Raw genomic sequence first — 54,952 nt, forward strand, 5'->3', positions numbered from 1 at the left:
TCGCCTTCGGGCAGGGCCCAGAACAGGCGGTCGGGAATGACCTGGCCCATGCCGGGCCGAAAGCCTTCGTCCAGGCACCGGTCCAGGTAATGCAGGGCTTCGCTGGTGGCTTCGGGCAGGTCCATGCCGGTGGCCAGCAAGGCGGCCAAAGCGGCTGTGAGCGTGTCGCCCGCACCCGCAAACACCGCCTCGATGCGTTCAAACTTTTCGTGGGCCAGCACGGTTTCGGGTGAGGCCAGCACGTTGTCGATGTGTTGCTCGGGCAAGGGCAGACCGGTCACCAGGGTGTAGGGCACACCCAGCTCGGCGGCTGCTTTTGCGATGTCGCGCGGGCCGGGGTTGCGATCGCCACTCCAGTCGGGCAGCAGCCAGCGGCGCAGCGTGCTGTGGTGGCCGACCAACACGCTGGTTTGTGGCAGCAGCAGTTCGCGAAAAGCGTCCAGGTAGGCGTCGATCTTGTCTTCTTCCCACCATGACAAGTTGGGCATGTAGGCCACAACCGGCACGCCGTCGTAGTCGTCCGACAGTTCGGCGATCACCGCCAAACTCTCGGGCGTGCCGACAAAGCCCACTTTGATGACCTGCACCGGAACATCTTCGGCCACGGCGCGGGCTTGGTCGTGCACAGCCTCGTCGTCGAGTGCAAAAAAGTCGGTGATGCCGCTGGTGTCGCGCACATAAGTGCCGGTGCAAATCGGCATGCAGTGCGCCCCCACCGAGGCCATGGCCACCGAGTCACAGCTCAGGCCGCCAGCGCCGCTGGGGTCGTTGGCATTGAAAGACAGCACGCAGGCCAAGCTGGCCAACTCTTCGTCATCCAGAAGTTGTTCGATGTCGGTGTTGGGGGTCTTGGAATCGGTCATTGAAGGTCAAATGTCAGGGGGCCATGGCACCCCAGACAGGGCGTGTGTTGAATGGGCCGATACAATCAATTTATTCTATTCGACTCTCTGATTGCGACACTGTGATGGAACACAAAACCTGGATGTGCCTGATTTGCGGCTGGATTTACGACGAAGCCGAGGGCGACCCCGAGCACGGCATTGCGCCGGGCACCCAATGGGCAGACGTGCCCATGAACTGGACTTGCCCCGAATGCGCGGCCCGCAAGGAAGACTTCGAGATGGTCGCCATCTGATCAGTCCGCGCCTTTCTTGACCACGGCATAACGGGCCAGCGTTTTCTCGCGGGCTTCGGAGTGGTCAACGATGGGGGCCGGGTAGGTTTTGCCGATCACCAGCCCCGCGGCTTGCAATTCCATGGGTTTGGCCAGCCAGGGGGCGTGCAATGCGGCGGTGGACAGGGCTGCCAATTCGGGCACATAGCGGCGGATGAATTTGCCTTCAGGGTCAAACTTTTCGCTTTGGCTGATCGGGTTGAAGATGCGAAAGTAAGGCTGTGCATCGCACCCGCTGGAGCTGGCCCACTGCCAGCCGCCGTTGTTGGCCGACAGATCAAAGTCGTTCAAATGCGTGGCAAAGTACTTTTCGCCCCAGCGCCAGTCAATGCCCAGATCTTTGACCAAAAAGCTCGCTACCACCATGCGCAGGCGGTTGTGCATGTAGCCCGTTTGGTTGATTTGGCGCATGGCCGCGTCCACCAGCGGGTAGCCGGTGCGGGCCCCGCACCAAGCGTCAAACAGCTTGTGGGCGTGGGGGCCGTGTTCCCAGCGGATCGCGTCGTAGTCGGGCTTGAAGCTTTTGCCTTGCCCCACATGCGCAAAGTTGTGCAGCACCTGCACATAAAAGTCGCGCCAAATCAACTCTGACAGCCACACACTGGCCCCAACGCTGCCCGCCAGCATGCGTGGGTGCGCCTCGCGGGCCAGTTGGCGGATCGACACCGTGCCAAAGCGCAAATGCACGCTCAGGTAACTGGGGCCTTTGACGGCCGGGAAGTTGCGGGTGTCTTCGTAGTGGTCAATGCGGGTCAAAAAGTCTTGCAGCAAGGCCTGCGCGCCCGACTCCCCCGTGGGGATTTTCAGGGCAAGCAGGTTGGTGGGCTCAAATCCCATGTCGTGCAGGCTGGGCACCGGATGCGCCAAGTCATCGGGGCGCGGGGCCAGCCGTTGGGCCAGTTGGGTCACCTCGAAAGCCTGCAGGTCTTCGGGCGAGACTTTTTTCAGCCAAGCGTTTTTGTAGGGCGTGAACACGCTGAAGGGCTTGTTCATTTGGGTCAGCACCTCGTGGCGCTCAAACACCACATGGTCTTTGAAGGTGTGCAGCACGATGCCGTGGTCGGCCAGGTGGCCGCGCACCTGAATGTCGCGGGCCAGCGCCAGAGGTTCGTCATCGTGGTTGGCAAACACCACTTGGGCCTGCAGGTGCTGGGCCAGTTTGACGATTTTGTCCTTGGCCACGCCGTGGCGCACGATCAGGCCTGCCTGCGGGTGGCCGGCCAGGGCGCGCAATCGGGCGTCGACCTCGACCAGCGACTCGCGGATGAACTCGACCCGGCGGTCGGCGCGGGGCAGGGCGTCCAGGATCTCGGTGTCGAACACGAACACCACATGCACCCGCTGACAGTGCTGCAAGGCATGGTGCAGGGCGGCGTGGTCACTTACGCGCAGGTCGCGCCGCAGCCAGACCAGGCCGCAAGAAAAAGGGGTTGCCATCGGGGTTTGCCGGTTTGAGTCAAACAATGCACCCGTGACCCCGCCTGCAGAGTCGGGACCGCTAAAATCGGTGCATGACAGCTGATTCTGCCTCCATTGACCTCAAGCATCATTTCCTGATCGCCATGCCCGGGTTGGAGGACGAGACATTCGCCCGCAGCGTCGTCTACCTGTGCGAGCACAGCCCCCGCGGGGCCATGGGCCTGATCATCAACAAACCCTCCGACATCAGCATGCGCCTCTTGTTTGACAAGGTGGATCTGCCTTTGCGCCGCGAAGACCTGATGCAAAACCCGGTGGGCCATGGCGGCCCGGTGCAAACCGAGCGCGGCTTTGTGCTGCACGACCCCTTGCGCGGCCCTTTTCACGACCCCCTGCGCACGGACCAGCCCGAACAAGAAGGCGCGGCCTACGCCTCGACGCTCACCGTGCCCGGTGGGCTGGAGATGACGACCTCGCGCGACGTGCTCGAAGCCCTGTCGTCTGGCGCAGGCCCGCGCCGCGTGCTGGTCACGCTGGGCTATGCGTCTTGGGGCGAAGGGCAGCTTGAATCCGAGCTGGGCGAAAACACCTGGCTGACGGTGGCGGCCTCGGCCGAAGTGATTTTTGAGGTGCCCATGGCCGAGCGCTACGACCGCGCCCTGGACTTGCTGGGCCTCAAAAGCTGGATGCTCTCGCCTGACGCGGGGCACGCATGAGCAGCACCCCCGATCCAGCCGTCCCGTCCCAACACCAGAGTTTTCTGGCCTTTGACTATGGCCTCAAGCGCACCGGCGTGGCCGTGGGCAACCGGTTGATGAAATCGGCCACCCCGCAAGGCACGATTGCTGCCGAGGGCGACGCCCGCTTTGAGCACATCGCCAAACGCATCAAGGAATGGCAACCCGACGCACTGGTGATCGGCGTGCCCACCCATCCCGATGGCGGTGAGCATGAAAACACCTTGCGCGCCCGCAAGTTCGGCCGCCAGTTGCGCGGCCGTTTTGGCCTGTCGGTGTACGAGGTGGACGAGCGTTACACCACCACCGAAGCGCATTCTTATGGCGCCAAAGACGCCGATGCGGCGGCGGCGGCGATCATTCTGGACCAATTCTTAAGGAGCCTGCCATGAGTGCTTTGGCGTTGAATGCAGAAGCCCTGTACCAAGAACTCTTGCGCGGCGTGCGCAGCCTGTGTCGGGACAACACCCGCCTTGTGGGCATCACCTCGGGTGGCGCCTGGCTGGCCCAGCGCCTGCAACGCGACCTGGGCCTGGCCGGTGAAGCGGGTCAGGTGTCTTCGGTCATGCACCGCGACGACTTTGCCCAGCGCGGCTTGTCGGCGGGTGGTCAGACCAGCCTGCCGTTTGAGGTGGCTGGGGCCGACATCCTGATCCTTGACGATGTGCTCTACACCGGACGCACGATTCGCGCCGTGCTGAACGAAATCTTTGACTATGGCCGCCCCGCCCGCGTGCAGCTGGCGGTGCTGGTGGACCGGGGTGGGCGTCAGCTGCCGGTGCAGGCCGACTTCGCCGCTGCCCGCGTGGCCCTGCCCGAGACCCAATCTCTGGCGCTGGCCCGCGACGAGGCGGGTCGATTCAGTTTCGAAGTGGAGAACAAAGCCTGATCAAGGTAAGAACAACATGCTCTACAAACGCAACAACCCCCAACTCAACCAAAACGGCGAGCTGATCCACCTGCTCTCCACCGAAGGCTTGTCCAAGGACATCCTCACCCACATCCTGGACACCGCGGCCAGCTTCGTCAGCGTGAGCGACCGCGAGGTCAAAAAAGTGCCCCTCTTGCGCGGCAAGAGCGTGTTCAACCTGTTCTTTGAAAACAGCACCCGCACGCGCACGACCTTTGACATCGCGGCTACCCGCTTGTCGGCCGATGTGTACACGCTGGACATTGCCCGCTCATCTGCAGCCAAGGGCGAGTCACTGCTCGACACGATTGCCAATCTGAGCGCGATGGCCGCCGACGTCTTTGTGGTGCGCCACAGTGAGTCGGGCGCGCCCTACCTGATTGCCCAACACGTTGCGCCCCATGTGCATGTGGTCAACGCGGGTGACGGACGGCACGCTCACCCCACCCAAGGGCTGCTGGACATGTACACCATCCGGCACTACAAGAAAGATTTTTCCAACCTCACCGTGGCCATCGTGGGCGATGTGCTGCACTCGCGCGTGGCCCGTTCGGACATCCACGCGCTCACCACACTGGGTTGTGCTGAAGTGCGTGTGGTCGGCCCCAAAACCTTGGTGCCGGCCGATATGGCGCAAATGGGTGTGCGCGTCTTCAACAACCTCGAAGACGGCATCAAGGACTGTGACGTGGTCATCATGCTGCGCCTGCAAAACGAGCGCATGAGCGGCGCGCTGCTGCCGTCCAGCCAGGAATACTTCGAGAGCTTTGGCCTCACCCCCGAAAAACTCCAACGCGCCAAGCCCGACGCCATCGTTATGCACCCGGGCCCCATCAACCGGGGGGTCGAGATCGACTCTGCTGTGGTCGATGGCCAGCAAAGCGTGATCCTGCCGCAGGTGACTTTTGGCATCGCGGTGCGCATGGCGGTGATGAGCATCGTCGCGGGCAACGAGGCATGAGGACAAAAGCATGAAGATCCTGATTCAAAACGGCCGGGTCATCGACCCCGCCAGCGGCTTTGACCAAATGGCCGATCTGGCCATTGCTGCGGGCCGCATCGTGGCCATGGGCCTGGTCCCCGCTGACTTCATCCCCAACCGCGTGATCGACGCCCAAGGCTGCATCGTGGCCCCGGGCCTGGTCGATCTGGCTGCGCGTCTGCGCGAGCCTGGCCAGGAACACGCGGGCATGCTGGAGAGCGAAATGGCCGCTGCGGTGGCCGGTGGCGTGACCAGCCTGGTCTGCCCGCCCGACACAGACCCGGTGCTCGACGAACCGGGTCTGGTCGAGATGCTGCGTTACCGCGCCGAAAAACTGCACCAAGCCCGTGTGCTGCCGCTGGGTGCGCTCACGGTGGGCCTGAAGGGCGATGTGCTGACAGAAATGGGCCAACTCACGGCGGCCGGTTGCGTGGGTTTTTCTCAGGCCGAGGTGCCGATCCCCAGCACACAGGTGCTGCAACGTGCGCTGCAATACGCCAGCACCTTTGGCTACACCGTCTGGCTGCGCCCGCAAGAGCTGCACCTGGGCAAGGGCGTGGCCGCCAGCGGGGCCTTGGCCACACGCATGGGTTTGTCGGGCGTGTCGGTGGCGGCCGAAACCATTGCACTGCACACCATCTTCGAGCTGGTGCGTGCGACGCAAGCCCGGGTGCACCTGTGCCGCATCAGCAGCGCCCTGGGCGTCGCGCTGGTGCGCCAGGCCAAGGCCGAGGGCCTGCCGGTCACGGCCGATGTGAGCATCAACTCGCTGCACCTGACCGACACCGACATGGGCTACTTTGACAGCCGCGCCCGCTTGACGCCGGTGCTGCGCCAGCAGCGCGACCGCGATGCGCTGCGTGCGGGCCTGGCCGATGGCACGCTGGACGTGCTGGTGTCGGACCACACCCCGGTCGATGCCGATGCCAAAGCGCTGCCCTTCGCAGAAGCCGAACCCGGCGCCACCGGCATGGAGCTGCTCTGGAGCCTGGCCCTCAAGTGGGGTCAAGAGGCCGATTTGTCTGTGCCGCAAGTGCTCTCGCGCATCACCGCTGACCCGGCCCGCGTGCTGGGCACCACGCTGGGAATCCTGCAAGACTCGGTCGGCCATCTGGCTGTTGGGGGCGTTGCCGATGTGTGCGTGCTGTCCACCGAAGGGCATTGGCTGGTGAGTGACGCTGCGCTGCGCAGCCAAGGCAAGAGCACACCGTTTTCCGGCTACGAGCTGCCCGGCCGCGTGCGGGCCACGGTGGTCGGCGGGCAAGTGGCATTTGAGGCCTGATCGGTGTTGCGCCATGGGGGCCAGTCTGGAAATGACCGCAGCATGAGGACAAGATGCTGACCGTGTCTGCGATTTGGAGATTCCTGCGGGGACTTTGGCATGTGCTCATGGGCATGTGGACCATTTACCTGCGCTTTCCCCAGCTGAGCCCCGAGCAGCGGGAAATGCGCGTGCAAGCCTGGGCGCTGCAGTTTCTGGCGCTGTGGGGCATCCATTTGCGGGTGCTGGGTCAACCGGTGCCCAACGGACCGGCGCTCATGGTGGCCAACCACATCTCATGGCTTGACATCCTGGTCATTCATGCGGCCAGGCACTGCCGATTCGTCTCCAAATCCGACATCCGCGACTGGCCGCTGGTGGGCATGTTGGCCACGGGTGCGGGCACGCTGTACATCGAACGGACCAACCGCAAAGACGCGCTGCGCATGGTCAAAGACATGGCCGACGCCATGAGGAATGGCGATGTGGTGGCGGTGTTTCCTGAAGGCACCACCAGCGACGGGCGCGAGTTGCTGCCCTTTCATGCCAACCTGATCCAGGCGGCCATCCAGGCCGAAGCCATGGTGCAGCCCATGTCGCTCAAATTCATCGATGCCCAGACGGGCGAGCTCAGTTTGGCGCCGTGCTACATCGGCGATGACACCCTGATCGGCTCCATGTGGCGCACCCTGAAAGCCCGCCGCATCGAAGCCGTGGTGCACTTCGGCGAACCCCAAGCCGCCAACGGCCGGGATCGCCGCGCCTGGGCGCAGGATTTACGTGAAGAGGTGATTCGTTTGCGGGATACTTTGTAGGCCGCAGCGCAAGTGTTTGCACGACGGCATTCAGCGTCAGCCCAACTCGAGTCTCAAGCGGGCGACACAAAACACCCATTGGGCAGAATTTTCAAATGAACTTGACTGGCTGATGTGGCGGGTCGGTGTGCTCAAAAACCGCTGCTTTGGCGCAGGGCATTTGGCACATTTCGCGGTTGTTCACAGGGCAGGCGCGGTTGAAGGTGACGACGTGGTCTACTTCGGCCCGAATACCGATCCATTCCCCAAGTTTGTGGTCGTGGTGGCTGGGCACATGGGCCATCAGCTGCTCGCCGCTGGCCAGGCGCAGGGTGTACAAAAACTCCGAGCCCCGAAAAGCCTTGCGGATGATTTCAGCCTTCACCGGGGCATCGTCGTCGTGCACGATGTCGTCGGCCCGCAGCAGCACGTCACACTGACCGTCTTGAAACGCGCAAGGCAAAGGGCATTCGCCCACATCGCGCAACTCACCCACCGGGGTACTGACCAGGATGTGTCCGTCCACTTCGCGCAGCGTGGCAGGGGTGAACACGCCATGGCCAATGAAGTCGGCCACAAAGCGGGTGGCCGGGCGATGGTAAAGGCTGTAGGCATCGTCCCACTGATGCAATTGGCCTTCGTTCATGACGCCGATCACGTCACCGATCGCAAAGGCTTCGAGCTGGTCGTGTGTGACCAGCAGGGCGGTGGCCTGGGCGGCTTTGAGGATGTTGCGCACCTCTTGGGCCAGGCGTTCGCGCAGGTCGATGTCCAGGTTGGAAAACGGCTCATCCAGCAGCAGCAAGTCGGGCTTGGGCGCCAAGGCGCGGGCCAGCGCCACGCGTTGCTGCTGGCCACCCGAGAGTTCGTGTGGAAAGCGCTTGTCAGAGCCGGTCAACCCCACGAGTTCCAGCACCTCGTCGACACGCTTTTGGCGCTCGGCTTTGGGCAGATGTTCCAGGCCAAAGCCGACGTTACGGCCCACGTCCATGTGCGGAAACAGCGCATAGTCCTGAAACACCATGCCGATGCGTCGGCGCTCGGCCGGTTCGGTGTGGCCTTGTTCGCTGACCACCCGGTTGGACAATAAAATCTGGCCCCCCGTGACGGGTTCCAGCCCCGCCACCGCCCGCAGCAAAGTGGTTTTGCCGCAGCCAGAAGGCCCGATTAGCACGCCAATATCGCCCGATCGCAACCCAAGGTTGACCCCTCGCACGGCGTGCGTGGTGCTGCCAGGGTATTGGATGTCCAGTTGGCGCAGTTCTAGAAACATGGTTGTGATTGTAGGCAGGTTGTTTTGCGCTCCTACAATCCAAGCTTATGCTGATCACTTTGGCCCGCCGTTTATCGGGTCTCCCCTCCTTGATGTTTGCCTTGCTGGCACTGGCTTTGGCCTTGCCTGTGCTGGCTGTGCTGGGTTCGTGGTTGCAGTGGCGCGCAGAGAGTGCCAACATCTTGCTGGAGATGGCGCGCACCGTGCTGCCCGATTACGCTTTGACCACTCTGGGTCTTTGCCTGATGGTGGCGGTGGGCGTGACGGTGCTGGGCTTGGCCACCGCCGCTTTGGTGACGCTGTTCGATTTTCCGGGGCGCGGGGTGTTTGAGTGGTTGCTGCTGCTGCCGCTGGCCATGCCCGCTTATGTGGTGGCCTATGCTTACACCGACTTTTTGCAGTTCAGCGGGCCGCTGCAGGTGGCCTTGCGCGAAGCGCTGGGTTTGCAGGGGCGTTTGTGGCCCGATGTGCGCAGCGTCTGGGGCGCGGCCCTGGTGTTCACGCTCTCGCTTTACCCTTATGTGTATTTGCTGGCCCGTACTGCTTTGGTGGAGCGGGCTTCAGGTTTGATGGAGGCGGCACGCCTGCTGGGGGCGCCGCTGTCCCGTCGCATCCGCGAAATCGCCTTGCCTTTGGCCCGCCCCGCCGTGGCGGCCGGTGTGGCGCTGGCACTCATGGAAACCCTGGCCGATTTTGGCGTGTCCAGTTACTTCGGCATCCAGACTTTCACGGCCGGTATTTACAAGGCTTGGCTGTCGATGGACAACCGCATCGCCGCGGCCCAATTGGCCACGGTGTTGCTGGCCGTGGTGGTGGTCTTGCTGCAGTTGGAACAACGCGCCCAAAAGCGCATGCGCTTCAACCAAGGGCGCGGTTCGCGTCAGGGCTCTGCCGAGGCCCAGCCTGTCCAACTGATGGGCGTGCGCCGCGTGCTGGCCTGGGGGCTGTGCAGCTTGCCCGTGCTGCTGGGTTTTGTCTTGCCTGTGCTCATCATGCTGCGCGCTTTGATGGGCGAGACCACCGCGCTGCCCTGGGAACGATTTGGCCAATGGGCCTGGACCAGTTTGCGCTTGGGCGCGGTGACCGCCGTGCTCGCTGTGGGCGTGGCGATGGCCTTGTCTTTCAGTGTGCGCACACGCGGTGATGCGCTCAGCCGGTGGTCGATTGCACTGGTGGGCTTGGGGTATGCGATTCCCGGTGCGGTGGTGGTGGTGGGCTTGTTGCTGCCGGTGGGTTGGATTCAGCAACTCTGGCCCGCGTCTTCGGCCGGGGCTTGGATCACGGCCACCTCGCTGGGTCTGGTGTGGGCCTACCTGGTGCGCTTTTGCGCGGTGGCTTTGCAGTCGGTACAAAGCGGCTACGCCCGCATTCCTGTCAGCCTCGATGATTCGGCCCGCATGCTGGGCGTGACCGGTTGGGGCCTGATGCGCCGCGTGCACGCCCCCTTGCTGCAGCGCACCACCATGGCAGCGGCCTTGCTGGTGTTTGTGGACGTGATGAAGGAGCTGCCCGCCACCTTGGTGCTGCGCCCCTTCAACAGCGACACCCTGGCGGTGGTGGCTTACCAGCTGGCGCGCGACGAGCGCCTGGGCGAAGCCGCGCTGCCCTCTCTGGCGCTGGTGCTGGTGGGCTTGATTCCGGTCATTTTGCTCAGCCGCACCCTGCGGCAAAACCATGGGTAATTCAAACTTCAACGGGTCGGATCACTACAGCGACTGCCGGTAGCGCTCCATCATCTGGTCCTGCGTTTCGACTTCGATCTCTTCGCCCTTGAAGGCGCGAATCTGGTCGCGCATCATCTCGGTCATGCTGGGCAGCTGCGCCCGTTCAGTCTGGCTTGAAGCGTCCCACAGCTTGGAACGCATGAACGCCTTGGCGCAGTGCAAATACACCGACTCCACCGCCACGCGAATGACCAGCGCGGGCGCGCGCCGTGCATCGGCACACAGCGCCAAGTCGACCGGATCGGTGGACAGCAAAGCGCGGCCATTGATGCGCAAAGTCTCGTCAAAACCCGGCACCATGAACAACAAACCCAGCCGCCCCGTGGCGATGATGTTCTCCAGCGTGTCCAGCCGGTTGTTGCCTGGCGCATCCGGCAGCAGCAGCGTGTGTGCGTCAGGCACCTTGACGAAACCCGGCTCGCCCCCACGCGGCGAGGCGTCCATGTGTCCGTCTGCGTCGCTGCTGGCGAGCACCACAAAAGGCGACAAGCCAATGAACTGCACCGCATGCGCGTCCAGCGCGGGGATTTCTTTTTTGAGCGCACGCTCACGGGCGGGGCCGTAGAGGGCGCGCAGGGAGGGGATGGTGGTGATGTGCATGTTGAAAAAAACAGAGAACTTGGATGTTCACTTCCCCCAGCTGTCCTTCAACCCAGTCACCCGGTTGAACACCGGCTTCGTCCCCGCAACGTGCTCCAGACGATCCGCCACAAAATACCCAAACCTCTCAAACTGGAACTTCTGGTCCGGCTGCGCGGCGGCCAGTGATGGCTCCACGTAGGCCGTCACCGCCTTCAGGCTGTTCGGGTTGAGCGACTGCAAGAAGTCTTTGCCGCCCGCATCGGGGTGCGCGTCGGCAAACAGGCGGTCGTACAGGCGCACTTCGGCTGGCACGCCGTCGGCCACGGCCACCCAGGTGATGGCGGCTTTGGCCTTGACGCTGTCAGAGCCGGGCGTGCCACTCTTGGTGCCGGGGATGACTTTGGCGTGGACCTCGGCAACGAAGCCCGCTGCGTCGCGTGCGCAGCCGGTGCATTCGATCACGTAGCCGCCCTTCAGGCGCACCACGTTGCCTGGAAACAATCTTTTGTAGCCCTTGGGCGGCACTTCTTCAAAGTCTTCGCGCTCGATCCAGATCTCTTTGCCGATCTTGAACACGCGGTCAGCGGGGGTCATGGCGCCTTCAGTGCCATCTTTCCCACCCTTGCCCACGGCTATTGAAGAGTGGGGCAGGGCGGGTTGGGTGCAGTCCTCGGTGTAGGCATCTGAGCCGAAGGCCTCGGCCCAGTTGGTGAGCATCAACTTGACGGGGTCGAGCACGGCCATGCCGCGGTGGGCTTTGTTTTCCAGGTCTTCGCGCAGGCACCCTTCAAGCGTGCTGTAGTCGATCCAGCTGTCGCTCTTGGTCACACCAATGCGGTCGGCAAACAGGCGCAGGCTTGTCGGGGTGTAGCCCCGGCGGCGCAGGCCCAAGATGGTCGGCATGCGGGGGTCGTCCCAGCCGCTGACTTTGCCTTCAGTCACCAGTTGCGCCAGCTTGCGTTTGCTGGTGATCACATACGTCAGGTTCAGGCGGGCAAATTCATACTGCTTGGGGCTGGGCGCGGCCAGCAGGTCACATTCGCACAGGCGCTCCATCAGCCAGTCGTAAAACGGGCGCTGGTCTTCAAACTCCAGCGTGCACAGGCTGTGGGTGATTTGCTCCAGCGCGTCTTCAATCGGGTGGGCAAAGGTGTACATCGGGTAGATGCACCATGTGTCGCCCGTGTGGTGGTGCGTGGCGCGGCGGATGCGGTAAATGGCCGGGTCGCGCATATTGATGTTGGGCGAAGCCATGTCAATCTTGGCGCGCAGCACGGCCGCGCCGTCGGCTAACTTGCCGTCGCGCATTTCACGGAAACGCGTCAGGTTTTCTTCGACAGTGCGGCTGCGGAAAGGGCTGTCCACGCCGGGTTTGCCAAAATCGCCCCGGTTGGCGCGCATGTCTTCCGCGCTTTGCTCGTCCACATAGGCGTGACCGGCTTCGATCAAAGCCTCTGCAGCGCGGTACATGAAGTCAAAGTAGTCGCTGGCCTGGTAGGGCGCGGCGTTGCCTGGGCTTTGTCCGATCTGAGCCCAGTCAAAGCCCAACCATTTCACAGCGTCGATGATGCTGTTGACGTACTCCTGGTCTTCTTTTTCGGGGTTGGTGTCGTCAAAGCGCAGGTGGCACACGCCGCCGTACTCTTGGGCCAGGCCAAAGTTGATGCAGATGCTTTTGGCGTGGCCTACGTGCAGGTAGCCGTTGGGCTCGGGGGGAAAGCGGGTGCGGATCTTGGCCGGGTCAGGCTGGCCAGCGGCGTGGTGCGCGGCGTCGCCGGGGCTACCTGCCCAGCGGCGGCTGGCATAGGTGCCCTGCTCGATGTCTTTGTCGATGATTTGGCGCAGGAAGTTGCTGACTTTGTGGTCGGCGCTGTTGTCTGGAGTGGGGGAGGTCATAGCGTCTGATTTTAGGGGCTGGCGCGGGTCTGGCTGCGTGCGCGCCGTTACGACTGGAAACCACTGTAAAGCGCTGACTGTGCACCGAATGTTGGGCTGGCGCGCTAAGGGCGTAGGGAGCCTGCTTTCAAGAAAAGCCAACGCCAACAGGGGAACTTTGTCATGCTTTTTCAGTTCAAGTCGTCGTTTTCAAGATCCCTTGCCTTGCTCGGCATGCTGGGTCTGGGCTGGGTACAAGTCGGTTGTGCCCATCCGGTGGTGATCGAGCCGTCGGTGTCGGTGCATTCGCGCATCGGCCATTTCCCGGTGTATGCCCAGGTGGGGGTGCCTGGTTCGGTCTATTACGGCCCGCCGCGTGTGATTTATGCCCCACCGCCGCGTGTGGTTTATGTCCCGCCACCCCCGCCGCGTGTGGTGTTTGTGCCCCGGGCTCCTGTGCCTTGGGGTCACCCCTCAGCGCAAATTTGGGGCCACGGGCACGACCGTGGGCACCGTGGTCATGAGCGTCGTCATTACCGCGAGGAGGAGCGGGACCGGGGTCGCGATGGGCGAGGGCAGCGCGACCACTGGCGGCACTGAGCGGCTGCGCTGCTTGTGCGGGCAGTCACTTGGCCTTGAACAACACATGCGGCATGTGGCGAAGGCCCGCATCCTGGGTGTAAATCACGGCCGGATGCACTTGTGCGGTTTGCCAAATGATGGCGTCGCCCATGGACAATTTGTGTTTGACTGCCGTCTTGGCGGCTTCAAACAAGTCGGTGGGCGTCAGTTGCACCACCTTGCCTTTTTGCATCACGGCCAAAGCCTCTAGGGCGGCATCCTCGCCGCGCTCTTGCAGCATGCGCTTGCCCACTTCACAAAGGGTGAGGGCAGGCACGATCAAGGCGTCGGGTTTGGCCAAAGCGGCTTCAAAAAACGGGGCGTTGGCCTCGCCTCCAAAAAAGGCCAGCCAGCCGCAACTGTCCACCACATGCCAGGGCCTGTCGGGTTGGGTGACGGGGGCCACGCTCATACCCGGTCGGCGTCGCGCACCACGGTGCTGTCGATGCCGGGCCAGCGCCCCTTGTAGGACAGGATCGACTGCTCGGGCACAAACTCGACTTTGCCGTCGTTGAGCCGTACCTCCATGCGCTGCCCCGCAAAGAGCTGCAGCGCTTCGCGGATCTCTTTGGGGATCACCACTTGGAATTTGGGGGAGACGGACACGGTGGTCATGGTTTTACATTCTGATGGGTTGTACGATTTGTCAACCGTAGCACGGTTGGCAATGTAAAACAAGCGGCCGCCTTTCCTTATTACTGCGACCCCAGTCTGCACGGCTCAAAAATACATCACCGATACTTCAGGGCCTCTGCCGCAGCACCATCTCGTCACGCCGCATTTCCACGTCAAAGTGTTTGAGGAAGGCTTGGCCCAGCAGGGCTTGGTTGGGCTGCATGCCGCTCAGGCCCACGGTGACGCTGGCGTCGTTGAGCACCAGGTGGCCCGCGCGCACGGGCACGCTGCGCACCAGTTGGCCGGGGCGCTGGCCGTTGGCGGTGTGCAAGGTGATGTTTTGCCCGGCTGGCAATCCGGCTTGCGTGGCCAGCGCCTGGCTCACGCTGACATGGCTGGCCCCGGTGTCCACCAAAAACCTGACGGGCTGGCGGTTGACTTCGCCCTCGACATGAAAATGTCCGTCGCGCTGGCGCGGAATGACCAGATCGCCCGAGCTGAGCGCATAGGGTTTGAGGCTGGCTTGGCGGTTTTGCTCGATGCGCTCAAACACCAGATACAACACCCCGGCCACAGCCAGCCACACGGCGGCGATGGCGAAGGCGCCGAAGTGGGCGGTTTTGTGGATCGAGGGCTTGCTCATGGTTCAACCTGCAGCGCCATACCAAAGCCATTGGCCCAACAAACGTCCGGGCAACAAGGTGAATGCGCCTGTCACCACACAAGCCGATGCATAGAGCCACTGCATGGTTTTTCTATGAGCTTCAATATGGCCTACAGCTAAAAAGCGAAATGACCGGTACAGGCTGAACAAAGTCAGGGGAATGAGCAAGTGAATCGGGGTGTAGCCCCAGATATTGGGCAGATTGAAGTCGCGGATGAACAGACCCGAGAGGGCGGCGCCCAGCATACAGGTGACCCAGGCGTAACCCAATGCCCGGTGAAGACGGGGCCGTGTGATGCGGCCCATGCGGGCCCAAAGTGCCCACGGACCCAAAACTGTGGCGGTCAAGGCCAAGGTCATGTGCATGGCGATGGTGTGTGTCAGTTGCATCGTTCGTTTTGAATTTTTTCTTGAACAGCACTGTGACACAGGTTTGGACGGTGATATCCAACTTTCATTCTGGTGTGCGGTCCAGCAACGATAATCCCCCCAGATTTTTCGAGGAGCGTTTGTGGACCTGATGTTGTTGTTGAAAGCCGCCGTGATGGGCGTGGTCGAGGGGCTGACCGAGTTCTTGCCGATCTCGTCCACCGGGCATTTGATTTTGGCCGGGGCTTTGCTGGGCTTTGACGATGACAAGGCCAAGGTGTTCGACATCGCCATCCAGACGGGCGCGATTTTGGCGGTGATCATTGTGTATTGGCAAAAGATCAGCAGCACGGTGCGCGCATTGCCACGCAGCGCCGATGCCCAGCGTTTTGCGCTGAATGTGTTCATCGCCTTTGTGCCCGCTGTGATTCTGGGCTTGATGTTTGGCAAGGCCATCAAGGCGAACCTGTTCACACCCGAGGTGGTGGCCACCACCTTCATCATTGGCGGTTTCATCATTTTGTGGGCTGAGCGCAGACAGGCTCGCGCCGTGCATATTGCCGAGGTAGAAGACATGCGTTGGCAAGATGCGCTCAAGGTGGGCCTGGTGCAGTGCCTGGCCATGATTCCGGGCACCAGCCGCAGCGGCGCGACCATCATTGGCGGCATGTTGCTGGGCATGTCGCGCAAGGCGGCGACGGACTTTTCTTTTTACCTGGCCATCCCCACGCTGATCGGTGCGGGGGCTTACAGCCTGTACAAAGACCGCGCTTTGCTCAGCATGGCCGATGTGCCCATGTTTGCGGTGGGATTGGTGTTTTCGTTTTTGAGCGCCTGGGTCTGCGTGCGCTGGTTGCTCAAGTTCATCTCGACCAACAGCTTCGAGGTGTTTGCCTGGTACCGGATCGTGTTCGGTCTGGTGGTGCTGGGCACCAGTTACTTTGGCCTGGTGACCTGGGCGGCTTGAACGGGTGCACCTTGGCGACATGCCGCTGCATGGGCCGCACCCAGAATAAAAGTTTCTTGTTTGACGCATCCTGCGGATGCGTTTGTTCACAGTCCCCGCATGTCTGTCGCCCTGTCCGCCTCTTTTCACCGTCTGGCCTGGTCCAACCTGCTGGCCCAGTCGGCTGAGCAGCTGAGCCTGGCCGCTGTGCCTATTGTGGCGGTGCTGTTGCTGCAGGCCGGTCCCGGTGAAATTGGTTTGCTGGCCGCCATTCAGTCGCTGCCGTTTTTGCTGCTGTCCATGCCGCTGGGCCTGCTGGCCGACCGCACGTCGCGCACCCGCTTGATGGCGCTGGCCGAGACGCTGCGGGCCTTGGCTTTGTTGTTGTTGCTGGCGCTGATCGTCACCGGGAATGTGTCGATTGCGGCTTTGGCCGTCATTGGCTTCATCGTGGCGGTGGGCACGGTGGCGTTCAGTGTGGCCGCGCCTTCGCTGGTGCCTGCGCTGGTGCAGGTCGATGGCTTGGCGCAGGCCAATGGGCGCTTGGAGCTGGCGCGCAGCGCGGCGTTTGCGGCAGGCCCGGCTTTGGCCGGGGCCTTGATCGCGTGGACCGGGGCGTCGGCGGCGTTTGTGCTGTCGGGCATGTTGTCGGTGGCGGCGGTGTTGTGCTTGCGTGGCATCACCGAACCCGCGCGACCGAGCATGCCTGCGCGCCACCCTTTGCTGGAGTTGCAAGACGGGGCCAAGTGGGTGTGGCAGAGTGATTTGCTCCGGCCCATGATGTTTTGCTCAGTCGCCTGGAACATTTCTTGGTTCATGCTGCAAGCGGCCTATGTGCCCTATGCCATCCACGACCTGGGGCTGGACGCCAGTGGCGTGGGTGTGACGCTGGCTTTGTATGGCGTGGGCATGATCGTGGGGGCACTGCTGGCGCCGCGCATGGTGCGCTTGCTGCCGTTTGGCCAGGCCATTTTGCTGGGGCCTTATTTTTCGGTGCTGGCGGCCCTCACCATGGCTTTGACCTTGTTTTGGCCGCACGGCTGGTTGGCGGCGCTGTCTTATTTTTTCTTTGGAGCGGGGCCGATCATCTGGACCATCACCTCGACCACGTTGCGCCAGACGGTGACGCCCCGCGCCATGATCGGGCGGGTCACGTCGATCAACATCGTGGCCAGCACGGGCGCAAGGCCTTTGGGTGCGGCGCTGGGCGGTGTGGTGGGGGTGAGCTTTCCGGTATCAGTCAGCCTGTGGTGTGTGGTCTTGGGCTTTGGCCTGCAGGCCATCATCATCAGCGCGTCCAAGGTGCGCACGCTCAAGCGCTTGCCTGCGCCTTTGCCCGAATGATTTGAACAACGACAGGAGACCACAACATGGAACAACACAATTTCGAGGCATTGCTCCAGCGGTTTTCGGCCGCTGCCGAAGCGGGCGATGGCGAGGCCTTTGCCCAGTGCTTCACGCCAGACGGCATCTACCACGACTACATCTACGGTGACCACACGGGCCGTGCCGACATCGCCCACATGATGAACGACCTGTTCCACCGCGATGCCGGGCCGGATTACCGCTGGGAGATGTTCGAGCCCGTATGCAATGGGCAGGTGGCCTATGCGCGGTCTTTGTCGAGCTTCACCTCGCGGGTGCCCGAGTTTGCGGGACGGCAGGTGGTGATCGACGGCATCAGCCGCTTTGCGCTGCGTGACGGGCTGATTTGCGATTACAGCGAATCGGTCAATGGCGGCGTGGCCATGGTGCAGCTGGGGGTGGCTGCGCCGCGCCTGGAGAAGGTGCTCAAGCGCTGGAGCCAGCAGTTGCTGGACCAGCCCGCCACCCAAGCGTTTTTGGCCCGTGGCAAGCGCACGGTGTGAGTTGTTTATTGCTTCAATGAAAGGCCAGGCCATGGGTTACCAAGACATCCTTTACAAGGTCGAGCACCGCATCGCGACCATCACCTTGAACCGGCCGGACAAGCTCAACGCCTGGACCGCCGTCATGGAGCGCGAAGTGCGCGAGGCCATGGACACAGCAGCTGCAGATGACGGTGTGCGTGCCATCGTGCTCACGGGTGCGGGGCGGGGCTTTTGCGCCGGGGCCGACATGGATTTGCTCAAGGGCCTGGACCCAAGTGACATCACCGCAACCACCTGGACGAAACCTTTTGATGTGAACCAGCGGCTGGATTACCAGACGCGCTATGGGTTTTACCCGGCGATTCCGAAGCCGGTGATCGGCATGTTGAACGGCGCAACGGCGGGCATTGGGCTGGTGCACGCTCTGTATTGCGACATCCGGTTTGCGGCCGACAACGCGGTGTTCACCACCGCGTTTTCTAGGCGCGGCTTGATCGCCGAGCACGGCCTGAGTTGGACGCTGCCCCGCATTGTGGGCCACGCCAATGCGATGGATTTGTTGCTCTCGGCCCGCAAGTTGATGGCCCCCGAGGCGCAGGCCATGGGCTTGGTCAACAAGGTGTTTGCGCCCGACGCTTTGGCTGCCGCCACGTATGCCTATGTGCGCGATTTGGTGGACAACGTGTCGCCTCGCTCGATGGCCGTGATCAAGCGCCAGCAGTACGACGCGCCGTTCCAGACCCTGGCAGAAAACACCCGACAGGCCAACGTGGAGATGGCCCGCAGTTTTGCGAGTGACGACTTCCGCGAAGGCGTGGCGCATTTCATGGAGAAACGCGCACCGCAATTCACGGGGAAATAAGTGGATGGGGCGGACTATTTTTCAGGCCATGAGAAGTCTTCGGTGGTCAAAGGTGTTGTAGGTCGGCGGCTTTAGCCCCGACACGCAGCCTATGGCGATGCCCCAATGTCGGGGCTGAAGCCACCGACCTGCGAGGGGAGGGTGAACAAATTTCAGCGGGCCGGATCCTTAACGGGCAGATGCAGGGGCTGCCCCCGACTCACTTGTTGAGTGTCATCAACGGGATGTCTTTGGCCACCGCCAACTTGTCGAGCTGCGCGCGGGTTTGGCTGGCCAAGAAGGTTTCGATGGCTTTGCGCGTGGCGGGCTTGAACAGGTCTTTGACCGGGTGGGTCAGTTGGACGCCTGCAGCTTCGCACAGACTCAGCGCAAAGTGCGGCTCCAGCGCGGCCACGGCCACGCGACCGTTCTTGCAAGCGTAAATGCGGTAACCCGCGTGTGCCCCCCCCACCGCACCGTCGGGCGTGGTCATGCGCAGCTGCCGGGGCAGGGCCAGCCAAGCGGCGGCATCGGACAGGGCCACTTCGTGGTGCGAGCCTTTGCCTGAGGTCTTGAGCGAGATGACCGCTTTGAGCGTGGCTTCGCTGGCCATGAGTGCGCCGCCCATGTCGGCAAACAAACTCGGGGGCAGGTCCATGCCGTTGACCAGGCCCACTTCGGCTTGGTAGGTCAAATCGTGGCCAGGGATTTCGGCCAGTGGGCCGGGGGCGCCCACCACTTCGATCAGGCTGAGCGCGGGGTATTGCTTGCGCAGTGACTTCCAGCTCAGGCCCAGCTTGGTCAGGGCCGAGGGGCGAAACGAGGTCAGCAGCACATCGGTCTTGGGCAGCAGCTTGTGCATCGCAGCTTGCCCTGCTGCGGTTTTGAGGTCCAGGGTGTGGTGTTTCACGCCCTTGTGCATCAGCGCATAACCCTCCGGCGTGTAGTGCTCCATCGGGTCGCCAGAAGGCGGGTTGACCTTGGTGCAGCTGGCACCCATTTGCGCCAAGCGCATCAAGGCCGCAGGGCCGGGCAGGTTGAGGGCCAGGCTGACGACGCGAATGCCGCGAAGGGGTTGTGAGGATGACATGCGGATGACCTTGGAAATGTTTCTCAAGCATTATGTGCAAGGCGCTGACGCGGCACTGTCACCTGCGCGGAAGGGGCGCAGGTTCTTGTCGGGGCTGAAGCCGCCGACCTCCAAAGACAGGGTTCCCTCAGTCGGGTCTGAAGCTGCCGACAAAGACGTGGTTTCCGCAGATTGCCTGCCGGATAGGCTTTTGCAAAAGACAGGCCTTACGCAGGAAAGTTCAGGCCCCCAGATTGCGCAAAGTCGCTTCGATCGCGGCAGCGGTGGCGATGGGCTTTTCCATGGGGAACAGGTGCGAGCCGTCGAGCATCATGATGCGGCCTTTGACGACTTGGTGCGTCAGGTCGGTGCCGGCTTGGCGCATTTCTGCCGAGTGCGTGCCGCCGATGAAGGCGGCGGGGCATTTGAGGGGTTTGCGCTTGAGCAGGCTGTCGAGTTTGTGCGGCAGGCTGTTGTAAATCGCGGTTTCGATGGCGCGGTCAAAACTGAGCACGCGCTGGCCGCCTTCGTCGTGGGTGCCATGCTCAATGTAGTCCTGCAGGACTTGCGGGTCCCAGCGGGCAAAGGATTTTTTGTGCGCAAAGCTCTCGAGCGCGGCTTGGGCATCGGGCCAGTGGTGGCGGCGTTTTTGGCTGATGCGACCGGGTGAGAGTGCGCCGATCAGGGGGGTGCGTTTGGCCAAGCCCAAGGTGGTGGCACGCCAGCCGCCCAGCACGGGTGAGTCGATCAGCACCACACCGCGCGCCAGCTCGGGGTGGCGGGCAGCGCACATCAGGCTCAAGATGCCGCCCAGTGAATGCCCGACCAAAAAAGCAGGGCCGTCCGAGCCTTGCTTTTCATGCGCAAAGTCGGCCAGCTGCTGCACCAAGTGGGGCCAGTTGTTGGTGACGGGGTATTTCGGGTCATGGCCGAACTTTTCGATGGCATCGACCTGAAAGCCGCGCTGACGCAGGTTGTCTAACAGCACGCGGTAAGTGCTGGCTGGAAAGCTGTTGCCGTGCGAGAAGATGATGCGGGGTGAGGTCTGCATGGTTTTAATTTTTCGGCAGCAGGCGCTGCAAGGCATACAGGGCGTCCAGCGCTTCACGGGGGCTGAGTGCATCGGGGTTAATTTGGGCCAGCGCCACTTCGATCGGGCTGGGGCCGGTGGCTTCGGTTTCGGGCGGGGCAGCGAACAGGTCGACTTGCTGGCGGCTTTCGGTGGCACCGGCTTCCAGGGCACTGAGTGCATGCCGCGCGTGGTGGAGCACGGCGGCCGGCATGCCTGCGAGTCGCGCCACCTGCACGCCATAGCTCTTGCTGGCGGGGCCGGGTTGCAGCTCGTGCAAGAACACGATGGATGAGCCCGATTCAGCCGCGCTCACGTGCATGTTGACCGCAGCGGTGTGCGTGGCCGGGAACTCGGTCAACTCGAAGTAGTGCGTGGCAAACAGCGCAAAGGCCTGCGTTTTGTTGTGCAGGTGCGTGGCGATCCCGCTGGCCAGGGCCAGGCCATCAAAGGTTGAGGTGCCGCGCCCAATCTCGTCCATCAGCACCAGGCTGTGTGGCGTGGCGCTGTGCAAGATTTGCGCGGCTTCGGTCATCTCCAGCATGAAGGTCGATTGGGCGTTGGCCAGGTCGTCGGCCGCACCGATCCGGGTGTGGATCGCGTCGATGGGGCCGAGGCGGCAGCGGCTGGCGGGCACGTGGCTACCGATGCTGGCCAAAAGCACGATCAGCGCCACTTGGCGCATGTAGGTCGATTTACCGCCCATGTTGGGGCCGGTGATGACCTGCAAGCGCTGCTTGGGGCCCAGCACCGTGTCGTTGGCGATGAAACTGGCCCCGGACATCTGGGCCAAGCGGGCCTCGACCACCGGGTGGCGGCCTTGGCGAATTTCGATGCAGGGCTCTTTGGTGAATTCGGGTGCGCACCAATGGAGAGTGAGCGAGCGCTCGGTCAGTGCACACAACACGTCCAGGCTGGCCATGGCTTGCGCCAATTCGGTGAGCGAGGGCACAAAGGGTTGCATCTGGTCCAGCAGGCCTTCGTAGAGCCACTTCTCGCGGGCCAAGGCGCGTTCTTGCGCCGACAGGGCTTTGTCTTCAAAAGTTTTGAGCTCGGGCGTGATGAAACGCTCGGCGTTTTTCAGGGTCTGGCGGCGGCGGTAGTCGCCCGGTACTTTGTCGAGTTGCCCTTGCGTGACCTCGATGTAAAAGCCGTGCACCTTGTTGAACTGCACCCGCAAATTGGCGATGCCGGTGCGTTCTTTTTCGCGGGTTTCCAGGTCGAGCAAGAAGGCATCGCAGTTGGTCTGGATGCCGCGCAACTCGTCCAGCTCGGCGTCCAGGCCGTCCGCGATGATGCCGCCGTCGCGCACCAGGGCGGCGGGCTCTTCGAGCAGGGCCATGTGCAGCAATTCGGCGCAGTGTGTGGGCGGTGTCAGCCATCGGGCCATACCCGCCAGCAGGCTGCCTGGCTCTGGCTGAAGCGCTTGCAGTTGCACAGACAGCGCAGCCGCACGCGCCAGCGCATGGCGCAGGGCCACCAGCTCGCGCGGGCGCACTTGGCGCAGCGCGGTGCGGGCGGTGATTCGCTCCACGTCGCTGGCGCCTTTGAGTTGTTCTCGCAGGCTGATCCAAGCCTCTTTTCTGGCTTCGCCGCTCTCGCCACGCAACACGGCTTGGGCTTGCAGGCGTTGCTGCGCCACTTGTCGTTCTCGCGGCGGGCTGAGCAGCCAGCTTTTGAGCAAACGGCTGCCCATGCCGGTCATGCAGGTGTCGAGCAGGGCAAACAGGGTGGGCGAATCGGCCGCACTTTCGCCGCGCAGGGTTTGCGTCAGCTCCAGGTTGCGTCGCGTGCTGGCGGGCAGGTCCATCAGCGCGTCCGAGCGCTGCACTTGCACGCGTTGCACATGCGGCAGGCTGCGGCCTTGGGTGTGTTCGGCGTAAGTCAGCAGGGCGGCGGCAGCGGCGTGCGCATCCGCCAGCGTGTCGGCGCTCCACGCGGCCAGCGACGCGGCTTGCAGTTGCGCCAGCAGCTTGCGCTGGCCCAGGCCCGCGTCAAACTGAAAATCGGGCCGCAGGGCCAGCGCCCAGTTGCCTCGGCCTGCGGTTTTGAGGCCCCGCAGTTTTTGCTCAAAAGAGGGCGTCATGCCCGCGCTGGCCAGCAGTTCGCTGGGCGCGATGCGGTCGATCCAGTCGGCCAATCCGTCTTGCGCGCATTCGGCCAGGTGCACCACGCCTTGGGTGACGCTGAGCCATGCCAGGCCGCAGCGGTTTTTGCCCGCCTGGTGCACGGCCAGCAAGATGGCTTCGCTTTTGTCGGAGAGCAACTCTGTGTCGGTCAGGGTGCCGGGTGTGACCACGCGCACCACTTTGCGCTCGACTGGGCCTTTGGCTGTGGCCACATCGCCCACTTGCTCGCAAATGGCCACCGACTCGCCCAGCTTGATCAAGCGGGCAAGGTAGGTTTCCATGGAATGGAAAGGCACGCCCGCCATGAGCACAGGCTGCCCTGCCGACTGACCCCGGCGCGTCAAGGTGATGTCCAGCAGGCCTGCGGCTTTTTCGGCGTCGCCAAAAAACAGCTCGTAAAAGTCGCCCATGCGGTAGAACACCAACGTGTACGGAAACGCCGCCTTGATGCCCAGGTACTGGGCCATCATGGGCGTGTGGCCAGCGTAATCGGCGGGGCTGAGGGAGGGAGAGGTGTCGTTTGGCATCAAGGGCATGGCCGACCTGGCAGTGGGGCACCGGGGCAGGGGTGCAAGGGTGGGGCTGCGCTGATTTTATTCGGCGCGAGGGGGACGGGTGACCTGAGCCTGATGAACGCAAATTTTGGGCGCATGCCATGTCTGAAAAACCACGGGCCTGGCTGGCCTTGGCCCTGCTTTTTGACGTGATGTGGGACAGCGCATGGCAAGGTCTTTGGGGGTCTGAATTGCATTTACTTACAATGTCGGCTTGTTAACTACCAGGGCTCAGTCGAGCCCGTTGTATGGAAATAGCGATACTTTTTGCCCTCATCTGTCTGAACGGTGTGTTTGCCATGTCCGAGATTGCCTTGGTCACTGCCCGAAAAGCCCGGCTTCAGAAACTCATTGATGAGGGCGACAGCGGTGCCGCAGCGGCTGTCAAACTGGGCGAAGATCCCACGCGTTTTTTGTCCACCATCCAGATCGGCATCACCTCCATCGGTGTCCTGAACGGTATCGTCGGTGAGGCCGCTTTGGCTGCACCGATGGCCTTGTGGCTGGTGTCATTGGGTGTCCCCAACGGCTATGCCAGCTTCGCTGCCACTGGCATTGTGGTGCTGACGATCACTTATTTTTCGATTGTGGTGGGCGAATTGGTGCCCAAGCGCATCGGCCAGTCTTACCCCGAAACCTTTGCCCGCCTGGTGGCCCGGCCTATCAACTTTTTGGCGCTGGCGACCAAGCCCTTCGTGATTTTGTTGTCGGCCTCCACCCGCGCTTTGTTGCGCCTGATGGGCGTGAAGGAGACCAAGGGCACGCCCGTGACCGAGGAAGAAATCCACGCCATGTTGGTGGAGGGCACCTCGGCTGGCGTGATCGAATCACACGAGCACACCATGGTGCGCAACGTGTTTCGTTTGGACGACCGCCAGATTGGTTCGCTCATGGTGCCGCGTGCCGACATCGTCTGCCTGGATGTGGACGACTCGTTTGATGACAACCTGCGCCACATCGAAGAGTCGGACCATGCCCGCTTTCCGGTGGTGCAAGGCGGCATAGAAAACATCCTGGGCGTGATCAATGCGCGCCAGTGGCTCACGCGGGCGTTGAAAGACAAATCGCAGTCGCTGCGCGAGCAAGGGCTGCAAAGCCCGCTGTACGTGCCCGAAACCATCACCGGCATGGAGTTGCTGGACAACTTCAGGTTGTCCGACGTGCACATGGCGTTTGTCATCGACGAGTACGGCGAGGTGCAGGGCATCATCACGCTGCAAGACCTGATCGAGGCCATCACCGGCGAGTTCCAGCCGCGTGACCCTGAAACCTCTTGGGCGGTGCAGCGCGAAGACGGCAGTTGGCTGCTGGACGGCCACATCCCGGTGCCCGAACTGAAGGACCGTCTGAACCTGGACACCGTGCCCGAAGAGGAGCGTGGCCGTTATCACACCCTGAGCGGCATGATCATGCTGCTGACCGGCACCTTGCCCAAGGTGGCCGATGCGGTGGAGTGGGAAGGCTGGAAGTTGGAGATCGTGGACATGGACGGCCGGGCCATCGACAAGGTGCTGGCCATGCGCTTGCCGCCCACCGAGCCGGAGGACGAGGCTGAAGGGACACTGTTGCTGGGCAGCTGATCTTCCGGTGGCCACAAAAAAAGCACCCGACGAGGGTGCTTTTTTTCGTGGCCAGTGCTTGCCGCCCGCTTAAAAGGGCGCGTCCTTGGGCGCACCCTTGGCCTGACTGCTGTCGTTGCTGCTGGCCGGGGCGGCATCGTCTTCGGTATCCGGGTTGTGCGTGTCGCCTGTGCGCTCGCGGCTCAGGGCGTCTAAGGCGGTGCGCACGTTGGCTTTGTCGCCCGCGCTGGCAAATTTGCTGTACTTGCCCAAGATGGTGACCAGTTGCCCATAAATGCGGGGCGCACCGGCCAGGCATTCTTTTTGTTCCAGAAAGTCAGACTCGCCTGTGAAGTTGCCAATCAGGCCACCGGCTTCGGTGACCAGCAGCGAGCCCGCAGCCACATCCCAAGGCGACAGGCCGGTTTCAAAGAAGCCATCGGTAAAGCCTGCAGCCACATAGGCCAAATCCAGGGCTGCAGCACCAGGGCGGCGCAAACCGGCGGTGCGTTGCATCACATCGCCCATCATGCGCAGGTACTGGTTGAAGTTGTCGCCCTTGCGGAAAGGGAAGCCCGTGGAAATGATGCACTCTTCCATCCGAATGCGCTTGCTCACGCGCAGGCGGCGGTCATTCATGAAGGCGCCACGGCCTTTGGTGGCAGTGAACAAGTCGTTGCGGGTGGGGTCGTAAATCACGGCTTGCTCGATCTTGCCGCGTACTTGCAGGGCAATGCTCACGCAATAAACAGGAAAGCCGTGGATGAAGTTGGTCGTGCCGTCCAGCGGGTCGATGATCCAGATGTGGTCCGCCAGTGGGTTGCCGAATTCGCGGCCCGACTCTTCGGCCAAGATGCCGTGGTCGGGGTAGGCCGTGAGCAAGGTCTCGATGATGACTTTTTCGCTGGCGTGGTCGACTTCGGTCACAAAGTCGTTGACCTGCTTTTGCGAGATGCGAACCGATTCAACGTCGAGCGCAGCGCGGTTGATGATGGCGCCAGCGGCGCGCGCAGCCTTGATGGCCACGTTGAGCATGGGGTGGAGATTGGACGACATGAATTGTGTGAAGAACTGAACTGGCCCACGCACGATCGCGGCGGCGAAGGGCGGATTTTCTCACGAAAAACGGGGGCATTCGCCATTTGGGCGTCCTGAGCCGCGTGTGCCTTCCCCTGGCTGGGCTGGGGAGCGTGGACAATCGGGTCATGCAAACGCGATTCATCTTGATAGAAACCAGCCATGCGGGCAATGTGGGCGCTGCCGCTCGGGCCTTGAAAGTCATGGGCTTTGACGACTTGGTGCTGGTGGCGCCGCGCTGGGCCAATGTGCTGCGCAAAGAAGAAACCATCCAACGCGCCAGCGGGGCGGGCGATGTGCTGGCCAAGGCGCGGGTGGTGAACACATTGGACGAAGCCTTGGAGGGCGTGACCCATTTGTGCGCCACGGCCATGACGCCGCGCGACTTTGGCCCGCCCACCCGCTCGCCGCGTGAGCACTTTGCCGAGCTGACCCGACCCGGTGCGCCTGAGCAAAGCGTGGCTTTTTTGTTTGGTTGCGAGCGCTTTGGCATGAAAAACGAGGATGTTTACCGCTGCCATGTGGCGCTGTCGATCCCCACCCATCCTCAATTTGGCTCGCTCAACCTGGGCTCAGCCATTCAGGTCATTGCCTACGATTGGCGCGTGGCTTTGGGAGGTTTTCCGGTGCAGGATGCCGTGGCGCCATCGGACAAGGCCGATGCGCATCAAGTGTCCGGCATGCTGAGCCATTGGGAACAAGCTTTGACCGACATCGGTTTTTTGGACCCGGCTGCGCCCAAAAAGCTCATGCCACGCTTGAACCAGTTGTTCAACCGGGCCGACCTGAGCCCAGAAGAAATCCACATCCTGCGGGGGGTCGCCAAGGCCATGATCCAGGCGGCCAACGGCAAACGATAGACTTGGGGCCTATGTTTCCTCGCCTTCGCTCCGACATCCAATGCATCCTTGACCGCGACCCGGCCGCCCGCACCAGGTGGGAGGTGTTGACCTGCTACCCCGGCTTGCACGCCTTGGTGCTGCACCGCCGTGCGCACTGGTGCTGGAACCATGGCTTCAAGTGGCTGGGGCGCTTCATCTCGCATGTGTCGCGCTGGCTCACGGGCATCGAAATCCACCCCGGTGCGCAGATTGGCGAGCGGGTGTTTTTTGACCATGGCATGGGCATCGTGATCGGCGAGACGGCCCAAATTGGCGAGGGCTGCACCATTTACCACGGCGTCACTTTGGGCGGCACCTCTTTGTACAAAGGGGCCAAGCGCCACCCGACTTTGGGCCGCGATGTGGTCATTGGCGCGGGGGCCAAAGTGCTGGGCGGGTTTGAGGTGGGCGATGGGGCCAAGGTGGGCTCGAACGCGGTGGTGACCAAGCCGGTTCCGGCCGGGGCCACGGCGGTGGGCAACCCGGCCCGCATCATCCAGGCTGAGCAAGATGCCAAGCGCGAAGAAGTGGCGACCAAAATGGGTTTTTCGGCCTATGGCGTGACCCAAAACGACGACCCGCTGAGCCAGGCCTTGCGCGGTTTGATCGACAACGCCGCAGGCCAGGAGCATCAAATTGCCATGATCTGGCAAGCCTTGGAGCAGTTGTGTGCCCAGCAGCAGGTGGCCATGCCCGGCGACGCTGCCAAACGCGAGACCTTCGAGGCGGATAAATTCAACGAGTGGGTGGGCAAGTAATCCCATTGCGCAATGACCACATCGGTCATTTTGGGCAGTCTTGTAGGTCGGTGCCTTCAGGTCCGACATGAACGGTGGTGTTGCGTTGCCGTTTGAAAATGTCGTTTCGCGAGAGGATGGCTGTCGGACCGCAAAGGCCCGACCAACGGGGGATGGCTGTCGGAACGTAAATGCCCGACCGGGAAAATTTCAGGGCGCTGCCTGCAGCGCTGCAGCTGCGGCCATCAGCGCTTTGCGGCGTTCGTGGAGGCTGCGCCAGCGCTGCTGGGCTTCGGGGTCTTGCCCGGTGCTGGCCTCAGTGAGGGCTTCGGTTTCGAGCTGCTTGAGGCGATCGATCATCAGCAGGGTGAGCAAGCGGCGCAGTTCCTGGCGGGCTTCTTGCGGGTCGGGTGGGGTGGCGTCTTCGCTGCCGGCCACGGCATTCAGGTTGTCTTGCGCCATCCAGCGGGTGGCGTCGCCTGCAAAGGGCTGGTCTTGCATGTGCTCGCGCAAGGCGGACCAGCCCACAGCCCCTTGTTCGTGAAACTGTGATTCGAGCCATGCAAACAGCGGGCCGTGCGGCGCGGGCAGGTCGCACAACATGGCGTGGTCTTCGCCCGCCAGCGATTCCCACAGCGCCATGTTGCCCAGCAGCAGGCGGGCCGCGTGGTCGGCCCGGCTGGCGGGCACGGTGCGCGGGCCGGTATAAACCGGAGGCTGCTCACGTTTGTACTTGCTGTTGCCAAATTTGCTGCCCGACGTCCAGCTGGGGTTCTTGCTTTTCCAGTGGCTGTTGCCGTTGGACGGCACGAAAGTGTTGGCACCCGACCAGGCCGGTGGCTCGCCGTAGTGGGGCTCGAAGTGGGTGTATGCGTCATGCCCTGCACTGGCGGCCTGGCTGTAGGCCGCGTTGGCCGACTGGGGTGTGTGCGCCGCGGCACTGCGTGCAGCGGGTGCAAAGCGTTGCTCGTTTGCCGCTTGCTGGCCCCACAGTTTTTCAAGGCCTGCAGTCTCCAGCTGAATCAGTTGCGCCAACTCTGACAGCAGTTGCTGTTTGAGCGCACCCTCGGGCAGCAGCTGCCACAGCGGGCGGGCTTGGCTCGACAAGCGTGCACGTCCTTCGGCCGTTTGCAAGTCGCAGTCGACGCTGGCCGCGTCGATCAAAAAGCGCGACAGCGGCATGGCTTGCTTGATTTGTTCGGCAAAAGCTTCTTGACCAAACTCGCGCACATAGCTGTCGGGGTCGTGCTCGGCGGGCAAAAACAAAAACTTGATGCTGCGCACGTCGGTGGCGTAGGGCAGGGCGCCATCGAGCGCCTTGCGGGCGGCGCGGCGGCCTGCGCCGTCACCGTCAAAGCTGAACACCACCGCGTCGGTGAAGCGGAACAGCTTTTGCACATGGTCGGGTGTGCAGGCCGTGCCCAGCGTGGCCACCGCGTTGGCAAAGCCGAGTTGCGCCAAGGCCACCACGTCCATGTAACCTTCGGTGACCAGCACGTAGCCTGCGCTGTGCAGGGCTTCGCGGGCTTCGTACAGGCCATACAGCTCGCGGCCTTTGTGGAAGACGGGCGTTTCGGGCGAGTTGAGGTACTTGGGCGTACCCGAGCCAATCACCCGTCCGCCAAAGCCGATGCACTCGCCTTTGATGTTGCGGATCGGGAACATGATCCGGTCCCGAAAACGGTCGTAGCGCTTGTCGTCCTCTTCGTTCACGATCACCAAGCCGCTTTCAGCCAGCAGCGGGTCGTCGTATTTGGGGAAGATGCTGGCCAGACTGCGCCAGCCTTCGGGCGCGTAGCCCAGGCCAAAGCGCTTGGCGATTTGGCCTGACAGGCCCCGGCCCTTGAGATACGCCACCGCCCGTGGCGTGATTTTGAGCTGCTCGCGGTAAGCGTCTCCGGCTTTTTCCAGCACATCGCTCAGGCTGTCTTGCTTGGCTTTTTGGGCTGCCGCTTTGGCGCGGTCTTCGGGCGATTGTTGTTCTTCGGGCACCACCATGCCGGTTTGCTGGGCCAGGTCTTTCACCGCCTCGATGAAAGTCATGCCCGCGTGCTCCATCAAGAAGCCAATGGCATTGCCATTTTTGCCGCAGCCAAAGCAGTGGAAAAACTGCTTGGTGGGGCTGACGCTGAAGCTGGGGGATTTTTCGCCATGAAAAGGGCACAGGCCCATGAAGTTGACGCCGCCTTTCTTGAGCTGCACGTACTTGCCCACGATGTCGACCACGTCGACGCGGGACAGCAACTCCTGGATGAAAGACTGGGGGATGGCCATAAGAGGGCTATTTTCGCCGATTAGGACGGTTCATTCCATGCGGGTTTCGGGGCAAACCAGCATGGATTTCAGCGCTGGGTCAGGCAAACTGTTCAACATCCATCCGTTAGCCGAAACAGGACCCGCTCATGACCGATACCAAAGTCAGCATCTTTGACCAAGACTTGCCCCAAACCCCCGCCAACCACGCGCCGTTCTCACCCTTGAGCTTCATCGAGCGCACGGCCGAGGTGTACCCCCACCGGCTGGCCATCGTGCACGGCGATTTGCGCCAGGATTGGGCCACCACTTACCGGCGCTGCCGCCAACTGGCCAGTGCGCTCACGCAGGCGGGCATTGGCAAGAACGACACGGTGGCGGTGATGCTGCCCAACACCCCGCCCATGGTCGAGGTGCACTTTGGCATTCCGATGGCGGGAGCGGTGCTCAATGCCATCAACACCCGGCTTGATCCGGAGACCGTGGCCTTCATGCTGGACCACGGCGAGGCCAAGGCGGTGATCGTGGACCCGGAGTTTGCGGGCACCATGAAAAAGGCGCTGGCGCTGCGCCAGTCCACAAGGCCTGTGCTGGTGATTGACGTGGAGGACGCCCTGTACTCCGGCCCCACCGAAAAGCTGGGCGAACTGTCTTACGAAGCCTTTGTGGCCCGGGGTGATGCCGACTTTGCCTGGAGCCTGCCTGCCAACGAGTGGGACGCGATTGCGCTGAACTACACCAGCGGCACCACCGGTAACCCCAAGGGCGTTGTTTACCACCATCGGGGCGCGGCGACCAACGCGATCTCCAACATTTTGGAATGGGACATGCCCAAGCACGCGGCCTATTTGTGGACGCTGCCCATGTTCCATTGCAACGGCTGGTGCTTTCCGTGGACGGTGGCGGCGCGTGCGGGCGTGAACGTGTGCTTGCGCAAGGTCGATGCCCAGGCCATGTTCGACGCCATGCGTGACCAGGGTGTCACGCATTACTGCGGTGCGCCCATCGTGCACGGCCTGCTGGTCAACGCCCCAGCCGCCATGAAGGCGGGCGTGCCCGCTGGCATCCAGGCCATGGTGGCGGGCGCAGCGCCACCGGCCTCGATGATCGAAGGCATGGAGCAAATGGGCTTTAACTTGACCCATGTGTATGGCCTGACCGAGGTCTATGGCCCTGCCACCGTGTGCCCCAAACACCCCGAGTGGGACACGCTCGACATTGGTGATCGGGCTCGGCTGAATGCCCGTCAGGGGGTGCGCTACCACCTGCAGCGCGACGTGCGGGTGCTCAACCCTGAAACCATGCTGCCTGTGCCGCAAGACGGTGAGACCATGGGCGAGATCATGTTCAAGGGCAACATCACCATGAAGGGGTACCTGAAGAACCCCAAAGCCACGCAAGAGGCCTTTGCGGGTGGCTGGTTCCACAGTGGCGACCTGGCGGTGCAGTACCCGGACGGCTATTTCAAAATCAAGGACCGCAGCAAGGACATCATCATCTCAGGCGGCGAAAACATCTCATCGATCGAGGTGGAAGACGTGCTGTACCGCCACCCCGCTGTGCTGGCGGCGGCCGTGGTGGCCAAACCCGATGCGCGCTGGGGCGAGACGCCTTGCGCCTTTGTCGAGCTGAAGGCCGATGCCCAAGTCACTGCCGAACAGATTGTGGCTCATTGCAAGCAACACCTGGCGGGTTTCAAGGTGCCGCGTGCCGTGGTGTTTGGCGAATTGCCCAAGACCAGCACGGGCAAGATTCAGAAATTCGAGTTGCGCAAGCAGGCGGGGTCGGCTGAAGCGATCGACGTTTGATCGTTGAGCGTTAAGCGGTTAAGGGCTGGCGGCCGGCGTTGAATGCTGCGCTCAGGCGATGTCGAACGCGTGGGTGCCAAAGTGGCCTGCACGGCGGTCGGCAAAGTAGTGCTCCAGCGTTTCCTTCACGGTCCTGAACGCCAATTCGTCCCAAGGGATTTCGTCCTCTTTGAAAAGGCGAGCCTCCATGGTTTCGTGGCCGGGGTCAAACGCGTCGCTGGTCAGGCGTGCGCGGTAGTACAGGTGCACTTGGCCCACACGCGGCACGCTCATCACCGTCAGCAGGTCTTCCATGATGAACTGCGCGCCCGCCTCTTCGGTGGTCTCGCGCGCTGCGCCTTCTGAGGTGGACTCGCCCAGCTCCATGAAGCCGGCAGGCAAGGTCCATTTGCCTTTGCGCGGCTCGATGTTGCGTTTGCACAGCAGCACTTGGTCGCCCCAGTGGGGCACGGTGCCCACCACGTTCAGGGGGTTTTCGTAGTGCACCGTGTGGCAGGCGGTGCAGATGGCGCGCAGCTTGGTGTCCCCGTCATCGGGCAAGCGGTAGGCCACCGCTGCGCCGCATTGCCGGCAGTGTCGAATGGTGCGGTCAAACATCATGAAATGGGCTCGAATTGGGGGTGCAAAAAAGGCATTGACCCAAGTCTAACCAGTCCGCCATAAAAAAACCTCCAAGGCGCTCAGCCATGGAGGTCTTTGCTGTGGCACGGCCCGATCAGGTCAGGTAAGGAATCAAGAACAGCGCGATGCCCGGGAAAAACAGCAGCAGCAAGGTGCGCACGGTATCGCTGATCAAAAACGGCATGATGCCTTTGTAGCTTTCGCTCAGCGGAACGTCTTTGGCCATGCCATTGACCACATAAACGTTCAGGCCCACAGGCGGTGCCAGCATGCCAAAGCCCACGGTCATCAGCACCATGATGCCGAACCAGATGGCGGTGTACTCCGGCGTCATGCCGAAGTCGAGTTTCATGATGATGGGGAAAAAGATGGGGATGGTGAGCAGCAGCATGGACAGCTCGTCCATCACCGCGCCCAGCACCACATACAGCAGCAAGATGCCCGAGACCACCAACAGCGGGGCCAGGTTCATGGACACCACCATTTCGGCCAGTTGAGCGGGCACTTGCGTGCGGGCCAGTGCGGCGTTCATGACATCGGCACCCAAGAAGATCATGAAAATCATGGCGCTGCTCAAGGCCGTTGCATGGAAACAGTGCAAAAACTTATCCCAGTTCAATTCGCGCTTGAGCAGTGCGGCCACAAACGTGGATGCAGCGCCCACGGCCGCCCCTTCGGTGGGGGTAAAAAAGCCCGCATAAATACCGCCAAACACGATGATGAAGATGGTGGCAATGGGCAAGATGCCTTTGAGCGATTCAAACGTCAGCTTCTCGCGCTCTTCCTGGTCAGGGGCTTGGCCGGGAACCAGGCGAACGTAAACAGCAATGGCGATCATGTAACCGACCATGGCGATGAGGCCGGGCAGCATGGCCGCAGCAAACAGCTTGGCGATGTTTTGCTCGGTCAAGATGGCGTAGATCACCAAGGGCACGGAGGGCGGAATCAAAATGCCCAGCGTGCCGCCGGCAGCCAGCGTGCCGGTGGACAGGCGACCGGAATAACCGTGGCGCTTCATCTCGGGCAAGGCCACGCCGGTGATGGTGGCCGCCGTGGCCACTGAGGAGCCACAAATGGCGCCAAACGCACCGCAGGCCAGCACAGCACCCATGGCCAAGCCGCCTTTGAAACGACCCATGACGGCCGCTGCAAACTGAAACAGCGCTTTGCTGATGCCGCCTTGCGTGGCGAAATTGCCCATCAAGATGAACAGCGGGATCACCGACAGGTCGTAGTTGGCCAAGCGGGCAAAGGCCAAGTTGTTCAAAAAATTCAGAAAAGGCGAGACACCCGACTGCAAAACGAAGCCCACGGCCCCTGCCAGAAACATGGCGCCAGCGATCGGCACGCGCAAAACCATGAGCAGCAACATGATGCCGAAAATGAGCAAAGCCAATTGGATGGGGGTCATGTCAAAGCCTTCTGGTGATCCATGGACGAGAGCGTTTGCATGGCGGCGATGACCGCGCTGATGCCAAAAGGAATGCACATGCTGGTGAAGACGATCCAGTCGGGGAAACCCAGCAACATGGATGCCCCCATTGTTTCTTTGGCATTGATGGCCGCAGCGCCGCAGCGCCAAGCCAACAAGGAGAAGATGATCGTCATGAGCAGGTCACCCAAGCGGTCAAGCTTAAAGTGGGTGGCCTCACTGCACTTGGCAGTGAAAAAGTCCACGATGATGTTTTCGCGCTTGAACTGACACAAGGGCATGAACAGGGCAATGGCAGCGCCTGCGCCAACGCCGGTGAGTTCAAAGTCGCCAATCAGGGCGGTGTCAAAAAAGTTCCGCCCGATCAGGCTGTAACAGGTCATCAGCATCAGGCTGGTGATCACCAGCCCTCCCAATATGCTGCAGAGCCTGGCAAGCCGCTCCAAGGGGTTTGAAAACATCATGGTGTGCTCCGCTGAGCGGGAAAGTGAAAAATCTGTATGGCTGCTTGCGCAGGCGGGGCACAAACCCGCTTTGCATGAAAAAAAGAGCAGGGACATCCCTGCTCTTTGTTGGCATCAAAGCGCCAATTACTTGGTGTATTGCTTGATCAGGTCTGATGCGGATTGGAGCATGCCTTTGCCGTCCATGCCCTTGCCGGTCATCTCGGCCACCCAAGCGTCGTCCAGAGAGTCCGTGGCTTTCTTCCATTTTTCCAGTTCAACTTTGGGGATGATGGTGATTTTCTGGTTGGTCGAAGCTTCAAACACTTTTTTGCCGACGGCATCGTGGCCTGCTTGGGTCTTGCCCAGGAAGGCTGACAGTTCGCGGCCCGAATTTTTGTCGATGACGGCTTTCAAGTCGGCAGGCAGCGAATCGTACTTGGCCTTGTTCATGGGCAGCACGAACACGGTGGTGTACAGCGCGTTGTAGCTGCGGTCGGTTTCGGCCGTGAAGTTGGTCAGCTCATTGACCTTCAGGCTGGGCGCGACTTCGTAAGGAATCACCGCACCGTCAATCACACCTTTAGACAGCGCTTCAGGCACTTGCGGCACAGGCATGGCCACGGGCGTAGCGCCCATCATCGCGACCATTCTGTTGACTTGGCGTGTGGGAGCGCGCACTTTCAGACCCTTGAGGTCGGCCATGGTGGCCACGGCTTTGTTCTTGGTGTAAATGTTGCCTGGGCCATGCACGTGGATGGCCAACATCTTCACGTCTTTGAAGTCGTCCTGGGCGTATTTCTGGCCGTAGTCCCAAGCGGCGCGGCTGGTGGCTTCGGCATTGGTCATCATGAAGGGCAACTCGAATACTTCGAGTTTGGCCAGTTTGGGTGTGAAGGCTTGCAAAGTCCAAGCCACGTCCACCACGCCATCACGGGCCTGCTCATACAACTGCACGGGTGTGCCGCCCAGTTGCATCGAGGGGAAGATGTCGCACTTCAGGCGGTCTTTGGAGTCGCGTGCAATGTTTTTGCACCAGTCGCCCAGCATGGTGGTGTGCTGAATGGTTTGTGCGCTTAGAAAGTGGTGCACTTTCAGGGTGATGGTTTGGGCATGCACGCCAAAACCAATGGCCATCAGGCCTGCGGCCAAGGCCGTTTGTTGTAGGAATTTATTCATTGGCTTGTCTCCATCATGGGTTGAAAAACGGGATGATAAACCAACCATGCGGTCGGTTAATTAAAAGAATGGCTCCAGTGGTGCTCAGTTTGGGGAGCCCTAAAGCCACCTCTTTGCAATGCACATGAATTATGTTGCAACTTCGTTCGCCTAGTTCAAGGGTTAACCCTTTATTTCAGGGGGGTGTACTTTTGTTGGTTGAACCAAAGTGCTTTTCGTTCTGGGGGTGTGTACTTTTATTGGTTGAACCAAAGTGCTTTTCAGCTGGCCACACTGCGTTTAGGCGACCTTGCAGCTCAGGAAATTTTAATTTCTAAGCTGCTCAAGCCTGCCACCTGGCCCAACAGCACATCGCCGGCCACCACGGCGGCCACGCCTTCGGGGGTGCCGGTGTAAATCAGGTCGCCGGGTTGCAGTTCCCAAGCGGCGGACAGATGTTCGATGGTTTCGGCCACGTTCCAAATCAGCTTGGCCACGTTGCTGCGCTGACGGTCCGCGCCGTTGACTTGCAAGCTGATTTCGGCGTTGTTCGCATCACCGGCTTGGGCGATGGGGGTGATGGGGCCAATGGGGGCCGAGTGGTCAAAAGCCTTGCCGATGCACCAAGGGCGGCCTTGTTTTTTCATCTCGTTTTGCAGGTCGCGGCGCGTCATGTCCAGGCCCACGGCATAACCGTAGATGTGCTGCGCCGCGTTGGCCGCCGAAATGTTGCGCCCACCTTGGCCAATGGCCACCACCAGTTCGATCTCGTGGTGCAGGTTGTGCGTGAGGCTGGGGTAAGGCATGGTGCCGGTCTGGCCCGCTTCGACCACCACCAGACTGTCGGTGGGTTTGAGGAAGAAGAAAGGCGGCTCGCGCCCTGTAAAGCCCATCTCCTTGGCGTGCTCTTCATAATTGCGGCCAACACAGTAAATGCGGTGCACCGGAAAACGTTCGGGTTGGCCCAGCACGGGCACCGAGACCACGGGCATGGGTGAAAATACAAAACTCATGGGATGCTTTCTCAAAAAATGAAAATCAGATGGTAATCGCAATGCCCGAACGCAGGCGCCTGATGAACCGCTGCAACACGACACGCACATGATCCACAGCATCGACCTGCAGGCCACGCCGGGTCACCTGATTCGACGGGCCCAGCAAATTGCCGTGGCCATTTTTGCCGAGCAACTGGCCAGCGCCGGCATCACGCCCGTGCAATTTGCCATCCTGAACGCTTTGCTGGACAGCCCGGGCATTGACCAGGTGAGCCTGGCCAAGCGGGTGGCCTTTGATCCGGCCACTTCGGGCTCGGTCATTGGGCGGTTGGAAGCCAAGGGCTGGGTGGTGCGCAAGGCCGATCCGGCCGACCGCAGGCGCAAGCTGTTGGTGGTCACGCCGCAGGGCGTGCAAGCGCTGGCCCAGATCCAAAGCGATGTGGCCCAGGTGCAAGTCAAAATCCTGGCCCCGCTGACGCTGCAAGAGCAAAACCAGTTTGTGCATCTGCTCTCGCGCCTGGTGCAAGGCCATCAAGCCGATGGAAGCCCGGCTCAGGCCGAGGTGTAGGTCAGCTCGAAATGCTCCACGTGCGGGGGCGCGGCAAAGAAGGGGCCGACAATGGCGCGCCACTCAGCGAACAGTGGCGACTGGCGAAAGCCCACCGTGTGGTCTTCCAGCGTGTCCCAGAAAATCTGCAACACAAAGCGCTCGGGGGTCTCGATGCAGCGGTTGACCTTGGCCCCCCGAAAGCCTTTGGCCCGCGCGGCCACGGTGTTCAGGCCCAGTTCAATGGCTTGCTCAAAGGCGGCTTGCTGGCCAGGCTGGATGCGGATGTCGGCGAGTTCGAGGATCATGGTTTTGTCCAAAAGAAGGCGAATAAAACAGCACGATACCCCATGGCTGGCCAATCAGGCGTCACGGGCAGGCCATTCACAAGCCCCGTGGTCAGCGCACGTTGCCGCGGGTGGTGATGGCGTCTGAACCGGCCATGAGCCAGGCCAGACTTTGGGCCAATGAGGCGCAAGCGTCCACGGTGAACTGACCCGATTGCATGCACGAGACCACCTCGTCCGGGCTCAGACGCCGAAATTCCTGCACCTCGCCATCGGCGTTGATGGGGGTCTCTCGCTCCGACAGGTGCAGCGTGTACACCAGCAATTGCTCGTCATGCCAGCCTTGGGGTTCAGGCCTTTGTGTGCGGATCACCCCGGACCCGCGCAAGCGGCTTGGCTCTGACAGGTGCAAACCCGCCTCTTCGGCCAGTTCACGCACAGCCGTTGACAAAGGGCTTTCTCCGGCCGTCAATCCGCCGGCGGCCAGGTTGTCCAGCAGGCCTGGGTCGATGGCTTTGTGGCCAGAGCGACGACCGCACCACAAGTCACCTTGGGGCAAAAAACCATGGATGTGCACCGCATGGCTCATCATGCCCAGGTGCCTGAAGCCCGCCCGCTCGACGCACAAAAATGGGGGCACGTCCAAAGCCGGTGGCCAAGCGGGTGTGTCAGGCCACCACGCAAAAAATTCACCGCGCCATCCGGTCAAACGCCCATGGGCCGCTTGCTGGACCAAAAAAGCCTGCAAAGCCTGGCTGCGCTGCAAAGCCTGGTCTGCGGCCGTTTGCCAGCGCAAACGACCCTGCACGAGGGTGCATCCGGGTAACAAGGCCACCATGTCTTGGGCGCGATCGGCAGACACCCAACCGATGTTGATCCCGTCGCACAACCAGCGCAAGCCCCCAGCGGGCGGCATGTGTTGGGCCTGCAGTTGGCTGGCCAGCCAAGCCTGTTGCGGCCCGTTCAGACGGGACCAAAAAGCTTGCTCAGGACACAGACCTGGATTCATGGGGACTCAAGGGGTTTCGCCCAAGGCCATGCGCTGCTCAATGCGGGCGATGGCGTCTGGCAAATCGGCCACACTGTCGATCACCTCGTGGGCTCCGGCCGCCAGCAGCAGGGCGTTGGCGCTGGTCTTGGCATGGGCTTGGTCCTGTTCGCTGGCCTGCAGCCAGCGCTCATGCGTCCACCCCAAGGCGTTGCCGCTGATGGCCACACCCACCGTCCAGGCGCCTGCGGCCAGGCCTTCGGCCAGGCCGGGAGCGGTGTCGTCGACCTTGATGACCTGCGGCGCTTTACCTTGCAAACCCATGGCTTGCAAACAAGCCTGCATGCCCATGGGGTCAGGGCGGCTGCGGGCCACGTCGTCGCAACACACCACCAAGTCCGGCGTGAAGCCCTCTGCCTGGGCGATCTCCATCAAGGGCGTCATGATTTTTCGGGTGTAACCGGTGGTGGTGGCAAAGGCCAAGCCTTGGGCTTTCAGCGCATGGTACGCCGTCATGAAGCCTGGAATGAAGTGGCTGCGGTCCAGCGCCGCTTTGGCACTCATGGGCTCGAACTCTGTCAGCAGTTGTTGCGCATCCGCGGAGTTGAAAGGGCGACCTTTCAGTGCTTGCCATTGGGTCGCGATGGTCGACATGCGTCCCAAGGCCGCGATGTGGTCCATCTTGGGCAGCCCCATGGGCACACGGGCCTCGGCGATGGTGATCTCAATCTGGTGGCGGGCAAACAACTCGACGAAGGCGCCCATGGGGGCCTGGCAGCCAAAGTCCACGATGGTGCCCGCCCAGTCGAGCACGATGCCGCGGACGGTGTGTTCTTGTTGGAGATTCATGTTTTGCTCCAGTTTTGAATGATGTCTTCAGCCAAGCCAAACGAGGTGCTCATGCCGGTGCCACTGGTCACACTGACCAATTGCACACCGGGCAACACATCGCGCACCAGGCTGTCTTGTTGTGCGCTGGGGTAAATGCCCGTCCAGCGCTCTGTCACCTGGTAGTGGCCCAGGCACAGCAGGCGCTGCATTTCATAGAGGATCAGGTCATCCACTTCGCGCGAAGCAAAGGGCCGCATGGCCTGGCCGTAGTGGTGTGAGTCTCCCACCACCAGCGAGCCGTCCTGGCTTTGCACCACGATCAGGTGTATGCCATGGGCCAATTCCTGGGGGGCTTCAACGCGCAGCTGATCGAGCAGCAATTGGGCACCGGGCAATTCGCTGTAACCCCGGTAGCGCACCAGGCTCAAATCGCTCATCACCCCAGCGCCGAGCCGGTAGCCGGGCGGCGGCTGAACCCGCAGCATTTGCAGCTGACACAGCTGGGTGTTGTTTTCGCTGAAAGCCTCAGGAAACAAGCTGCGCATATCCGGGCCAGGGCAGACCAGGATGCGCTCGCCCGGCAGCCATTGCCCGCCGGTGAAGACGGCGCCAGAGATGACTTCTTGAACGTGTTGCCCGAGCTGAAACACGACGCCTTGAGTGGCCAGCCAAACACGCAGTTTCTCAATGGCGCTGCGCGCTTCGATGCGCAGCTCGTGAGGGCTGTACAAGGCTCCTTGAAAATGATGCATGACAAATTGTGGCGCCTGGTCTTGCAAGGCTTGGCCTTCGAGCCATTGCAGGTCTTGGCCCTCGGGTTGTTTGCACAATTCCTGCAAAACCATTTTGGCCTGTTGTCTTTGGGCAAGCACATACAAGCCCTGGTGCTCAATGGCGATACCCGCTTGCGGGGCCAGTGCGGCCCACACATCGCGTGACCTGCGGGCGCGACGCCAGGTGTCGCCCCGACCCTGGCCGGTCACCGTGACGAAGCCAAAGTTGCGAATTGAGGCCCCCACACAAAATGGGTCGCGGTCGATCACGCGCACGCTTTTGCCTTGCTGCAAAGCAGCCCAGGCGCAGGCCAGGCCGACGATGCCACTGCCCACAATGATCACATCGTTGCGCATGCTTTACTTCCTACAAAGTTGCGGCTTCGGGCTGAGCCGAGTGCCTGTTGGAGTTGATGAAGGCCGGCCGGGCTGCTGCGCAGATCACGCGGTGCAATGCCCAGGATTTTCAGCCAGCCAGCCAAACAGCTGTTCGGAGGCCCGTTGTCAGCGACAGCCAAAAATTTCAGCCAGATCACCCTGCACCTGCGGGCTGATGGCCGCTGCAATGTCCAGCCCCCACCCCGCCCACAGACGCGCCCTTGTCGATGCGCAGGTCGATGGCTTGAAGGTCTTTTTGAAAGGATTTGCAGGCACTGATAACGCAGATAGCCAGTTGCTAATTTGACACTATGTTCATGGTGCAAAGTACCTGTGACGCTGTGATGAAGAAAATATATCAGTTTGGTGTCTTGTCGGTTTTGTCATTTTTTTGACACGAACCGAGTCCACAGTCAAGCCATGCAAAAAATGTTGAACACCCTTTTGACGCTTTACGAGCAAGGCGGTGACCAGATCTACGCCGGTGAGTCGGTCACCCAGTTGATGCACGCTTGGCAATGCGGACGTTTGGCTGAAAAGTCGGGTGCCAGCGCGGCTTTGCAACTGGCCAGCTGGTTGCACGATGTGGGTCATTTGTGGGTGAATCTGGAGGGCACGCCCACCCTCAGAGGTGAAGACGATGTGCATGAGCGCATCGGTGCACAGGTGCTGCTGCCTGTGTTTGGTCTCGCTGTCGCAGAGCCAGTGCGCTTACATGTGCAGGCCAAGCGCTACTTGGTCGGCACACGCGAGAGCTACGCCAGCAAGCTGTCGCCTGATTCGGTGCGACGCCTGCGTTTGCAAGGCGGGCCGATGGGGCCACAAGAGTGTTCGGCTTTTGAGCTGGAGCCTTTTTTTGCCGATGCTGTGAAGCTGCGCGTGTGGGATGACCTGGGCAAAAAATCTGCTTGGTTTGAGGACACGCGCCACGATGCGCTTGACCATTTGATGCAGTTGATGCGTCGCGTGGCACATGCACACGTCATTCAAATTTAACAAAAGAGACATTGCTTTGACACGGGTACGGGGGATCATCCAAGGCAGGAAAAAAAAGGAGCTGAAGTCATGAAAGAGTCACCCAACCCCACCTTTGCACTGACCCCTGTTCAATTGGCCGGGGGGGTGCTCCACTCGGGGGCAGCTGCCACCGGTTTGGACTTTTTGCCTCGGCGTCTGCAAAGCAGCATTGAAGTCAGCTGGGCGCAGCATCTCGACGAAGTTCGCGAAGCGCAGCGCCTGAGGTACCAGGTTTTTGCCAACGAGTTGGGTGCGCGGTTGCCCAAATCACTGCCAGGCCACGACATCGATTTGTTCGACGATTACTGCGAACACCTGCTGGTCCGGGACAACGTTTCAGGCCAGGTCATTGGCACCTACCGGGTGCTCACGCCAGCACAAGCCAAGCGGGCCGGCAGCACCTACAGCGACACCGAGTTTGACCTGACCCGTCTGCGCGATCTGCGCAGCCGCATGGTGGAGTTGGGCCGCAGTTGTGTGCACGCAGACTACCGCCATGGTGCAGTCATCATGGCCTTGTGGGGCGCTTTGTTCGAATTCATGGACCGCAACCGCCTGGACACCATGATCGGTTGCGCCAGTATCCCGATGCTGCACAACGGTCTGGTCACGGGTGATGTCGCAGCCAGCATCTGGCACCAGTTGCGTGAAAAGCATTTGGCCGAAATCCAGTTCCATGTGCGGCCACGTTTGCCGCTGCCTGTGGACGATTTGGACCATGGTTTGGCCATCGAGCCGCCCGCGCTCATCAGAGGCTATTTGCGCTTGGGCGCCAAGGTGCTGGGTGCGCCCGCTTGGGACCCGGACTTCAACACGGCCGATCTGCCCATGATGATGCGCACGGCCGACTTGCCCATGCGCTATCGCAAAAATTTTTCCATGGGGGCCGCATGATAAAAACCGACGCACTCTCGACGGCCGCTGCGTTGTTCACAACCTCTTATGCGGCGCTCGATGGCACTTTGCCCCACGCCTTGCCCGAGTCAGTGCAGGGGCCAGAGGAACCAGACGACGACATTTTGCCCGCAGGCCGGCAGCGTTTGCGGGCAGTTTTTATTTCGGATCTGCACATTGGTACGCCTGGTTTTCAGGCCGAAGCCCTGCTCGATTTTCTGAAACACCACCCCAGTGATGTGTTGTACTTGGTGGGCGACATCGTGGACGGTTGGCAACTGCGCAGGCGCTGGTTCTGGCCCCAAAGTCACAACGATGTGGTCCAAAAATTATTGCGCCGAGCGCGCAAAGGGTGCCGCGTCATTTATGTGCCGGGCAACCACGACGAGTTCGCGCGGCATTTTGTGGGTCACGCATTTGGTGGGGTCGAGGTGCTGCACGACACGTCACACACCACGGCCAAAGGCCTCAAGTTGTGGGTGGTGCACGGCGACCACTTTGATGGCGTGATTCAGTGCGCCAAGTGGCTGGCTTATTTGGGCGATTATTTGTACGAGCTGGCCTTGCGTCTCAACCGTCACCTCAACAGCTTCAGGGCGCGCATCGGTCTGGAGTACTGGTCTTTGTCGGCTTACCTCAAATTGAAGGTCAAAAAAGCGGTGAATTTCATCAGCGACTTTGAGGTGGCTGTGGCTCATGAGGCCAAGCGCCGGGGCTTTGATGGCGTGGTGTGCGGCCACATTCACCACGCCGAAATTCGCGATGTGAACGGCACCCTGTATTGCAACGACGGCGATTGGGTAGAAAGCCGTACCGCGTTGGTGGAGCATGCCGACGGTCGACTGGAGATCATCCACTGGGGCAGCCAGGCGGTGGTCGTCAACGCCTTGCCTGCGCAGGCGGTGCCCGCTTAAATCTGGCGCTGTTCGAGTCTCACTTGATATCGATCAAAGGCGACGACAAATAAGTCACTGATTGTCACGGTTTTGTCACCAAAATGCCTTAGTGACTTTATATGATGAATTGAATTCATCGACGGTATGCCATGGCCCATCCAATTTCACAGACCATTTCGCCAGAGTTGCCACCTGAGTTTTTGGACCGCGATCTGAGCATCCTGGCTTTCAATGAGCGTGTGCTCGATTGGGCCCACCGACCCGAGGTGCCTGTGCTCGAACGCCTGCGGTATCTGTGCATCGTGTCCTCTAACTTAGACGAGTTCTTTGAGGTTCGGGCCGAGCCGCATGTGATGGGCAGCTTGCAGGAGATCAGATCCGGCCAATACACGAACGACAGCTTGAAGGCCATTGCCGACAAAACCAATGCCATGGTGGCGCGGCAGTACGCTTTGTACAACGACGATTTGCTGCCCACTTTGCAGCGCCATGGCTACCGTTTATTGTCACACGGCGAGCGCAATGCCGAGCAACGCCGCTGGGTGCGCAGTTACTTCCAGCGCGAAGTGCAGCCCCTGTTGGTGCCCGTGGGCCTGGACCCGGCGCACCCCTTTCCTCAAGTGGCCAACAAATCGCTCAACTTCATTGTGCAGTTGTCGGGCAAGGACGCTTTTGGGCGGTCCAACGAAATCGCCATCGTCAAGGTACCGCGCGTGTTGCCGAGGGTGATTGCCTTGCCGGACCGGGTGTGCGAGGGCAGCAAGGCTTTTGTACTTTTGTCCAGCGTGATCCGCGCCCATCTGGCCGAGTTGTTCCCGGGCCGTGAAGTCGGACAATTTTCCCAGTTCAGGGTCACGCGCCACTCGGATCTGGCGGTGGACGAGGACGAAATCGCCAATTTGCGCATGGCTCTGCGTCAAGGTCTGCAGCACCGCCACTATGGCCAGGCGGTTCGCCTGGAAGTCTCGTCCAGCTGTGTGCCCCGTTTGTCAGAATTCTTGCGCAAGGAATTTCGCTTGCCCGAAGCTTCAGTGTACCGGGTCAATGGCCCGGTAAACCTGGTGCGCCTGATGCAGTTGATCGATTTGGTGCCTGCACCAGACTTGCTCTTCCCGCCCTTCAAAGCCAGCTTTCCGGTGCAACTTCCGAAACACGGTTCGGTGTTCAACCGGATCAAAGAAGGCGATGTGGTGATTCACCAACCCTTTGAAAGTTTTGATGGCGTGCTGGCCTTTTTGCGTGAAGCCGTGATGGACCCTAATGTGTTGGCCATCAAGCAAACCATTTACCGCGCTGGCAGCGACACCACCATGATGGATTTGCTGCGCGAAGCGGTACGACGCGGCAAGGAAGTCACGGTCGTGGTGGAGCTCAAAGCCCGTTTTGACGAAGAGGCCAACATCAATTGGGCCGAGCAACTTGAATCGATCGGCGCTCAAGTGGTCTACGGCATCGTGGGCCTGAAAACGCACGCCAAAATGCTGCTGGTCACTCGCCGTGAAGGCCGTGTGCTGCGCCGCTATGGCCATCTGTCTACGGGCAATTACAACCGCCGCACCGCGGCGCTGTACACCGACATCAGTTACCTCACGGCCGATGCCGACATCACCGCCGACATGGACCAGTTGTTTGGGCATTTGGCCAGCCAAAGCCGGTTGCCTAGGATGAAAAGTTTGCTGGTTGCACCCTTTGCTTTGCATGCCCAAATGCAGGCCCTCATTGAGGCAGTTGGCGAGGCGGCTGCACGTGGCGCGACCGGGCGCATTGTCATCAAGATGAATGCCCTGACCGACCAGCCCTTGATGGAGGCTTTGCTGACGGCTGGGCAAAAGGGGGCCAAGATCGATTTGATTGTGCGCGGGGCCTGCATGCTGCCCGCCGGGGTGGCTGGGGTGAGCGACAACATCCGGGTGCGTTCGGTCATCGGCCGCTTTCTGGAGCACTCACGGGTGTTTTACTTTTGCGCCGACCAAGACGAATCTCTGTACCTGTCGAGCGCCGACTGGATGAGCCGCAACATGACGCGCCGCATCGAGTTGGCCTGGCCCGTGACCGACCCGTTGCTGCGCCAACGAATCATTGACGAATGCCTGATCGCCTACCTGCACGACGGTCGCGATGCCTGGGACTTGGCCCCAGATGGCCAATACCACCGTGTCGGCTTGACCGAGCCGGGGCCCGGGGCCCAACAAGCGCTGATGCAGCGCTACGACGCCTCACCTTTACAGGAGTGAGTCCCATGGATTTGATCGTGTGGCGGCATGCAGAGGCCAATGAGGCCGAGCCAGGCGAAGACGACATGCAAAGGGTCTTGACACCTCGCGGGCGCAAACAGGCCGAACGCATGGCCGCCTGGCTGGACGCCCAGTTGCCACAAGGGACCCGCGTGCTCAGCAGCCCCGCTGTGCGGGCCGAGCAAACGGTGCTGGCCCTGAGCCGCAAGTACAAGGTCCGCGACGCCCTGTCTCCTGGCGCCAGTGTGGCGGATGTGCTGGAAACCTCGGGCTGGCCCGAGGCGCGTTACCCGGTCTTGTTGGTAGGGCACCAACCGGCGTTGGGCGGCATGGTGGCGACATTGCTGGGCATGCCCGAGGCCGCATGCGCCATCCGAAAAGGCGCGGTGTGGTGGTTGCGCCACCGCATCCGCGAGGGCGAGGCGCAAACCGTGCTGTTGGCTGTGACATGCCCTGAGCGCATTTGAGCAGCGGGTTGGTGAGCGCCTTCAGTCTTTGGCAGGCCGACCGGTTTTGATGGTGGGAACATTGGCCATGGCTTTCTTGAAAGCAGTGTCGGCCAAGCCCGCCAAGGCCTGCAGGCCAGCGCGGATCAATTCACTTTTCTTGACTTCCACGCCCAAAGCCATGGCGCGTTTTTTCATCTCGGTGATTTGCAGCAACTCGGTCTTGGGCAGTGTGAAACTGTCGCGCACGACTTTGATCTTTTTCTCTTTGGGGGCCTTGGCAGGGGCGGCCGTAGTTTTCTTGTCCGTGGCTTTGGGCTGAGGTGCTTTGGCCGAGCTGGTCTTGGCTTTGGCGGGCGCGGCAGGCGGGGTCACTGCAGTTTTGACCGATTTGACCGTCTTGCGCTGCGGGGCTTTGACAACGGTTTTGCGCGGTGCTTTGACGGGTATTTGGGAGGCGGGTGCCGCCTTTGCCGCTGGTTTGGCGGCAGCTTTGGCAGAAGTGGCGGTGCTGTCGGTGCTGGCAGCGTTGGCGCTTGGGGCTGAGGAAATGGTGGTGTCGTTCATGGTGTATTGCCTTTCAAAAAAATTAACGGTGCATACAGTTTATACCGTTGTTTTTTATTCGGCAAGACATCCACCTCAAAAATCCGGGGAAATCAGCTCACCGTAACTTGTAAAACCCAATCCGTCTTTTGCCAAGCGTTTTTTTCTTCGCGCAGCAAGTGCGCCGATTGGGGCCAGAGTTCGGCCCAGTCGCTGTCCATCTGAAGGCTGGCGGTGCGCCTGTCAACATCGTAGTGGATGTGCAAGCCCGACAAATCCGGGTCACGCCGGGCATGGCACAGAATGACCGCCAAGCGAAGCGCCATAAGTTGCTGCACAAACCGGGTGTTTTGCAATTCGGTTTCGAGCTTGCGCAGCTTGCCCCGGTGGCCCAGCACCAATTGGCTCAGGCGGTGCAACTCGTCCAGGGTGAAGCCGGGCAGGTCGGTGTTGTCCAAGATGTAGGCACCGTGCTTGTGGTAATCACTGTGCGAGATGCGCAAGCCGGTTTCGTGCAGCTGGCAGGCCCAGTGCAGTTTTTGCAAATGGCGTTGGCGTTCGTTTTGGGGCAGGTCGGCCCCCGATCCAATCATGGCTTCCAGCAGGTCCCGGGCTGTGCGTGAGACCCGATCGGCCTGCTGGGCATCGGTGCCAAAGCGTTGGGCCAACCAGCTCACCATGGACGAGCGGACATCCTGGGGGGTTTCACGGTCGATCAGGTCGTACAGCGCGCCATGGCGCAAGGCCCCTTGCGCGGCATGCATCTCATCGATTTGCAGCAGATCAAACACGGCTTGCAAAACCGCCAGGCCGCCACCGATGACGGGTTTGCGATCTTCCTTGACGCCTTCCAGGCGCAAGTTGTCCAGCTTTTGGGCCTTGAGCAAACGCTCTTTGAGCCAACTCAGGCCGTCGCGTGTGACACGCCCCTCGGGCCAGCCGGCCTGGGTCAAGATATCGGACACTGCGCCCACCGTGCCCGAGGAGCCGTAGCACTTGTCCCAGTGCTGGCGGTTGAAGAGGATGTGGGCCTCGTCGAGCACCGCCAGGGCCCCGATTTGGGCGGCCTTGAAGGCTTGGGGAGTCCACAGGCCATCGGAAAAATACTTCATGGACCAGCCCACACTGCCCACGCGGTAAGACTCCAGCGTACTGGCGGTGACGTGCTGGCCCAAAATCATTTCGGTCGAGCGCCCGCCGATATCCACCACCAGGCGGCGCTCATCCGACTGCGGCAGCAGGTGCGACACGCCCAGGTAAATGAGTCGGGCCTCTTCGCGCCCGGCAATCACCTCGATCGGAAAGCCCAGAATTTGTTTGGCCTTGACCAAAAACACATCCCGGTTGCGGGCCTCGCGCAGGGTTTGGGTCGCCACGGCCCTGACTTGTTGGGGCTGGAAGCCCGCAATCCGTTCGCCAAAGCGGGCCAGGCACTCCCAGCCCCGTGCCATGGCGTCTTCGCTCAGGTTGCGTTCGCTGTCCAGGCCGTTGCCTTGGCGCACGGTTTCCTTGATGTATTCCACGCGCCGCAGCTGGCCTGCATCCATTTGTCCGATCTCAAGGCGAAAACTGTTGGAGCCCAGGTCAATGGCGGCGTAAAGAGAATGGGTTTGCATGGCGAGGGGGCGAGGGCGGCGAGGTCGGACGGGCAAAGTGTGAATTATGTGACCGGATTGTGAAATTTGAATGACATGGGCGCCCATCAGGCAAGGGCAGCGGGCCTTGGGTGCTCGCTCCGTCTCAGGTCTGCTCGTCTTGGCGCGGTGCCCAGTGGTTGATCAAAGCCACCAGCGTCAGCATCACCGGCACCTCGACCAGCACACCCACCACCGTGGCCAAAGCCGCACCGGATTGCAAGCCAAACAAGGAAATGGCAACGGCCACCGCCAGTTCGAAAAAGTTGGAAGTGCCAATCAGGCACGCAGGGCCCGCCACGTTGTGCGGCAGTTTCAACCAGCGCGCCCCCCACCAGGAAATGAAAAAAATCCCATAGGTTTGCACCAGCAAGGGCACGGCAATCAAGGCGATGACCAGGGGCTTGTCCATCATCGTTTGGGCTTGAAAGCCAAAGAGCAAGACCACGGTGGCGATCAGCCCAGCCACCGACAGCGGTTTGAGCTGGGCCACACGTTGCTGCAGGTGGGCAGCACCGCGGCGCAACCACAGACGCCGTGCCAGCATGCCCGCGCCCAAGGGCAGCACCACATACAAGACCGTGGACAAGATCAGGGTTTCCCAGGGCACGGTGACGTCGGTCAGGCCCAGCAAAAATGCCGCAATGGGCGCAAACGCCACCACCATGATCAGGTCGTTCACCGACACCTGCACCAAGGTGTAATTGGGGTCCCCTTTGACCAACTGGCTCCAAACAAAGACCATGGCCGTGCACGGGGCCACGCCCAACAAAATCATGCCGGCAATGTATTCGTTGGCCGATTGAGGATCGACCCAGGGCGCAAAAAGGTATTTGAAAAACAACACGCCCAAGGCGGCCATGGTGAACGGCTTGATGAGCCAGTTGACCACCAGGGTGAGCACCAGGCCTTGCGGCTTTTGGCCCACGTTTTTCACGGCGTGCCAGTCGATTTGCACCATCATCGGGAAAATCATCACCCAGATGCACAGCGCCACCACACCGTTGACGTGCGCCAGTTCCAGCAGGGCCACAGCCTGAAACAAGCCCGGTACCGTCAGCCCTAAGCCCACGCCCACAGCTATTGCCAGCGCCACCCACAGACTCAAAAACCGTTCAAAAATACCCATGTGCGCAGCTTTCTTGGATGAGGGAAAGCCGCAACCGAGGTCGAGGCCATAGCGGCGATCTCACGACTGCCCAATGCGCTGCAGTTCGGATTGCAAAGCCAATCGATCGAGTTTTTCCAGAGGCAAACTCAGCAAAATCGCGATGCGGCGGTGCAGCGTCATGAAGGCGTTCCAATAAGCTTTGACGCTTTGTTCGGCGCTCTGGCCTTCTTGCGCAGGCTCTTGCACGCCCCAGTGTGCGGTCAAGGGTTGACCTGGCCAGACCGGGCAAATCTCGGCCGCCGCTTGGTCGCACACGGTGATGACAAAGTCCATGCCCGGCGCATCGGGCCCGGAAAACTCATTCCAGCTTTTGCTGCGCAAACCAGCGGTGCTCATGTGGTTGCGCTCAAGGCACTGCAAGGCCTGGGGTTTGACCTGTCCAGCAGCGTGGCTGCCCGCACTGAAGGCCACAAAGCGGTTCGGTGCCAGGTGGTTCAAGATGGCCTCGGCCATGATGCTGCGCGATGAATTTCCGGTGCATAAAAACAGAACATGGCGTTGGGTCATGATGGTTGCTCCTGAGGTTGAAAAAGTGTGGGGCAGGGGGCTGGCCTGGCGCGTCATGGGCATGCCCTCGCAAGGCTGACCTTGGCAGCAGTGGTCGGTCAAAAACCCCACCAGGCTTTGCATGGCCTGCATGTTGGCGCGGTAACGCAAAAATCGTCCTTCGCGCTCGACGCTGATCAACTCGACTTGGTGCAATTCCTTGAGGTGAAAAGACAGCGTGTTGGCGGGCACGCCCAAGGCTTGTGAAATTTGTCCTGGCTGCATGCCTTCTGGGCCTGCGCCCACGATGGCCCGAAACACCCGCAAGCGCGAAGATTGGGCTAAGGCGGCCAGGGCTTTGACGGCGCTGGCCTCACTCAGGTCCAGTGGCGGGTCTTGCGGCAGATCCATCATGGCGCTCGGTCCACGGTGAGCAAGCCCATGGGCAAACGCAGCGTGGCCAGCCAGCACAAAAGCAGCATCAGCGCCGAGCCCAAGAGGGCATACATCAACCCGCCCCACTGGTACAACAGGCCCGACAGCAGCGTGCCCATGAAGCGGCCCAGCGCATTGGCCGCGTAATAAAAACCCACGTCTTCGGCTGCTTTTTCGGAGCCCGCATAGGCCAGCACCAAGTAGCTGTGCACCGACGAGTTGATGGCAAAGGCAAAGCCGAACAAACTCAGACCGCCCACCACCCACCATTGCAGCTGCGGCGCTTGCAGGTACATCGCCGCTGCAATGCCCAGCGGTATGAAGGTGAGCACCGCTGACCACCAACGGGCCGCAGGCACTTCGCGGCTCAGGCCATCGGCGCTGCGCCGCACGATCTGTGGTGCCAAGGCTTGCACCAGGCCGTAGCCAATGGTCCAGGCGGCCAAAAAGCCGCCCACCATGGTGAAGGTCCAGCCCACCGAGTACAAAAACACCGGCACGCCCACCACAAACCACACATCACGCGCCCCAAACAAGGCCACGCGAGCGGCGGCCAGCGCGTTGATGCCCGGGTTTTTGGCGAACAACTCTTTGGCCGAGCCCGATGGCTTGCTCTTGCCCATCATGGGCGGCAAGCTGCTCACCACGCCGATCAGCACCAAAGCCAAGAGACCCGACATGGCCCACAGCGAGCCCTGAAAACCCAGCGTTTCCAGCAGCAAACCACCCAAGAAAAAACCAAAGCCCTTCATGGCGTTTTTGCTGCCGGTGAACCAAGCCACCCACTTGAACAACTGGCCATTGCCCGTGTCTTTGGCCTGCGCTTGCGTGATCTTGATGGCCGATTTGCTGGCGGTTTTGGTCAGGTCTTTGGCCACACCACACACCCCTTGCGCCAGCACCACCCAGGCCACCGACATGGCGGCTGTCCACTCGGGTTGCAAAGCCGAGAGCAAACCAAACCCGATGATCTGCGTGACCAAGCCCACGGTGAGCATGCGTGCAATGCCAAAGCGCGTGGCCAACCAGCCGCCGATCAGGTTGGCCAATACGCCCGCGCCTTCGTACAGCAAAAACAAAAAGGCCAAGGTGAACGGCGAGTAACCCAGCTTGTAAAAGTGCAGCAGCACCAACATGCGCAAAGCGCCGTCGGTCAGGGTAAAGCCCCAATAAGCGGCGGTGACGATGCCGTAATTGCGTTCAGCAGCGTTCATCTCAAATGCCAACGTCGTGCATGTGACAAGCCAGGTCCACCATTCGGCAGGCGTAGCCCATCTCGTTGTCGTACCAAGCGTAAATTTTGAGCAGCGTGCCGTCGGTCACCAGGGTGGACAGCGCGTCCACGATGGCGCTTCGTGTGTCGCGGGCGTAATCGACGCTCACCAAGGGGCGCTCCTCGTAACCCAAGATGCCCGCCAAGGGGCCTTGGGCTGCAGCGGCAAACAAGGCGTTGACCTCTTCGGCGCTGGTCTCGCGCTTCATCTCAAACACGCAGTCGGTGAGTGATGCGTTGAGCACCGGGGCACGCACCGCATGGCCATTGAGTTTGCCCTTGAGATCGGGGTAAATCAGGGCAATCGCCGTGGCGCTGCCGGTGGTGGTGGGGGCCAGACTCACCATGGCGCTGCGGGCGCGGCGCAGGTCTTTGTGCGGCGCGTCCACCACCAAATTGGTGTTGGTCGGGTCGTGGATGGTGGTGATCTGGCCGTGTTGGATGCCAATGGCTTCGTGCACGACCTTGACCACCGGGGCCAGGCAGTTGGTGGTGCACGATGCCGCTGTGACGATGCGGTCTTTGGCGGGGTTGTACAGCGTGTGGTTGATGCCCACCACAATGTTCAGCACATCGCCCACCTTGATGGGCGCCGCCACGATCACGCGCTTGGCGCCCCGGTCCAAGTGGCCTTGGAGGGTTTCGGGCGTCAAAAACTTGCCGGTGCATTCGAGCACCAGGTCCACGCCCATGTCGCCCCACGGGATGTCGGCCGGGTTGGCATGCGAAGAAAATGATAGTGTGCGCTCACCGATGCGGATCTGGCTGTCGCCCTCTGCTTCGATGCGCTCGCGCCATTTGCCTTGCACGCTGTCAAACGCCAGCAAATGCGCTGTGGCTGCTGCGCCACCTTTGAGCTCGTTCAGGTGTACCACCTCCAGGCGGTTGCCTGCGCGGGGGTCATCCGATTGGCGCTCGGCAGCGCCCATGGCCGCACGCAGGGCCAAACGGCCGATGCGGCCCATACCGTTGATGCCAACTTTCATGGTTAATCCTTCGATGGTTCTGGAAATGTCAATGTGATTGACTGTGCCACTTCTGCGTGACAAAACCATGACAGGTCTGCAACTCAGCCCCATTGTGGTCGTGATGCCCTCGCAGCAATGGGTTTTTTGACATCACGAAGTCACACAAACCCATTCCAATAATTGCTTTCCTCAGGAGTTTTCATGTCACACCACGATCACGATCCCGTCTTCAACAATTCGAACAACCTTCACTTTCAGGATGTTTTGGCCCAATCGCTGCAAAACCCTGCGCGCCGAGGCTTGTTGCGCGGTGGTCTGGGCCTGGCCGGTTTGGCCATGCTGCCCGGTTGCGCCAGCATGGTGTCGGGCGTGGCCGCAGCACCTTCGGCGCTGGGCTTTCCGTCCTTGGACAAAAGTTTGCTGGACAACGTGATATTGCCGCCCGGTTACCAGTACACGGTTCTGCACGCCACAGGCGATGCACTGGATTCAACCCTGCCCGCTTACTCCAACAAAGGCACTGAGACCGATGACTGGTCGCGCCGCATTGGTGACCACCACGACGGCATGGACATTTATTACATCGATGCCAACGGCCGCTACACCGAGAATGAAACCGGCCGCGCGGTGCTGTGTGTGAACCACGAAAGCTCGGCCGATGCGCACTTGATGCACCCCAATGGCCAAACGTCCAATGGCGTGAGCGGCAAAAAATTCCACCAGTTTGGAAACTGGGATTTGGGTAACCGCCCCGAATTGGAAGTGCTCAAGGAAATCAACCACCACGGCGTTTCGGTGGTCGAGATCGTCAAAACCCCACAAGGCTGGCGCATCAAGCAAGACTCGCCTTTGAACCGCCGCATCACCGCCCAAACACCGGCCCGCATCAGCGGTCCGCGCGCAGAAATCGACAACATCCGCAGTTTCATGGTGACCCGTTGGGACACGGCCGGTGCCATGTCGCGTGGCACTTTGAACAATTGCGGCCACGGCAAAACCCCTTGGGGCACCTATTTGGGTTGCGAAGAAAACTGGGCGTTTTACTTCCAGGCTACGGGCACGGGCACCGGCCTGTCCCCCAAAGAAGTGGCGGCACGCCGTCGCTATGGCGTGGCTGCTGCAGCCCCCGCTGCCGGTGTGCAAAGAGCCATCAGCCAAGGCTGGCACACCGTGTCGGCCACCGACGACCGTTTTGCCCGCTGGAATTTGGCGGCCACAGGTGCCAATGCCGAGCGTGACTTCCGCAACGAAGCCAACACCTTCGGCTACAACGTCGAAATCGACCCGTTGGCCCCCAATTCCACGCCCGCCAAACGCGTGGCCATGGGTCGTTTTGCCCACGAAGCCGCCGTTTGCAGCCTGCCCAAGGCGGGCGAGCCCTTGGCCTTTTACATGGGCTGTGACGCCCGCAACGAGTACATCTACAAATTTGTTTCCACCGCGGTTTGGGATCCGCGCGATGTGGGCGGCGGTTTGGTGGCCGGCGACAAGTACCTGGGTGAGGGCAAGCTCTACGCAGCGCGCTTTGATGCCACAGGCCAAGGCCAATGGCTGGAGTTGACCATCGCCGATCCACGCATTGCCAACCACAGTGCCTATAAATTTGCCAACCAGGCCGATGTGTTCGTCAACGCACGCCATGCAGCCGATGCTGTCGGTGCCACCAAGATGGACCGTCCAGAGTGGGGCGCTGTCAACTACCGCAACGGCGAGGTGTATTTCGCCCTGACCAACAACAACGCGGCCAACCGCACCCCCACCAAGGTGGACCCGGCCAACCCCCGCGCCTACATGGACATGGATGGCAAAAAAGGCACTGGCAACCCGCACGGTCACATCATCCGTTTCAATGAAACGGGTCAAAAATCCACAGCCAAAGCCTTTGCGTGGGACATCTTCCTGTTTGGTGCAGAAGAAGACTCGGGCGATGCCAACTTGTCCGGCTTGAGCGCCAAAAACGCGTTCTCATCGCCTGACGGCCTGTGGTTCAGCAAGGCCACCGGCATTTGCTGGATTCAGACCGACGACGGCGCCATGACCGACGAAAGCAACTGCATGATGCTGGCCGCCATTCCGGGCCAAGTGGGCGACGGCGGCAAAGTCACCGTGAAAAACAAAATGATGGTGGGGGGTGTTGAGCAAACTGGCACCCAAGAAACTTTTGTGGGCGCCGCTTTGGGTGATGCCAAACTGCGCCGCTTCTTGGTGGCCCCCAAGGGCGCTGAGGTGACCGGCATCACGGAAACCCCCGATGGCCGCACTTTGTTTGTCAACATCCAGCACCCTGGCGAGTTGTCCAAGCCGCTGGCTTCGGGCGAAGCCCCGGAAAGCGTCTGGCCCGGCAACCAGGGCTACGGTGTCCAGGGCCGTCCACGTTCGGCCACGATCGTGATCACGCGCCAAGACGGCGGCGTGATCGGGCTGTAAACCGCGCAGGCCTCAGCTCATTGCCAAAGTGAGCATGGCCTGCTCTACATCCTGAGAAGCCTTCTTGAGGTGGGGGTTGCTGGACTCGCTGCCGGCGCGGCCCACATCCAAGTCGGCTTGAAAGCCGTCACGCTCGGGCCAAACGGCGTTGAGCATGTCGAAACCTGCTTCGCCGATGGTGGCTTCAGCTTGTTCGAGCAAGCGTTCTGAGCGGCCTGTTTTGGACAGGACAATGACGATTTTTTTGCCAACCGCGCGGGTTTTGGACAGTTTGCGCGCCAGGGCCAATGTGGGGC

Annotated in this window: 54 protein-coding genes and 1 pseudogene (1 of these 55 cut by a window edge); 24 read left to right on the plus strand and 31 right to left on the minus strand. The window is 61.2% G+C overall.

Annotated features, from left to right (window positions below):
- A partial coding sequence (locus Q0O99_RS09050) for a bifunctional hydroxymethylpyrimidine kinase/phosphomethylpyrimidine kinase (RefSeq protein ID WP_293750618.1) occupies window positions 1-863 on the minus strand: 863 nt, incomplete at its 3' end.
- Between the two features lie 104 nt (window positions 864-967).
- Here Q0O99_RS09050 and Q0O99_RS09055 point away from each other — a divergent pair.
- The gene (locus Q0O99_RS09055) at window positions 968-1,138 is read left to right on the plus strand and encodes a rubredoxin (protein WP_293750619.1); all 171 of its coding nucleotides are present in this window, start codon (window positions 968-970) and stop codon (window positions 1,136-1,138) included.
- Here the strand turns inward: Q0O99_RS09055 and Q0O99_RS09060 are convergent, their stop codons facing one another.
- Window positions 1,139-2,614: a deoxyribodipyrimidine photo-lyase gene (locus Q0O99_RS09060; protein ID WP_293750620.1), complete on the minus strand. Its 1,476-nt coding sequence runs from the start codon at window positions 2,612-2,614 to the stop codon at window positions 1,139-1,141.
- A gap of 74 nt (window positions 2,615-2,688) precedes the next feature.
- Here Q0O99_RS09060 and Q0O99_RS09065 point away from each other — a divergent pair, with 74 nt between their 5' ends.
- The 6 genes from Q0O99_RS09065 to Q0O99_RS09090 are packed head-to-tail and all read left to right on the plus strand — an operon-like array spanning window position 2,689 to window position 7,301.
- Window positions 2,689-3,312 carry a YqgE/AlgH family protein gene (locus Q0O99_RS09065; protein WP_293750621.1) on the plus strand — a complete coding sequence of 208 codons (624 nt, stop codon included), beginning with the start codon at window positions 2,689-2,691 and terminating at the stop codon, window positions 3,310-3,312.
- Window positions 3,309-3,725 carry a Holliday junction resolvase RuvX gene (ruvX, locus tag Q0O99_RS09070; protein ID WP_293750622.1) on the plus strand — a complete coding sequence of 139 codons (417 nt, stop codon included), beginning with the start codon at window positions 3,309-3,311 and terminating at the stop codon, window positions 3,723-3,725. Before Q0O99_RS09065 ends, ruvX begins: the two co-directional genes overlap by 4 nt.
- On the plus strand, window positions 3,722-4,222 hold the full coding sequence (gene pyrR, locus Q0O99_RS09075; protein WP_293750623.1) for a bifunctional pyr operon transcriptional regulator/uracil phosphoribosyltransferase PyrR: 501 nt from the start codon (window positions 3,722-3,724) through the stop codon (window positions 4,220-4,222). The genes ruvX and pyrR overlap by 4 nt, the downstream gene beginning before the upstream one ends.
- 16 nt (window positions 4,223-4,238) lie before the next feature.
- On the plus strand, window positions 4,239-5,204 hold the full coding sequence (locus tag Q0O99_RS09080; RefSeq protein ID WP_293750624.1) for an aspartate carbamoyltransferase catalytic subunit: 966 nt from the start codon (window positions 4,239-4,241) through the stop codon (window positions 5,202-5,204).
- Window positions 5,205-5,214: 10 nt separating this feature from the next.
- On the plus strand, window positions 5,215-6,507 hold the full coding sequence (locus tag Q0O99_RS09085) for a dihydroorotase (protein WP_293750625.1): 1,293 nt from the start codon (window positions 5,215-5,217) through the stop codon (window positions 6,505-6,507).
- 53 nt (window positions 6,508-6,560) lie between these two features.
- Window positions 6,561-7,301: a 1-acyl-sn-glycerol-3-phosphate acyltransferase gene (locus tag Q0O99_RS09090; protein ID WP_293750627.1), complete on the plus strand. Its 741-nt coding sequence runs from the start codon at window positions 6,561-6,563 to the stop codon at window positions 7,299-7,301.
- Between the two features lie 91 nt (window positions 7,302-7,392).
- On the opposite strand, the gene Q0O99_RS09095 is transcribed toward Q0O99_RS09090, so the two are convergent.
- Window positions 7,393-8,553 (minus strand): ABC transporter ATP-binding protein, encoded by a 1,161-nt coding sequence (locus Q0O99_RS09095; protein WP_293750629.1) that lies wholly within the window; start codon window positions 8,551-8,553, stop codon window positions 7,393-7,395.
- Between the two features lie 47 nt (window positions 8,554-8,600).
- On the opposite strand from Q0O99_RS09095, the gene Q0O99_RS09100 reads away from it, so the two are divergent.
- Window positions 8,601-10,235 carry an iron ABC transporter permease gene (locus Q0O99_RS09100; RefSeq protein ID WP_293750631.1) on the plus strand — a complete coding sequence of 545 codons (1,635 nt, stop codon included), beginning with the start codon at window positions 8,601-8,603 and terminating at the stop codon, window positions 10,233-10,235.
- Between the two features lie 24 nt (window positions 10,236-10,259).
- Here Q0O99_RS09100 and Q0O99_RS09105 read toward each other — a convergent pair whose 3' ends face one another.
- Both Q0O99_RS09105 and Q0O99_RS09110 read right to left on the minus strand, forming a co-directional pair.
- Window positions 10,260-10,877 carry a pyridoxamine 5'-phosphate oxidase family protein gene (locus Q0O99_RS09105; protein WP_293750633.1) on the minus strand — a complete coding sequence of 206 codons (618 nt, stop codon included), beginning with the start codon at window positions 10,875-10,877 and terminating at the stop codon, window positions 10,260-10,262.
- Window positions 10,878-10,904: 27 nt separating this feature from the next.
- Window positions 10,905-12,755 (minus strand): glutamine--tRNA ligase/YqeY domain fusion protein, encoded by a 1,851-nt coding sequence (locus tag Q0O99_RS09110; protein WP_293750635.1) that lies wholly within the window; start codon window positions 12,753-12,755, stop codon window positions 10,905-10,907.
- A 162-nt stretch (window positions 12,756-12,917) separates the two neighbouring features.
- On the opposite strand from Q0O99_RS09110, the gene Q0O99_RS09115 reads away from it, so the two are divergent.
- Window positions 12,918-13,334 carry a hypothetical protein gene (locus Q0O99_RS09115; protein WP_293750637.1) on the plus strand — a complete coding sequence of 139 codons (417 nt, stop codon included), beginning with the start codon at window positions 12,918-12,920 and terminating at the stop codon, window positions 13,332-13,334.
- A 25-nt stretch (window positions 13,335-13,359) separates the two neighbouring features.
- Here the strand turns inward: Q0O99_RS09115 and Q0O99_RS09120 are convergent, their stop codons facing one another.
- The 4 genes from Q0O99_RS09120 to Q0O99_RS09135 all read right to left on the minus strand — a co-directional run bounded on the left by Q0O99_RS09120 (window position 13,360) and on the right by Q0O99_RS09135 (window position 15,024).
- Window positions 13,360-13,767 carry a type II toxin-antitoxin system VapC family toxin gene (locus tag Q0O99_RS09120; protein WP_293750639.1) on the minus strand — a complete coding sequence of 136 codons (408 nt, stop codon included), beginning with the start codon at window positions 13,765-13,767 and terminating at the stop codon, window positions 13,360-13,362.
- The gene (locus Q0O99_RS09125; RefSeq protein ID WP_293750641.1) at window positions 13,764-13,970 is read right to left on the minus strand and encodes an AbrB/MazE/SpoVT family DNA-binding domain-containing protein; all 207 of its coding nucleotides are present in this window, start codon (window positions 13,968-13,970) and stop codon (window positions 13,764-13,766) included. Before Q0O99_RS09125 ends, Q0O99_RS09120 begins: the two co-directional genes overlap by 4 nt.
- A 127-nt stretch (window positions 13,971-14,097) precedes the next feature.
- Window positions 14,098-14,613, minus strand: a complete 516-nt coding sequence (locus tag Q0O99_RS09130; protein WP_293750643.1) for a TIGR02281 family clan AA aspartic protease — start codon at window positions 14,611-14,613, stop codon at window positions 14,098-14,100.
- Between the two features lie 3 nt (window positions 14,614-14,616).
- Entirely contained in the window at window positions 14,617-15,024 is a 408-nt protein-coding gene (locus tag Q0O99_RS09135) for a DUF2306 domain-containing protein (RefSeq protein ID WP_293750645.1), read from the minus strand.
- Between the two features lie 121 nt (window positions 15,025-15,145).
- On the opposite strand from Q0O99_RS09135, the gene Q0O99_RS09140 reads away from it, so the two are divergent.
- The 4 genes from Q0O99_RS09140 to Q0O99_RS09155 all read left to right on the plus strand — a co-directional run bounded on the left by Q0O99_RS09140 (window position 15,146) and on the right by Q0O99_RS09155 (window position 18,661).
- Window positions 15,146-15,970 carry an undecaprenyl-diphosphate phosphatase gene (locus Q0O99_RS09140; RefSeq protein ID WP_293750647.1) on the plus strand — a complete coding sequence of 275 codons (825 nt, stop codon included), beginning with the start codon at window positions 15,146-15,148 and terminating at the stop codon, window positions 15,968-15,970.
- Between the two features lie 99 nt (window positions 15,971-16,069).
- Window positions 16,070-17,293, plus strand: a complete 1,224-nt coding sequence (locus Q0O99_RS09145; protein WP_293750649.1) for an MFS transporter — start codon at window positions 16,070-16,072, stop codon at window positions 17,291-17,293.
- 26 nt (window positions 17,294-17,319) lie between these two features.
- A complete protein-coding gene (locus Q0O99_RS09150) occupies window positions 17,320-17,817 on the plus strand; it encodes a nuclear transport factor 2 family protein (RefSeq protein WP_293750651.1) in 498 nt (165 codons plus the stop codon).
- Between the two features lie 31 nt (window positions 17,818-17,848).
- Window positions 17,849-18,661 (plus strand): enoyl-CoA hydratase, encoded by an 813-nt coding sequence (locus tag Q0O99_RS09155; protein ID WP_293750653.1) that lies wholly within the window; start codon window positions 17,849-17,851, stop codon window positions 18,659-18,661.
- A gap of 199 nt (window positions 18,662-18,860) precedes the next feature.
- Here the strand turns inward: Q0O99_RS09155 and Q0O99_RS09160 are convergent, their stop codons facing one another.
- The 3 genes from Q0O99_RS09160 to mutS form a co-directional block, all read right to left on the minus strand.
- Window positions 18,861-19,730 carry a CoA transferase gene (locus tag Q0O99_RS09160; protein ID WP_293750655.1) on the minus strand — a complete coding sequence of 290 codons (870 nt, stop codon included), beginning with the start codon at window positions 19,728-19,730 and terminating at the stop codon, window positions 18,861-18,863.
- Window positions 19,731-19,950: 220 nt separating this feature from the next.
- Entirely contained in the window at window positions 19,951-20,760 is an 810-nt protein-coding gene (locus tag Q0O99_RS09165; protein ID WP_293750657.1) for an alpha/beta hydrolase, read from the minus strand.
- 4 nt (window positions 20,761-20,764) lie between these two features.
- Window positions 20,765-23,434 carry a DNA mismatch repair protein MutS gene (mutS, locus tag Q0O99_RS09170; RefSeq protein WP_293750753.1) on the minus strand — a complete coding sequence of 890 codons (2,670 nt, stop codon included), beginning with the start codon at window positions 23,432-23,434 and terminating at the stop codon, window positions 20,765-20,767.
- Between the two features lie 275 nt (window positions 23,435-23,709).
- On the opposite strand from mutS, the gene Q0O99_RS09175 reads away from it, so the two are divergent.
- Window positions 23,710-25,041 (plus strand): hemolysin family protein, encoded by a 1,332-nt coding sequence (locus tag Q0O99_RS09175; protein ID WP_293750659.1) that lies wholly within the window; start codon window positions 23,710-23,712, stop codon window positions 25,039-25,041.
- Window positions 25,042-25,110: 69 nt separating this feature from the next.
- Here the strand turns inward: Q0O99_RS09175 and Q0O99_RS09180 are convergent, their stop codons facing one another.
- On the minus strand, window positions 25,111-26,076 hold the full coding sequence (locus tag Q0O99_RS09180) for an inositol monophosphatase family protein (RefSeq protein WP_293750661.1): 966 nt from the start codon (window positions 26,074-26,076) through the stop codon (window positions 25,111-25,113).
- A gap of 149 nt (window positions 26,077-26,225) precedes the next feature.
- Between Q0O99_RS09180 and Q0O99_RS09185 the strand changes: the two genes are divergently transcribed.
- A complete protein-coding gene (locus Q0O99_RS09185) occupies window positions 26,226-26,957 on the plus strand; it encodes an RNA methyltransferase (protein WP_293750663.1) in 732 nt (243 codons plus the stop codon).
- 11 nt (window positions 26,958-26,968) lie between these two features.
- The gene (cysE, locus tag Q0O99_RS09190) at window positions 26,969-27,736 is read left to right on the plus strand and encodes a serine O-acetyltransferase (RefSeq protein ID WP_293750665.1); all 768 of its coding nucleotides are present in this window, start codon (window positions 26,969-26,971) and stop codon (window positions 27,734-27,736) included.
- A gap of 189 nt (window positions 27,737-27,925) precedes the next feature.
- On the opposite strand, the gene dnaG is transcribed toward cysE, so the two are convergent.
- Window positions 27,926-29,989 carry a DNA primase gene (gene dnaG / locus Q0O99_RS09195; protein WP_293750667.1) on the minus strand — a complete coding sequence of 688 codons (2,064 nt, stop codon included), beginning with the start codon at window positions 29,987-29,989 and terminating at the stop codon, window positions 27,926-27,928.
- 128 nt (window positions 29,990-30,117) lie between these two features.
- Between dnaG and Q0O99_RS09200 the strand changes: the two genes are divergently transcribed.
- Window positions 30,118-31,776 (plus strand): acyl-CoA synthetase, encoded by a 1,659-nt coding sequence (locus Q0O99_RS09200; RefSeq protein WP_293750669.1) that lies wholly within the window; start codon window positions 30,118-30,120, stop codon window positions 31,774-31,776.
- 51 nt (window positions 31,777-31,827) lie between these two features.
- Here the strand turns inward: Q0O99_RS09200 and Q0O99_RS09205 are convergent, their stop codons facing one another.
- The 5 genes from Q0O99_RS09205 to Q0O99_RS09225 form a co-directional block, all read right to left on the minus strand.
- Window positions 31,828-32,376 carry an NUDIX hydrolase gene (locus tag Q0O99_RS09205; protein WP_293750671.1) on the minus strand — a complete coding sequence of 183 codons (549 nt, stop codon included), beginning with the start codon at window positions 32,374-32,376 and terminating at the stop codon, window positions 31,828-31,830.
- Window positions 32,377-32,491: 115 nt separating this feature from the next.
- Window positions 32,492-33,808 (minus strand): TRAP transporter large permease, encoded by a 1,317-nt coding sequence (locus Q0O99_RS09210; protein ID WP_293750673.1) that lies wholly within the window; start codon window positions 33,806-33,808, stop codon window positions 32,492-32,494.
- On the minus strand, window positions 33,805-34,293 hold the full coding sequence (locus Q0O99_RS09215; RefSeq protein ID WP_293750675.1) for a TRAP transporter small permease: 489 nt from the start codon (window positions 34,291-34,293) through the stop codon (window positions 33,805-33,807). Before Q0O99_RS09215 ends, Q0O99_RS09210 begins: the two co-directional genes overlap by 4 nt.
- Before the next feature lie 126 nt (window positions 34,294-34,419).
- Window positions 34,420-35,451, minus strand: coding sequence for a TRAP transporter substrate-binding protein (locus Q0O99_RS09220; RefSeq protein ID WP_293750677.1), 1,032 nt, complete (start codon window positions 35,449-35,451; stop codon window positions 34,420-34,422).
- A gap of 296 nt (window positions 35,452-35,747) precedes the next feature.
- On the minus strand, window positions 35,748-36,443 hold the full coding sequence (locus Q0O99_RS09225; RefSeq protein ID WP_293750678.1) for a fumarylacetoacetate hydrolase family protein: 696 nt from the start codon (window positions 36,441-36,443) through the stop codon (window positions 35,748-35,750).
- 88 nt (window positions 36,444-36,531) lie between these two features.
- Between Q0O99_RS09225 and Q0O99_RS09230 the strand changes: the two genes are divergently transcribed.
- A complete protein-coding gene (locus Q0O99_RS09230) occupies window positions 36,532-36,993 on the plus strand; it encodes a MarR family winged helix-turn-helix transcriptional regulator (RefSeq protein ID WP_293750680.1) in 462 nt (153 codons plus the stop codon).
- On the opposite strand, the gene Q0O99_RS09235 is transcribed toward Q0O99_RS09230, so the two are convergent.
- From Q0O99_RS09235 to Q0O99_RS09250, 4 genes are all read right to left on the minus strand, one after another.
- On the minus strand, window positions 36,978-37,280 hold the full coding sequence (locus Q0O99_RS09235) for an antibiotic biosynthesis monooxygenase (protein WP_293750681.1): 303 nt from the start codon (window positions 37,278-37,280) through the stop codon (window positions 36,978-36,980). The two genes, Q0O99_RS09230 and Q0O99_RS09235, sit on opposite strands and share 16 nt — an antisense overlap.
- 91 nt (window positions 37,281-37,371) lie before the next feature.
- Entirely contained in the window at window positions 37,372-38,268 is an 897-nt protein-coding gene (locus tag Q0O99_RS09240) for an NUDIX domain-containing protein (protein WP_293750682.1), read from the minus strand.
- 6 nt (window positions 38,269-38,274) lie between these two features.
- Entirely contained in the window at window positions 38,275-39,096 is an 822-nt protein-coding gene (gene phnX, locus Q0O99_RS09245; protein ID WP_293750683.1) for a phosphonoacetaldehyde hydrolase, read from the minus strand.
- Window positions 39,093-40,208 (minus strand): TIGR03364 family FAD-dependent oxidoreductase, encoded by a 1,116-nt coding sequence (locus tag Q0O99_RS09250; protein WP_293750684.1) that lies wholly within the window; start codon window positions 40,206-40,208, stop codon window positions 39,093-39,095. Before Q0O99_RS09250 ends, phnX begins: the two co-directional genes overlap by 4 nt.
- A gap of 441 nt (window positions 40,209-40,649) precedes the next feature.
- Here Q0O99_RS09250 and Q0O99_RS09255 point away from each other — a divergent pair, with 441 nt between their 5' ends.
- The 5 genes from Q0O99_RS09255 (at window position 40,650) to Q0O99_RS09275 (ending at window position 45,737) form a co-directional block, all read left to right on the plus strand.
- Window positions 40,650-41,225 (plus strand): phosphohydrolase, encoded by a 576-nt coding sequence (locus Q0O99_RS09255; protein WP_293750685.1) that lies wholly within the window; start codon window positions 40,650-40,652, stop codon window positions 41,223-41,225.
- Between the two features lie 69 nt (window positions 41,226-41,294).
- Window positions 41,295-42,140, plus strand: a complete 846-nt coding sequence (locus Q0O99_RS09260; RefSeq protein WP_293750686.1) for a GNAT family N-acyltransferase — start codon at window positions 41,295-41,297, stop codon at window positions 42,138-42,140.
- Entirely contained in the window at window positions 42,137-43,054 is a 918-nt protein-coding gene (locus tag Q0O99_RS09265) for a UDP-2,3-diacylglucosamine diphosphatase (RefSeq protein ID WP_293750687.1), read from the plus strand. Before Q0O99_RS09260 ends, Q0O99_RS09265 begins: the two co-directional genes overlap by 4 nt.
- A 131-nt stretch (window positions 43,055-43,185) precedes the next feature.
- The gene (gene ppk1, locus Q0O99_RS09270) at window positions 43,186-45,270 is read left to right on the plus strand and encodes a polyphosphate kinase 1 (RefSeq protein WP_293750688.1); all 2,085 of its coding nucleotides are present in this window, start codon (window positions 43,186-43,188) and stop codon (window positions 45,268-45,270) included.
- Between the two features lie 5 nt (window positions 45,271-45,275).
- Window positions 45,276-45,737 (plus strand): histidine phosphatase family protein, encoded by a 462-nt coding sequence (locus Q0O99_RS09275; RefSeq protein WP_293750689.1) that lies wholly within the window; start codon window positions 45,276-45,278, stop codon window positions 45,735-45,737.
- Between the two features lie 21 nt (window positions 45,738-45,758).
- Here the strand turns inward: Q0O99_RS09275 and Q0O99_RS09280 are convergent, their stop codons facing one another.
- The 7 genes and pseudogenes from Q0O99_RS09280 to Q0O99_RS09310 all read right to left on the minus strand — a co-directional run bounded on the left by Q0O99_RS09280 (window position 45,759) and on the right by Q0O99_RS09310 (window position 52,247).
- Window positions 45,759-46,283 carry a hypothetical protein gene (locus Q0O99_RS09280; protein WP_293750690.1) on the minus strand — a complete coding sequence of 175 codons (525 nt, stop codon included), beginning with the start codon at window positions 46,281-46,283 and terminating at the stop codon, window positions 45,759-45,761.
- Between the two features lie 92 nt (window positions 46,284-46,375).
- Complete coding sequence (locus Q0O99_RS09285) at window positions 46,376-47,878, minus strand: Ppx/GppA phosphatase family protein (RefSeq protein WP_293750692.1); 1,503 nt, start codon at window positions 47,876-47,878, stop codon at window positions 46,376-46,378.
- 124 nt (window positions 47,879-48,002) lie between these two features.
- Entirely contained in the window at window positions 48,003-49,025 is a 1,023-nt protein-coding gene (arsB, locus tag Q0O99_RS09290) for an ACR3 family arsenite efflux transporter (protein WP_293750693.1), read from the minus strand.
- Window positions 49,026-49,085: 60 nt separating this feature from the next.
- On the minus strand, window positions 49,086-49,574 hold the full coding sequence (locus Q0O99_RS09295; protein ID WP_293750755.1) for an arsenate reductase ArsC: 489 nt from the start codon (window positions 49,572-49,574) through the stop codon (window positions 49,086-49,088).
- Between the two features lie 177 nt (window positions 49,575-49,751).
- A pseudogene (locus tag Q0O99_RS09300) lies at window positions 49,752-49,967 on the minus strand (winged helix-turn-helix domain-containing protein); the annotation flags it as partial.
- Complete coding sequence (gene arsJ / locus Q0O99_RS09305; protein ID WP_293750694.1) at window positions 49,964-51,202, minus strand: organoarsenical effux MFS transporter ArsJ; 1,239 nt, start codon at window positions 51,200-51,202, stop codon at window positions 49,964-49,966. The gene arsJ and the pseudogene Q0O99_RS09300, both read right to left, overlap by 4 nt.
- A gap of 1 nt (window position 51,203) precedes the next feature.
- Window positions 51,204-52,247, minus strand: coding sequence for an ArsJ-associated glyceraldehyde-3-phosphate dehydrogenase (locus Q0O99_RS09310; RefSeq protein ID WP_293750696.1), 1,044 nt, complete (start codon window positions 52,245-52,247; stop codon window positions 51,204-51,206).
- Between the two features lie 183 nt (window positions 52,248-52,430).
- On the opposite strand from Q0O99_RS09310, the gene Q0O99_RS09315 reads away from it, so the two are divergent.
- Entirely contained in the window at window positions 52,431-54,656 is a 2,226-nt protein-coding gene (locus Q0O99_RS09315; RefSeq protein WP_293750698.1) for an alkaline phosphatase PhoX, read from the plus strand.
- Window positions 54,657-54,668: 12 nt separating this feature from the next.
- Here Q0O99_RS09315 and Q0O99_RS09320 read toward each other — a convergent pair whose 3' ends face one another.
- Window positions 54,669-54,952, minus strand: partial view of a ParA family protein gene (locus tag Q0O99_RS09320; RefSeq protein WP_293750699.1) — the final stretch only. It continues 346 nt past the right edge of the window; 284 of the gene's 630 nt are visible here — the last part of the coding sequence; its start codon lies off the right edge, out of view — the gene reads right to left on this strand; the stop codon is at window positions 54,669-54,671.

Origin of the sequence: Limnohabitans sp. Rim8 (assembly GCF_945901735.1) — a bacterium.
GTDB lineage: Bacteria > Pseudomonadota > Gammaproteobacteria > Burkholderiales > Burkholderiaceae_C > Limnohabitans_A.

Coding starts and splice junctions, on each gene's coding strand:
- Q0O99_RS09055 (WP_293750619.1), top strand. CDS start 968: ATGGAACACAAAACCTGGATGTGCCTGATTTGCGGCTGGATTTACGAC.
- Q0O99_RS09060 (WP_293750620.1), bottom strand. CDS start 2,614: ATGGCAACCCCTTTTTCTTGCGGCCTGGTCTGGCTGCGGCGCGACCTG.
- Q0O99_RS09065 (WP_293750621.1), top strand. CDS start 2,689: ATGACAGCTGATTCTGCCTCCATTGACCTCAAGCATCATTTCCTGATC.
- ruvX (WP_293750622.1), top strand. CDS start 3,309: ATGAGCAGCACCCCCGATCCAGCCGTCCCGTCCCAACACCAGAGTTTT.
- pyrR (WP_293750623.1), top strand. CDS start 3,722: ATGAGTGCTTTGGCGTTGAATGCAGAAGCCCTGTACCAAGAACTCTTG.
- Q0O99_RS09080 (WP_293750624.1), top strand. CDS start 4,239: ATGCTCTACAAACGCAACAACCCCCAACTCAACCAAAACGGCGAGCTG.
- Q0O99_RS09085 (WP_293750625.1), top strand. CDS start 5,215: ATGAAGATCCTGATTCAAAACGGCCGGGTCATCGACCCCGCCAGCGGC.
- Q0O99_RS09090 (WP_293750627.1), top strand. CDS start 6,561: ATGCTGACCGTGTCTGCGATTTGGAGATTCCTGCGGGGACTTTGGCAT.
- Q0O99_RS09095 (WP_293750629.1), bottom strand. CDS start 8,553: ATGTTTCTAGAACTGCGCCAACTGGACATCCAATACCCTGGCAGCACC.
- Q0O99_RS09100 (WP_293750631.1), top strand. CDS start 8,601: ATGCTGATCACTTTGGCCCGCCGTTTATCGGGTCTCCCCTCCTTGATG.
- Q0O99_RS09105 (WP_293750633.1), bottom strand. CDS start 10,877: ATGCACATCACCACCATCCCCTCCCTGCGCGCCCTCTACGGCCCCGCC.
- Q0O99_RS09110 (WP_293750635.1), bottom strand. CDS start 12,755: ATGACCTCCCCCACTCCAGACAACAGCGCCGACCACAAAGTCAGCAAC.
- Q0O99_RS09115 (WP_293750637.1), top strand. CDS start 12,918: ATGCTTTTTCAGTTCAAGTCGTCGTTTTCAAGATCCCTTGCCTTGCTC.
- Q0O99_RS09120 (WP_293750639.1), bottom strand. CDS start 13,767: ATGAGCGTGGCCCCCGTCACCCAACCCGACAGGCCCTGGCATGTGGTG.
- Q0O99_RS09125 (WP_293750641.1), bottom strand. CDS start 13,970: ATGACCACCGTGTCCGTCTCCCCCAAATTCCAAGTGGTGATCCCCAAA.
- Q0O99_RS09130 (WP_293750643.1), bottom strand. CDS start 14,613: ATGAGCAAGCCCTCGATCCACAAAACCGCCCACTTCGGCGCCTTCGCC.
- Q0O99_RS09135 (WP_293750645.1), bottom strand. CDS start 15,024: ATGCAACTGACACACACCATCGCCATGCACATGACCTTGGCCTTGACC.
- Q0O99_RS09145 (WP_293750649.1), top strand. CDS start 16,070: ATGTCTGTCGCCCTGTCCGCCTCTTTTCACCGTCTGGCCTGGTCCAAC.
- Q0O99_RS09150 (WP_293750651.1), top strand. CDS start 17,320: ATGGAACAACACAATTTCGAGGCATTGCTCCAGCGGTTTTCGGCCGCT.
- Q0O99_RS09155 (WP_293750653.1), top strand. CDS start 17,849: ATGGGTTACCAAGACATCCTTTACAAGGTCGAGCACCGCATCGCGACC.
- Q0O99_RS09160 (WP_293750655.1), bottom strand. CDS start 19,730: ATGTCATCCTCACAACCCCTTCGCGGCATTCGCGTCGTCAGCCTGGCC.
- Q0O99_RS09165 (WP_293750657.1), bottom strand. CDS start 20,760: ATGCAGACCTCACCCCGCATCATCTTCTCGCACGGCAACAGCTTTCCA.
- mutS (WP_293750753.1), bottom strand. CDS start 23,434: ATGCCAAACGACACCTCTCCCTCCCTCAGCCCCGCCGATTACGCTGGC.
- Q0O99_RS09175 (WP_293750659.1), top strand. CDS start 23,710: ATGGAAATAGCGATACTTTTTGCCCTCATCTGTCTGAACGGTGTGTTT.
- Q0O99_RS09180 (WP_293750661.1), bottom strand. CDS start 26,076: ATGTCGTCCAATCTCCACCCCATGCTCAACGTGGCCATCAAGGCTGCG.
- Q0O99_RS09185 (WP_293750663.1), top strand. CDS start 26,226: ATGCAAACGCGATTCATCTTGATAGAAACCAGCCATGCGGGCAATGTG.
- cysE (WP_293750665.1), top strand. CDS start 26,969: ATGTTTCCTCGCCTTCGCTCCGACATCCAATGCATCCTTGACCGCGAC.
- dnaG (WP_293750667.1), bottom strand. CDS start 29,989: ATGGCCATCCCCCAGTCTTTCATCCAGGAGTTGCTGTCCCGCGTCGAC.
- Q0O99_RS09200 (WP_293750669.1), top strand. CDS start 30,118: ATGACCGATACCAAAGTCAGCATCTTTGACCAAGACTTGCCCCAAACC.
- Q0O99_RS09205 (WP_293750671.1), bottom strand. CDS start 32,376: ATGATGTTTGACCGCACCATTCGACACTGCCGGCAATGCGGCGCAGCG.
- Q0O99_RS09210 (WP_293750673.1), bottom strand. CDS start 33,808: ATGACCCCCATCCAATTGGCTTTGCTCATTTTCGGCATCATGTTGCTG.
- Q0O99_RS09215 (WP_293750675.1), bottom strand. CDS start 34,293: ATGATGTTTTCAAACCCCTTGGAGCGGCTTGCCAGGCTCTGCAGCATA.
- Q0O99_RS09220 (WP_293750677.1), bottom strand. CDS start 35,451: ATGAATAAATTCCTACAACAAACGGCCTTGGCCGCAGGCCTGATGGCC.
- Q0O99_RS09225 (WP_293750678.1), bottom strand. CDS start 36,443: ATGAGTTTTGTATTTTCACCCATGCCCGTGGTCTCGGTGCCCGTGCTG.
- Q0O99_RS09230 (WP_293750680.1), top strand. CDS start 36,532: ATGATCCACAGCATCGACCTGCAGGCCACGCCGGGTCACCTGATTCGA.
- Q0O99_RS09235 (WP_293750681.1), bottom strand. CDS start 37,280: ATGATCCTCGAACTCGCCGACATCCGCATCCAGCCTGGCCAGCAAGCC.
- Q0O99_RS09240 (WP_293750682.1), bottom strand. CDS start 38,268: ATGAATCCAGGTCTGTGTCCTGAGCAAGCTTTTTGGTCCCGTCTGAAC.
- phnX (WP_293750683.1), bottom strand. CDS start 39,096: ATGAATCTCCAACAAGAACACACCGTCCGCGGCATCGTGCTCGACTGG.
- Q0O99_RS09250 (WP_293750684.1), bottom strand. CDS start 40,208: ATGCGCAACGATGTGATCATTGTGGGCAGTGGCATCGTCGGCCTGGCC.
- Q0O99_RS09255 (WP_293750685.1), top strand. CDS start 40,650: ATGCAAAAAATGTTGAACACCCTTTTGACGCTTTACGAGCAAGGCGGT.
- Q0O99_RS09260 (WP_293750686.1), top strand. CDS start 41,295: ATGAAAGAGTCACCCAACCCCACCTTTGCACTGACCCCTGTTCAATTG.
- Q0O99_RS09265 (WP_293750687.1), top strand. CDS start 42,137: ATGATAAAAACCGACGCACTCTCGACGGCCGCTGCGTTGTTCACAACC.
- ppk1 (WP_293750688.1), top strand. CDS start 43,186: ATGGCCCATCCAATTTCACAGACCATTTCGCCAGAGTTGCCACCTGAG.
- Q0O99_RS09275 (WP_293750689.1), top strand. CDS start 45,276: ATGGATTTGATCGTGTGGCGGCATGCAGAGGCCAATGAGGCCGAGCCA.
- Q0O99_RS09280 (WP_293750690.1), bottom strand. CDS start 46,283: ATGAACGACACCACCATTTCCTCAGCCCCAAGCGCCAACGCTGCCAGC.
- Q0O99_RS09285 (WP_293750692.1), bottom strand. CDS start 47,878: ATGCAAACCCATTCTCTTTACGCCGCCATTGACCTGGGCTCCAACAGT.
- arsB (WP_293750693.1), bottom strand. CDS start 49,025: ATGGGTATTTTTGAACGGTTTTTGAGTCTGTGGGTGGCGCTGGCAATA.
- Q0O99_RS09295 (WP_293750755.1), bottom strand. CDS start 49,574: ATGACCCAACGCCATGTTCTGTTTTTATGCACCGGAAATTCATCGCGC.
- arsJ (WP_293750694.1), bottom strand. CDS start 51,202: ATGAACGCTGCTGAACGCAATTACGGCATCGTCACCGCCGCTTATTGG.
- Q0O99_RS09310 (WP_293750696.1), bottom strand. CDS start 52,247: ATGAAAGTTGGCATCAACGGTATGGGCCGCATCGGCCGTTTGGCCCTG.
- Q0O99_RS09315 (WP_293750698.1), top strand. CDS start 52,431: ATGTCACACCACGATCACGATCCCGTCTTCAACAATTCGAACAACCTT.